We start from the raw sequence: 57671 nt of genomic DNA, 5'->3' as shown, positions 1-57671 counted from the left end.
CTGCTGCTGGTGCTGGCCCGGCTGATGCAAGGGCTTTCCATCGGCGGCGAGTACGGCGCCAGTGCCACGTATCTTTCGGAAATGGCGGGCCGCGAGCGGCGCGGCTTCTATTCCAGCTTCCAGTACGTCACCCTGATCGCCGGACAACTGGTGGCGATCTGCGTGCTGCTGGTGCTCCAGGCACTGTTGACCGAGGCCCAGCTCGACGCCTGGGGCTGGCGCATTCCCTTCGTGATCGGCGGCGCACTGGCGATCCTGGTGTTCCGCCTGCGCCGGGGCATGGCCGAGACCCACAGCTTCCAAAAAGCGCGCGCTGAAGGCGCCCCGCAATCGGGCTTCCTCGAACTGATCCGCCGCCACCCGCGCGAGACGCTGACGGTCATGCTACTGACGGCAGGCGGCACGATCGCCTTCTATGCCTATTCGATCTACATGCAGAAGTTCCTGGTCAACACCAGCGGGCTGAGCCGCGAGACCGCCTCCGAGATCAACGGGGTGACGCTGTTCCTGTTCATGCTGCTCCAGCCGCTGGCGGGCGCGCTATCGGATAGGGTGGGTCGCAAGCCGCTGATGGTGGGCTTCGGGCTGTTCGGCGTGCTCTGCACTTACCCTATCTTCGCCACCCTGGCGACGACCCGAGACCCGCTCGTGGCCGGAGCGCTGGTCATGGCGGGACTGGTGATCGTGACCGGCTATACCTCGATCAACGCGGTGGTGAAGGCGGAGCTGTTCCCCGCCCATATCCGCGCGCTGGGCGTCGCCCTGCCCTATGCACTCGCCAACACGCTGTTTGGCGGCACCGCCGAGTTCGTGGCCCTGTGGTTCAAGCAGGCCGGAATCGAGCACGCCTTCTACATCTACGTTTCGGTGATGATCGCCATCTCGCTGGTCGTCTACATCCGCATGCGCGACACCAGAGACCATAGCCTGATCCTGGAGGATTAAGCGCAGCCCAGCCGCTTGCGCCAGTTCCAGGCGTGACCGGCTACCAACAGAAGGCTGCCGATCACCGTCAGCCCGGTCTCTCCCAACGGCAGATCGGCATGGAGAAGCGCCAGCACGAGGCAGGCGATCCCCGCCGTGCCGAGCAAGACCGGCCCCGCCCCGCCATGCCGCCGATAGCCGAGCACAAATGCCATCAGCGCCGCCGGTGCCACCAGCCCGAGCGCCGCCAGGTGGAACACCTCCGACTGGAAGAAAGCCCCGAGCAGGCCGGGCAGGAGAAACAGCAGGAGCGGCAGGGCAAGACAGTGCACCATGCAGAGCGTGGACGCGGATATCGCCGTCGATTCCACGATATCGGCCAGAAGGCGCCCCCGGATGCTGACGATGTGGCTCCGGGGTTCGCAACGCTCGCTCATCGAAATCGGCTCCTGCTTGATTGAGTGATGTTACAACATTACATGGCGATGCTTTCCCCGTTGAAAAGGCCTCTCCGTGAAAAAAGACTGCGCTACGCTTCCACCCGTCACTGTGGCCACCGGCCCCCACCCCGAGGTTCTGCGGGAAATCGCCAGCGACGGAATCGATCTCGCCATCTGGGAGCGCGATCTCGATCCGGCACTGGTCCGGGAAGTTGCGGGGCTGGACCTCGACAGCATCGACGACCTGCTGCTCGCTTGCGATGCCGGTGATACGGACATGCAACTCAGCACCTTGCAGCGGGACAGCGGCTATCCGGAAAGCCCGCTGCTCTGCGCCGACATCGCCGCGCTGGCGATGCGCCACACCGTTCTTCTCGGCGAGCGCCGCGTCAGAATCAGGCTGGAAGTGGTCGAGACCGATGCCTGCAGCAAGTTCCATGCGGACTTCGTGACATTGCGAACGATCACGACCTATCGCGGTCCCGGAACCCAGTGGCAGCGGGCCGATGACCCCGGCGATCAGACCATCAACGAAATGCGCTCCGGTGCCGTCGGCCTGTTCAAGGGCCGCTTGCTCCAGCCCGAACCGTCCGTCCTGCACCGGTCTCCGCCCATCGCAGACTCGGGCGAATCCCGGCTCGTGCTGGTTATCGACTCGATCGGAAGCGGCTAAGCGCCGCCCAGCCGAAGCGGTTCCAGCCACCGCGACGAACGGTGCGTCCCGTGCGATCACAACGCCGGGACCGGGCTACCTTCGGAAGACAGAGACGTTATAACGTCTCTCCATGAAAAAGGTTTCCCTGGTCGCAGCCACCATCCTTTCCCTCGCTCTTCAGGCCTTTGCCACGCCAGCACTGGCCCAGCATCTGCAGTGCGTGCCTTACGCCCGCGCGCAGTCCGGGATCGGCATTCACGGCAATGCGGCGACCTGGTGGGACCAGGCCAAGGGCACCTACAAGCGCGGCCATATGCCTGAGCCGGGTTCGGTTCTGGTGTTCAAGTCCACCGGCGCGATGCCCTACGGCCATGTCGCGATGATCCGCGAAGTCGTGGATTCCCGCCATGTCATGCTCGACCATGCCAACTGGTCCGGCCCCGGAATGATCGAACACAACGCCCTGGCGGAAGACGTCTCGGAAGCAGGCGACTGGAGCAACGTACGCGTGTGGTACGGCCCGAGCCATTCGCTCGGCTCGCGCGAAAATCCCACGTTCGGTTTCATTTACGGCAGCAGCGCCCCTGCCCCGGAACTCGCCACCGCGAAGGACGACGATGCGCCGAGCAGCGCGGGCTGATTATCGCCTCCGAGATTTCCAGATTGTAACATATTGATAACAGGGCACTCACCCTGTTGTGTAATGTTATCACATCACACTAAACGGAACCTCCTTTACAATTCAGGGGGTTTTCTTGTCCGTCCGCATCCTGCACCGATCCGCCGTTTCCCTGCTCGCCCTGATCCCGGCTACCGCTTTCGCCGAGGCGCCCGCCCCGGAATCGCGTGAGATCCTCGTCACTTCCGCACCGCTGGAAGAGCGCGCCGACGAAACGGCCACCCCGGTCGTGACCCTCTCCGGCGACGAACTCGCCCACCGCCGCCAGGGCACCCTCGGCGAGACGCTGGCCGGCCAGCCCGGTATCCACTTCGACAACTTCGGCGGCGGTGCCAGCCGTCCGGTGATCCGCGGCCAAACCTCTCCGCGCGTGCAGGTTCTGTCGGACAGCACCAATGTGCAGGACGCCTCGGGCATCTCCGCCGACCATGCCATCACCGGCGAACCGCTGCTCCTGCGCGGTATTGAAGTGCTGCGCGGCCCGGCGGCCCTGCTTTACGGCGGCGGCGCGATCGGCGGCGCGGTGAACCTGCTCGACACCAAGATCCCGACCGAAATTCCCGCGAACGGCATTTCCGGCGCAGGTGAAGCCCGGCTCGGCACCGGCGACGACGAGCGATCGGTGGTCGGCGGCGTCACCGTAGGCAGCGGCGCGCTGGCCCTGCGCCTCGAAGGCGCGCACCGCGAGGCTGACGACTACCGCGTGCCCGGTGCTTTCGGCGAAAAGCGCGTGCCCGGATCGTGGAACGAAAGCTCGACCTTCACGGCGGGCGGCTCGTGGGTCGGTGCGGACGGCTATCTCGGCGTCGCCTATACGCGCGTGACCGGCCGGTACGGCCTCCCCGGCCACAGCCACGAATACGAAAGCTGCCACACCCACGGCCCCAGCCTTCACTGCGGATCGCACGACGATCACGACGACCATGACCATGGCGAGGAAGGCCACGATCATGAGCACGAAGAGGAAAACATCTTCGTGAAGATGCGCAGCGAGCGTTTCGACATTCGCAGCGAATATCGCGATCCCCTGCCCGGCTTCGAGCGCGTCCGGTTCCGCATGGCGCACACCAACTACCGCCACGACGAGATCGAGCACGACGAAGTCGCCACCGCCTATCGCAACAAGGCGTTCGACTTGCGCTTCGAACTGACCCACAAGGCCGTCGCCGGCTTCCGCGGCGTCTTCGGCGTCCAGCACTCGGACAGCAAGTTCAGCGGCATTCACTCGGTGATCGAGGACGACGTGACCACCTACACGCCGTTCGACATCAGCAATACCGCGCTGTTCCTCCATGAAAGCCGCGAGTTCGGTCCCGTCCGCATCGAGGCAGCCGTCCGCCAGGAATGGCAGCGCATCCGTCCGCAAACCTCGCTGACGGCGTTCATGCCGACGACCTCGCACGATCCCTTCTCGGTCTCGGCCTCGGCACTGTGGAAGGTGGCGGACGGCTACTCGTTGGCCCTGTCGCTAGCCCGCTCGCAGCGCGCGCCGAACGTGCAGGAACTCTACGCCTTCGGCCCGCACTTCGCCTCGAACACCTACGAAATCGGCATGGTGACCGGCCGTACCTTCGAAGGCATGGCATCGACTGAGAACCGCCTCGAAACCGGCAAGTCGATCAACCTGACCTTCCGCAAGACCAGCGGCGCGACGACGTTCACCGTGGGCGCCTATCACCAGAAGGTGGACAACTACATCTACGGCCAGACCCTCGACCAATACGAGGACTTCCGCCTGATCCATTACGTTGCGGCCGATGCCACCTTCACCGGCGTGGACGGCGAGGTTCGCCATCAGGTGATCCCGCAGCTGGGCGTCGCGCTCTTCGGCGATTATGTCCGCGCCAAGCTGAAGAACGATCTCGGAAACCTGCCCCGCATCCCGCCGGGCCGCCTGGGCACCCGCGTCGATGCCGCGAGCGGACCGTTCACGGCGGAAGCGGAATACTACCGCACGTTCAAGCAGGACCGGATCGCCGATTTCGAAACCGAAACGCCGGGCTACGACATGCTGAACCTGACGCTGTCCTACAAGCTCGACCTCGGCACCGACCGCTGGGCCGAACTCTTCGCGCGGGGCACCAACCTCACGAACTCGTTCGCGCTCAACCACGCCTCCTTCGTGAAGGACGCCTCGCCGCTGCGCGGACGCAACTTCGTGTTCGGCCTGCGCACCGCGTTCTAAAGCAAAAACCCGGACAGACGCGGCTGGAGGTTGCCGCATCTGTCCGGGTCCCATCCTGCCGCCGATCCGCCGGGTCGCAAGCGATGGAGGCGGCAGGCGCAAGGGAGAGTTCCCGCTCTCCCTTGCCATTCGGATCAGAGCTTGGCCTGAAGTCCGATGAACATGCGACGGCCGGGATAATAGAGATCCACCGGCATATCCTTGTTGATGTAGATCTTCGAATATTCCTTGGCGATATTCTGCATCTCGAAGAACACATTAAAGTGATACTTCGGGAAGCGCAGCGTCACCTTGCCATCGAGATAGCCCTCGGCCTTACGATAAAGCGGATTGTTCCCGTTCGTGGCGCTCAGCACCGTATCGAGCCAGCTGGAACGATAGTTGTAGCTCAGGCGGGCATTCAGGAAGCCCTTGTCGTAGAAAACACTGGCATTATAGGTATACTTGGAAAGACCGGGGTATTGCTTGAGTTCCTCACCCGTGGCGCTGTTGGTCAGGTTCGTCCGGATCGCGCGGGCATAGGTGACGTTTCCGGTGAGACCGAGACCGTCGAACGGTTGCGGCAGGAAGGTGAAGACGGTCTGGGCGCTCGCCTCGATCCCATCCAGCAATGCCCCGAAACCATTGACCGCCTGACGTACCGTATAAGTCGTGCCGTCATGGAAGAGGTCGACCCCGCTGCGCGTGACATTCGGGATCACGAAGCTGGATTCGTATTTCTTGTAATACCCGAGGCTGAGCATCGTGTCGGCATTCGGATACCAGGCCAGGTTCACTTCCCACTGATCCGCACGGTAGGGCTTGAGGTCCGGGTTGCCCGCCGAGCAGGTATCATCAATGCCGGTCAAGGTCTGGTCATCCAGGCAGTTGATGTTGGGCACGAGATCGGTCGGGCGCGGTCTAGCCAGGTTCTTGGCATAATTGGCGCGCAACGAGAGATCGGGCGTGATGGCCAGGTTCGCGTTGAAGGCGGGCAGGAAGTCCGTGTACGTGTTGGTCAGCCGTGCTTCCTGGGCCGAAATCGTGACGGTTTCAGTGCCACCCGTGGCGTTCAACCGGGTCACGCGGCTGATATTGGTGCCGAGACCGGTATCCTTGGTCTGCGTCCAGCGCAGACCGGCGTTACCCGTCAGGCGCATGCCGAAGACTTCCGTGTCGATATCGGCCATGATGTAGCCGGAAAGCACAGTTTCCTTGATGAGGTAATTCGGAATCTGCGACAGTCCATTTGCGGTACGGACGAGATCCTGGTCGAAGCCCGACAGGTCATAGTACTGTGACAACACGTCGGCATCAAAGTTCGGGAAGGCGATGTTGGACGGCATGCCCGAAGGCGCGTTCTTCAGTCCGCTGAACAGCGGCGCGCCGCCGAGGGTCCCCCCGAGCGACGAGATCAAGGCCTGATACTGCGCCGGCGTGATGTACCAGGTATTCCCGTTCTGGGCCTGCGCCGGATTGTTCTGGATGACAGTCGTGTAGGATACGTTGGCACTCGACTGGTAGGTTCCCGTGGCAGGATCGATCAGACGCGTACCGCCGCCCTGATAGCTGACGTATTTCTGCCGCCGGGCCTGCATGCCGAACTCGATCTTGCTGACGATCGGATGATCGATTTCCCAGTCCGCATCGAACTTGAGCTGGTCTTCCGAGTTGCTCGCCTGCGAGGGACGATACTGGAGTGCGGGACCATAGACCGGCAGGACCTGGCCATTAGCCCCCGTCCGCGTGAAATCCGCGTATACGGAAGGATCGGCAGGGTCGAAATTGGAGGGGAAGGAAAATGCCGGGATGCCCTGGGCATTGTTGCGGTCTACGGTAATCCCCGCCACACTGGTGCCCAGCGAGATCAGGTTGCTTTCGGAAACGGTCGTCGCCTTGGCATGGGATCCCAGGAAGTCGATCCTGAGGCGGTTAAGTTCCCAGTTGAACCCTCCGGTAAAGTACTTCGAATCCTGATCGTAACTGAAGTCGCGCCGTTGCACGCCAATAATGTTGGCGGCGCCATTCCAGTTGGGATTGGCCGCCGTGCCGATATTCACGGCGTTGAGAGCTGTGACGAGGCTCGTGACGACATGGTTCTCATTCACCGTCGAGGTTCCGAGCTGCACTCTCGGTCGCGAGGTTGCACCGTTCGCCCCGGCCGCCAGTGCGGGATCGAGATTGAAGCGCTCTATGCGGCCCAGATCGACCGAATAGTTCGTGTCCTGAAGGTTCTGGTTACGCTTGTTGATCTGCACCTGACCGTATGCGCGGAAATTGGGGGCAACCTGGTATTGCAGAGCCAGATCGCCGGAGATGCGCTTGTCGTTGCGAACCCAGCTGCGATAGCGCGGAACGGTCGGCGCCCAATCGAAGAACTGGGTTTCGCAGGCCAGGCGATTGGCGGTAGCCGCCGCCGTGGTCGCGCCGCCGACACCGGCACAGCTCTCATACGTCGAGTAATTGTTGTAGAGCGGGTTTGCGACGGTCTTTTCTGTCGAGTGATCGAAGTCCGCCAGTCGAGACCAGTTCGTGTTGCTGATATAATCCTGCCGGGTATCCACGTCGCTATACGTGACGTTCACCAGGACGCCCAGGCCGTCGATCAGGAATTTCGGCGTGCCGGCAACGAACGTGACACGCGGCTTCCAGGTCTCGGCCGTATCGAGGTTCTGATAGGATACGACGCCGGTCATGAGGGGCTTCTGCAAGTCCAAAGGCTTGCGCGTTTCGACCCGCACGGTGCCGCCGATACCGCCTTCGGTCAGATCGACCGCATATCCCTTGTAGACATCGATCGACTTGACGAGTTCGGTTGCCAGTTCACGAAAATCGCCGGCGCGAGAACCCGTGGCGCTGACCTGGCTGACACCGTTGATCTCGACACGGTTGAGATCGGGCTCGACGCCGCGAATGGAAACGGCTGTCCCCTCGCCGAAATCGCGGCTGAGTTGGACGCCGGTAATGCGCGCCAGCGAGTCGCCGATGTTCTTGTCCGGGAAGCTGGCGATGTCGTCGGCCACGATCGAATCGACGACGGTGCTTGCCTGCTTCTTGCGGTTGATCGCCGACTGCAGCGAGGCGCGGGTGCCGACGACGACGATGTCGTTGGCGGTCGTGATCACTTTTTCGGCGGTCTTGTCGTCGATGCGGGAAGGCGCCTGTTCTTCGCCCGATTGGCCTTCCGCATCCGAATTAGTCTGAGCAACTGCGGGGAAGGAAACCGCGAGAGATCCCGCCAAAGCCAATGCCGAGACCCCTGAAAAAGCGCGGCGCGAATACTTTGAAATCGATGAATTTCGCGTATTTCCAACGGTATGCTTGCGCATATCCTATCCCCTCTTCTAGCCCTGTCGATACTGTCTGTCCGGTTTTCCGGTCACCGATCGAATCAGTTTCTAGACGGACACTTATTGAACCGATATGTGGGATGCAATGCTATAATTTGGACCATACCGGTTCCACCTCGGGAGAAAGATGCCCATGACGGCCAAAAACCGCGCTTTCGCGCTGCTCGCGGCGCCGCTGCCCTTTCTTGCTTTCGCCCAGCCCGCACCGGCTGCGACTCCGGCCGCCAATTCGGCCCCGAATACAACTGGCCGCATGGCGGCCGAAGCCCTCGATCGTGGCGCCGTGGCCGTGCCCGCGAAGGATGGCGGCATCCTCGTGGACTGGCGTTTTCTGGCAAGTGATCCGAAGAATGCGCGCTTCCGCGTCCTGCGCGACGGCAAGGCGCTGCACGTCACCAAGCCAGGCGAGGCGACCACGTTCGTCGACACATCCGGAACCGCGACAAGTCGCTATGCCGTCGAACGCATCGGCGATCGCGCCGGCCCAAAGAATGCCATGCTATGGGACAAGGGCTACCTGTCGATCCCGCTCGAACCGCCTGCGGATGGCGTGACGCCAGCCGGGGAGGCCTATTCCTACACCGCCAACGACGCCAGCGTGGGCGATCTCGACGGGGACGGTCAGTACGAGATCCTGCTCAAGTGGGACCCCACCAACAGTCACGACAATGCCCATACCGGCTATACCGGCAACGTCTTCCTCGATGCCTATCGCCTCGACGGCACGCGGCTCTGGCGTATCGATCTCGGGCGCAATATCCGCGCCGGGGCGCATTACACGCAGTTCCTGGTCTTCGACTTCGACGGCGACGGCCGCGCCGAAGTCGCCATGAAGACGGCAGACGGCACGGTCGACGGCACCGGCAAGGTGATCGGCGATGCCTCCGCCGACTGGCGCAGCAGCGGCGGCGAAGTACCGCAACAGGACCGTACCGGCGCCAAGGTCCTGCCGGACGGCACCAAGGTCGCGCCGATGCAGGGCCGCATCGTCAAGGGGCCGGAATATCTCACCGTGTTCGAGGGCCTGACCGGCAAGGCGCTCGCCACCGCGCCCTACGATCCGCCGCGCTATCCCGGCGGTAATCCGACGCCGGAGCAACTCGCCGCGACCTGGGGCGACGGCTACGCCAATCGCTCGGACCGCTATCTTGCGGGCGTCGCCTATCTCGACGGGAAATTGCCGAGCATGGTCTTCGGGCGCGGCTACTACGCCCGCACCGCGCTGGCCGCCTGGGACTGGCGTGACGGCAAGCTGACGCAGCGCTGGCTGTTCGACAGCTCGGCGCCGGGCAACGGGGACTATGCCGGACGCGGCAACCACCAGCTTTCGGTCGCGGATGTCGACGGCGACGGGCGCGACGAGGTGATCTACGGTTCGATGGCGGTGGATGACGACGGCAAGGGCCTTTGGACCAAGCCGCTGTTCCACGGCGACACCATGCACGTCAGCGATCTCGATCCGGCGCGTCCGGGTCTCGAAAAGTTCGGCGTCTTCGAGGATATTCGCAGCAACGGTGGGCTGGGTTCCGCCCTGCTCGACGCGCGCACCGGCGAAGTGCTCTGGACCACGCCCGCCGAACAGGACACCGGTCGCGGGGTCGCCGCCGATATCGATCCACGCCATTACGGCGCCGAATTCTGGGCCGCCAACTCCGATCGTCTCTACGACACCAAGGGCCAGCCGATCGGTCCTCGCCCACGCCAGATGAACTTCGCGATCTGGTGGGACGGAGACCTGCTGCGCGAACTGCTGGACGGCACCACGATCTCCAAGTGGGACTGGGAGAACGGCAAGTCCGACACGCTGCTCTCGCCCGAAGGACTTGCCTCGAACAACGGCACCAAGGCCAATCCGGCGCTCCAGGCAGACCTTATCGGCGACTGGCGCGAGGAAGTGATCTGGCGCCGCGCCGACAACCGCGAACTGCGCATCTACACGACGCCCTATGCCACGAAGCACCGTTTCGTCACGCTGATGCAGGACCCGGTCTATCGGCTCGGCGTTGCGTGGCAGAACACGGCCTACAACCAGCCGCCGCATACGAGCTTCTACTTGGGCGCAGGCCCGAACGGGGAGCGGTGAGAAGCGCCCCCTAGTCCCATATCCTGACGTCATCCTGAACTCGTTTCAGGATGACGTTGTGGATGAAGGTACCGCAGCGCTCAACAAGGCGGCGATTGGCCAATGCAGACGCAAATCACATTCCATCCCGGTTGACGATTCGGTCCACATGATGAAATATCATCCCACATAAGGCGCACTACGAGACGCCGCACCCAAGGGAGAGACAATGAGCAAGCTGGTCTGGAGCCGCCGCGAGATGCTGGCCCAAACTCTGGCAACATCCGCTGTCGCCGGTTCCATGGCCCTCACGGCCGGGCGAGCCCAAGCCGCTCCGTCTTCCGCGAAGGAGCCACTGGGTTCCGGCATCGCGCCGGACGACGACGTGGTCTGGCTCGACGGCAGCGCGCCCTCAGCACACGAAGGCCAGTCCTGGGGGCAGCCCTGGCCGCGCGGCTCGCGGTTCGACAAGCGCGGCTACGTTCTCGAAGGCGCAGGCGGCACGCGGGAGGCGGTGCAGACCTGGCCGATGGCCTGGTGGCCGGACGGCTCGATCAAGTGGACCGGGCACGCCCTTCCCGCGAACAGCGGCCGCGCCAACGGATTGCGCGTCGTTCCCGGCAGCGGCAAGCCCGCGCAGACGCTGTTCGTGCGTGAGACGGGCGATGCGATCACCGTCACCGTAGGCCAGACCGTCTGGACCCTCGGCCGTTCGGGCGAAGCCCTGATCCGCTCGGCGCGTGTCGGCTCGGCCGAAGTGCTGCAATCGGTGCGCCTGCTCGCCAGCGCGCAGGATCGCCCTGACGACGAGGACGGTGCCCCTACGCTCGCCCGCTGGACCGGCATGATCGAAAGCGCCACGGTCGAGCAGAGCGGCCCGATCCGCGCGGTCATCAAGCTCGACGGCCGCCATCGCAGCGCAGCAGGCGACGGGGCGGGCGACTGGATGCCCTTCTCCGTCCGCCTCTATTTCCACGCCGGGTCGGACAGCGTGCGGCTGGTCCACTCGATGATCTTCGACGGCGATCCGGCCAAGCGCTTCATTCGCGGGCTGGGCCTTGAAGGCGCGGTGCCGATGCGCGACAAGCTGCATGATCGCCATGTCCGCTTCGCGGGGGAAAATGCCGGTCTCTGGGGAGAAGCCGTGCGCCCCCTGACCGGCCTGCGCCGCGACCCCGGCAAAGCCTTCCGCGATGCGCAAGTGGCGGGGCAGGCGACGCCCCCGCTCGACCAGATGGGCGCAGCGGTGCGCCAGAACATCGCGTATATCCCGGCCTGGGGCGATTTCCGCCTGCGCCAGCCCAATTCCGATGGGTTCTCCATCGTCAAGCGCACCAAGCCGGGCTGCGGCTGGATCGACGTCGATACCGCGGGCCGCGCCCCCGGCCTCGGCTATGTCGGCGGGCCGTCGGGCGGCGTCGCTTTCGGGATGCACGACTTCTGGCAGCGCTGCCCGGTCGGCCTGGACGTCGCCGATGCCGCCGGCGACACCGCGCGCTTCACCGTCTGGTATCACGCCCCCGACGCCCCGGCGATGGACCTGCGCTTCTATCACGATGTCATGGGCATGGAGAGCTACGAGGCCCAGAACCTGGGTCTGGACGTGACTTACGAGGACTACGAACCGGGCTGGGGCGATGCTTCCGGGATCGCCCGCGCCACCGAATTCCGCATCTGGGCGCTGCCTGCCACACCGCCACGCGAGCGCCTTGCCGAAATGGGCATGGGCCTCGCCACGCCGCCGCGTCTGGTCGCCAATGTCGCGCGGGTTCATTCGGCAGGACTGTTCGGGCCGTGGAGCCCGCTCGCTTCCGGCGGGCCTTTGCGCGGCAAGATCGAGACCCGCGCCAAGCAGGAGCTCGATTTCTACATCGGGCAAGTGGAGCAGCGCCGCTGGTACGGTTTCTGGAACTACGGCGACGTCATGCACAGCTATGACAACGACCGGCACGTCTGGCGCTACGACATCGGCGGCTTCGCATGGGACAACAGCGAGCTTTCGACCGACATGTGGCTCTGGTACGGCTTCCTGCGCACGGCCCGCGCCGATGTGTTCCGCCTCGCCGAGGCGATGACGCGCCATACCGGCGAAGTGGACGTCTATCACTCGGGCCGGTTCAAGGGCCTGGGCACCCGCCACGGCGTGCAGCACTGGGCCGACAGCTCGAAACAACAGCGCGTGTCCAACGCCGCCTATCGCCGCTTCTACTACTACCTCACCACCGACGAGCGCTGCGGTGACCTGATGCGCGCGCTGGTGGACAGCGACCAGGCGCTGAAGACCGTGGATATCGGCCGCAAGGTCCTGCACCGCGCCGACGCCAGCAAGCCGCCCGCCGGAACCGGCGCGGTCGTGGCCGAGCAACCGCTGCGCGAAGGTCAGGTGTTCATGCAGTTCGGCACCGTCTGGGGTTCGATGCTGGGCGCCTGGCTTACCGAGTGGGAGCGCACGCGCGACACCCGCTGGCGAGATCGCATCGTGGCGGGCATGCGCTCGATCGCGGCCATGCCCAAGGGTTGGCTGGCGGGCGGCGGCGCCTTCGACCTTGCCAGCGGGCGCTTCGTCAGCCCCGGCGACACCGTCAACATGAGCCACCTCAATGGCGTATTCGGCGTGTTCGAGATCACTGCCGAACTGCTGGAACTGCTCGACGAACCGGCATTCCGCAAGGTCTGGCTGGACTACTGCGAACTCTACAACGCGCCCGAGGCGGAATTCCGCGCCCGCACCGGTGCATCGGGCAAGGGCCGCGCGCTGACGCAGGCGCACTCGCGCTATACCGCCTATGCCGGGGTGCAGCTCGGCAAGCCGGAACTCGTCAAACGCGCCTGGGGCGAGTTCTTCGGCGCGGGCGACCGCGAGGGTCGCGATCAAACACGCGGCGCGCACAAGGTGACGGGCGCGGCCGTGCTCAAGCCGGTGGATGAAATCGCCGAAGTCTCCACCAACGACGCCGCGCAGTGGGGCATCGCCGCGACCGTGAACCTGTCGCTGATCGGGGATGCGCTGGAATGAAGACTCTCGCTGCCGCAGTCGTGCTTGCGCTGCTTCCGGCGGCAGCGAATGCGGGTACGCAGGTCGACGACTTCCGCCACGGCCTGACGCACTGGCGCGTCGAGGCGGAGGCGCCCTCGCGCGTTATCGTGCGCGGCGGCGTGATGGACATCGATACGCCCGAAGGCCTTTCCCTGTGGTGGGGAAAGGAACTCACCGGCCCGGTCGCCATCGAGTATGAGGTCATGGCGGTTTCGGAAGGCGGGCCGAACGACGCGGTGAGCGACGTCAATGCGTTCTGGATGGCCACCGACCCGGCCGCGCCGGACAGTTCGCCCTTCGCGCGTCCCCGCAGCGGGGCTTTCGCCGATTACGACACGCTCAAGACCTACTGTGTGGGCATCGGCGGCAACCGCAACACGACCACGCGCATGCGCCGCTATACCGGCGAACCGGGCAATCGCCCGCTCCTGCCCGAACATGACCGGGCAGACCCGGCCGCCTTGCTGGTGCCCAATCGCTGGGTGCCCATGAGGCTTGCCGCCGACGGCGCGACAGTGACGGTGGATTTCGGCGGAAAGCGGCTCTTCACGATGACCGACGCCGCGCCATACCGCCGGGGCTGGTTCGCCCTGCGCACGACCAAGAGCCACGTGCGTATTCGCAATTTTCGGATCGTTCCGCTCGCGACGGGACGCTGAGGAGCCGCGATGGCTCCTTTCCAGTGGCCCTCACATCCACGCTCTCGCCGCCCCCGCCTTCGCGGGGACGCCGGAGTGTCTGGAGTGAGGTTTCGCCGTTCACGCCCCGTCGGAGGGAATCCGCAACCCATGCCGCGCCGCGAAACGCGCGAAGCGCGTCAGCCAGAGGCCCGCACGGCCATCCGGCTCGAACAGGGGGGCGCCATGGCCGCCCTTCTCGATCACGTAGAGTTCGGACGGTATTTTCGCCGCCCGGCATCCCTCGAACATGGCAAGGCTGTTACCGCAATCGACCACCGCATCGTCCGCGGCATGTCCGAGCAGGATCGGCGGCGTCGTCGCGGGAACGTCGAGGTTCACGGAGTAGCGCCGCGACAGGTCCTCGCCCGGGTTCGGTCCCAGCAGTTCGCTGCGCGACTGGGCATGGGCCAGCGGCGGGACCATACTGACCACCGGGAAGAACATGCCCGCCACCAGGGGCCGGGCGTCCTGCGTATCGGCCGCGTCGACCGGATCATAGACCTTGGCCGCAAAGCGCTTGGCGATACTGCCGCACAAGTGCCCGCCCGCCGAAAAGCCGATCGTCGCCACGTTGGCAGGATCGACACCCCACTTCGCGGCATGGGCGCGGATCACGCGCATGGCGCGCTGGGCGTCCTGCAAGGGCGTGTCCGGCCCGCCGGTCCAGCCATCATGCGGCAGGCGGTAAAGCAGTTCGAAGGCCGTCACCCCCTGCCCCGCAAACCAGCGCGAGATTGCGGACGGCCTGGTGCCCATGGCCACGCGCGCATAGCCCCCGCCGGGGAACATCAGCACCGCCGCGCCGGTGGGCCTGGCAGCCGGGCAGACCGTCAGCATCGGCGTGGCGACGTGCGGCCAGGCGAAATCGTCGGGATTGCTCTTGTTGGAGCGCAGCACGCGCTCCTCTGTTACGCCGCCCTTGGGCAGCCCCGGCGGCGATCCGGGCCAGATCGGGAAGCGCTCGGCCGTCCCCGCACTCTCCCCACCCTTTGCCAGCGCGCCACCGGACAGCAGCGGCACAGCCGCCAACGCACTCAGCGAACCCAGGAATTGACGGCGATCACTCGACATATTGGACTCTCCCCGAAAGGTCATTCTATGCATCGGAACATGTTGAAATTCATCCGGACTTTTTCGCGCCCAGATCGTCCATCGGCGGAGACGGCGGCATGATCGGCGCCTCGCTGCTCCTGCTCGCCGCCGCGACCGCTTCCGCAAGCGACGTCGCCCCGAAGCCCTTGTTCCGCGATCCGGTGCATGACGGCGCCGCCGACCCCAGCACGGTCTACGATCCGGCCACGCGCGAATGGGTGATGTTCTACACCAACCGCCGCGCCGACCTGCCGATGGAAGACGAGAAGGACGTCCGCTGGGTCCACGGCACCGCAATCGGAACCGCCCGCTCGCAGGACGGCGTGCACTGGCGCTACGGCGGCACCGCGACGCTCCCGGAAAGCTGCACCGGCGCGACGCTCTGGGCCCCCGACATCGAGCGCTTCAACGGCGAGTGGCACATGTGGCTGACGGTCGTGCCGGGCGTGTTCCGCGACTGGAATGCCCCGCGCTTCATCGTCCACCTCACCAGCAAGGACCTCAAGCAATGGACCTGCGGCGAGAAGCTCGACCTCGGTTCGGACCGGGTGATCGACGCCAGCGTGATCGCGCTGCCGAAGGGCGGCTACCGCCTGTTCTTCAACGACGAGCGCATGGGCAAGGCGATCCGCACGGCGGACAGCACCGACCTCGTTCACTGGACGGTGAAGGACCGCCTGACCACCACGCCCGGCGAAGGCCCCAAGGCATTCCGCTGGAAGGGCCGCTGGTGGCTGGTTTCCGACGCCTGGAAGGGCCTGCTGGTCATGCGTTCCGATGACGGCGACCACTGGACCACCCAGCCCGGCCACATCCTCGCCACTCCGGGGCAAGCGCCGACCGACCGCGCCAAGGGACAGCATCCCGACGTGATCGTCTCCGGCGACCGGGCCTATATCGTCTATTTCGTGCATCAGGGCGGCGAGGACGAGGCGAAAGCGAACCCCGACTGGAACCGCCGCAGCGTGCTCCAGATCGCGGAACTGAAGGAGAAGGACGGCGTGATCACCGTAGACCGCGACAGCCCCACCCATGTCCGGCTTACCCCGCCGAAGGAGGCGCGGCGGTGAGCTTCACCCTCGATCGGCGCGCGCTGTGTCTTGGCGGAGCCGCGCTTGCAGGCTGCGCCACCACGCGCATCGCTTCGTCCGACCCCGAAGGCCCGCTGCTGTTCGCCTATTTCAGCACCGGCAAGGGCGAGGCGGACGGGCTGAAACTGGCCCTCAGCGATGACGGCTTCACCTTCCGCACGCTCGGCGGCGGAAAGCCTTTCCTGGTGCCGCAAGTGGGCGAAAAGAAGCTGCTGCGAGATCCCTTCCTGTGGCGCGGGGAGGGGCTGGACGCGCCGTGGCACTGCGTCTGGACCACCGCGTGGGAGGGCGTGACGATCGGCCATGCCACCACGCGCGACTTCGTGAACTGGACACCGCAGCGCGCGATCCCGGTCATGGCCTCCGTCCCCGGCACCCGCAACTGCTGGGCGCCCGAGGCGATCTACGATCCCGCCACGCGCCGCACCGTGATTTTCTGGTCGAGCACGGTAGAAGGCCGCTTCACCGAGACGGCCGGCACATCGGAGGGGGGCTACAACCACCGCCTCTGGTACACCACCACCGCCGATTTCGAGAGCTTCGCCCCGCCGCAAGTGCTTTACGACCCCGGCTTCAGCGTGATCGACGGAACGTTCGCGCAAGCACCTGACGGCAGCCTCTGGCTGGTGGTGAAGGACGAGACCGTCAACCCGCCGCGCAAGTGGCTGCGCGCCGCCTCCGCGGGCAGCCCGCTGGGGCCGTTCGCACCGCTTGGCGCGCCGTTCACCCCGTCCTGGGTGGAAGGCCCGATGGCGACACGGATCGGGGCCGACCTGATCTGCTATTACGACGTCTACCGCGACGGTCGCTGGGGCGCGAAATCCACGCGTGACATGGTGCATTGGCAGGACGTCGGCGACCGCCTCGCCATGCCGCAGGGTGCGCGCCACGGCTCGCTGGTGCGGATCGACCGCAAGCGCGCCGCCGCTCTCGAAAGCGCCTGAAAAAGCGGCTCCCGGATGGAGGATCCGGGAGCCGTCAGTTCCGGCGTGGGAGGGCCCCGCCGTACCTTGCAAGATCAGAACTTCACGTTGACACCTGCCGAGATCGTGCGGCCGACACGGGTCTGGAACAGCGTGTCCTGGCGCTGGCTGTCGGTGTAGAGGCTGTTCTGCTCGTCGGTGAGGTTCGTGCCCTCGACGATCAGCTTCACATTGTCGGTCAGGTTGTACGAGGCCGAGGCATCGACGAACGTGGTCGCATGGTTGCCCACCAGATCGCTGCCGGGCGAGGCAGGAATGCCGCGAATGAACGGACCGCGATAGTTGATCGTGCCGCGGATCGAGAACTTGTCGTTCTCCCAGTAGAGGGTGCCCGAAGCGGTGTCCTTCGACAGTCCGACCAGGTCGTCCTTCACGGTAACGGTGCAGACGCCGCCCGAGCTGGAGAGGCAGTAATTGATCTTCGACATCACGTGCGTGTAGTTCGCCAGCACACCGAAGTGGCTGATGAAGCCGGACGTGAAGTTGAACGGAATCTGGGCGTTGAGTTCGATGCCCTTGAGCGGACCGCCCGGCGTATTGGTGGGCGTGGCGATGTTGAACAGTTCGTCCGGCGTGGTGTTGCTGCCGGTAAGCAGTTCGTTCGGCAGGCCCAGCGTGTTGAACGGCACCAGCGCGTTCACGCTCTGCACGTAAGTCTTGATGTCCTTGTAGAAGAACGCCGCCGAAAGCAGCGAGCCCGGGCGGAAATACCATTCCACCGCCGCGTCGAAAGTATTGGCGCGGATCGGTTCGAGCAGCGGGTTGCCCAGCGAACCCGACCGGGTCACGGCATTGATCGCCACCGTCGGCACGAGCTGGGTCAGCGCCGGGCGCGACAGCACCTTGGCGGCCGAGAGGCGCAGCAGCAGGTTCTGCACCGGCTCGATCACGATATTCGCGGAAGGCAGCCAGTCGTCATAGCTGCGCGAGACGGAACGATACTGTCCCTGAAGGCCGGTAGGCGAAGTCGGGTCGGACAAGTTGATGAAGCCCGAGGACCGCTGCCAGGTGTGGATATAGCGGACGCCGACGTCGCCGCGCAGGCCGAAGCCCACGGCATCGGAGAAATCGAACGTGCCCATCACGAAGGCGCTGCTCTGCTGCTCCTTCACACCGGGATTGGTCTCGCCGCAACCGGTGCAGGTGCGCGCATCGAAGAGGTTATAGGTATCGGCCAGCTTCTGCCAGTCCAGCGTCGCCCAGCTCGACGGCGCGCCGTTGCCCCAGAGGCTGTCCACCCCGGTGATCTGCTTCGTCAGGCTGGCCAGCGAGGTTCCCGCCGGCAGGGCCTGAACCAGCGTATCGGCGGTGTAGTAGGTCGTGAAACGCTGCTGGAACTCGCTCGAACGGAACTGGCCGCCGAAGTGAAGCTTGAAGGCGTCGGAGAACTCGTAATGCGCGTTGAACTCGCCCAACATGCCCTTGGTCGTATTGCTGGCCGGTTTGCCCTGAAGACTGAAACCGCCGGTGACGACACCCGCGCCCGGCGTCGGGCCATAGAGGAAGTTGTTCGGATCGGACACGTCGAAGCCGAAGCCCAGCACCGGGGTGCGCCCACCGCCGGTATAGTCGATCGAGAAGTTGTCGGTATCGAGCGCATCCATGAAGTACTGCATGCGGACCTTGTCTTTCCACACCGACTCGTTGAGGCCGACTTTGGCATCCACGGTCAACCGGTCGCTGAACCGGTGCATGAAATTGAGGTTCGCCTGCTTGAACGTGGTCGAATACTTGGAGTGCAGGCCTTCCGAGCGTACGTCGACGCCGTCGAGCAGGGCATATTCCACCGAGCCGAGGTCGGAAAGCTGCACGTCCTTCAGCGACATCATCGGATAGCCCTGGTTCGACGCCGAGCGGCCGAACGAGATCGCCTCGATATAGTTGTCGTCACGCGTGACGTTGAAGCGCGAATAGAGCAGGTCCAGCGAGATATCGGTATCGTCGTCGGGCTTGTATTGCAGGGTCAGGGTGCCGCCGATGCGCTCCTGCGTCTGCGCGGAATTCAGGTAGCGCGGGATACGCGGGAAGAAGGCGCCGCTGCCAGGCGTGTTCGGCAGATCGTCGCGGCGGGCATCGTAAACGGTCTGGTAGGCGGCCGGATCACTGGTGCGCGGATTGCCGGTGGAGCAGTTGGTGGCGCTGGCGCCGGTAGTCGCGCTGTTCGCCGGATTCTGCGGCGTCACTCCGAGCGGCGAGCAGAACATGCCGTTCTGGTTGGCGGAAAGGATATCCACCGCCGAATAGCCGACCTCGCGGGTATGGCGCTTCTGGTAGGCCAGCGAGCCGAGAATGCCGAAGCCGCTGTCGCCGAACTGCTTGGAGACCAGCACCGAAGCCCGCGGATCGACCTTCTTGGATAGCTCGTTCCACACGCCGCGGCCCGTGGCAGAGAGCACGAAGTCCTTGTTCTGGTCCATCGGCTTGGGCGCGCTGAGGTCCACCGTCGCGCCGAGCGAACCTTCCTCGACATCGGCCGAGGGCGTCTTGCGCACGGTCAGGGCCGAGAAGATCTCGGTGGGGAAGACGTTGAAGTCGAAGCTGCGGCCGTTGTTGCCCGCGCCGTAGATGTCGGAACCACCGGTCTGCGCGGCGGCTTCCATGCCGTTGATGCGCACGCGGGTGAAATCGGCGCCGAGGCCGCGCACCGAGATGTTCTTGCCTTCACCGCCGTCCCCGCGCTGAAGCGCCACGCCGGGAATGCGCTGCATCGATTCCGCCAGGTTGGAATCGGGGAACTTGCCGAGGTCTTCGGCCTTGATGGTGTCGATCGCAGCGGTTTCGACGCGCTTATCGGCCAGCGCCGCATTCAGCGAGGCGCGAAAGCCGGTGACGATGATCTCGGAAGGGCTGGGCGCACTGCTTTCCTGCGCGGAGCCGTCGGCGCCCCCCTCCTGCGCAGACGCCGCCTGCGGGATTGCAAAAAGACATGCCGCGACAAGCGCCGAAACCGAAGCACGGTTGCACATGACGGATTTCGAGAAGGCCCTTCCCATTTCCTCACTCCCAATTCTTGTTCTTTTCGAACATTGCCCACTATGTGGGATTGGGTTCTACAATATATCGCATTTCCGCTCAGTTCCAGTCAAAATCGCTTCAAATCGTTCCTCACTCGAAATTTCCACGCAGACCGGGACCGGCTCGCCTCACTTCCACCGGCAGGCGGCGATTGACTCTGATGGTTCCCGATATATGCCGTTGCAGACCGTCATGTGGGATATGTCGAGGCGGTAACGCCGGCGCACATCCCAAGAGAGGACATCCGAAATGCCCCTGAGTTCGGCTCTTGCCCTGGCCCTTGCCGCGAGCGTACCCGCCGCACCCCCGGCGATCGATATCGATCTGGTCGGCAAGGCGCCCGAGGAAATGCCGGTCTATCGGCCCGGCGGCAACGGCATCGAAAAGCGCGATGCCTCTGGCGGCTTTCTCTATTCGATCGCCCTGCCGGAAGGCACTTACCGCGTGACGCTGACCCTGGGCGACAAGCGCGGCGCGGGCCGCACCACCGTCAAGGCCGAAAGCCGCCGCCTGTTCCTGCGCGATGTCGTCACCCGGCGCGGGCAGACGGTGAAGCGCAGCTTCCTCGTCGACGTGCGCGATGCCCGCCTGCCCGCCCAGCCCGCCAATGCGCCGCGCTTCGGCCGGACCGTCCTGCTCGACGAGCGCGATCTCGCCAGCTTCAGCTGGGACGACAAGTTGACTCTCGAGTTCCTCGGCCAGCCGCGCGTTTCGGCCATTCACATCGAGGCAGCGACGGCCCCGCGCCTGTTCCTCGCCGGAGATTCGACGGTTGCCGACCAGTATAGCGAGCCCTTCGCCAGTTGGGGCCAGATGCTTCCCGCCATGCTGGACGACCGCGTTATCGTCGCCAACCATGCCAAGTCCGGCGCGACGATGAAGTCCTTCATCGCCCAGCTCCGCTTCTCCAAGCTGCTGACCCAGGTGCGCGAGGGCGACTGGCTGTTCATCCAGTTCGGCCACAACGACCAGAAGGCCGAATGGCCGATGACCTATCTCGACCCCGCGCTGACCTACCCCGCCTACTTGCGCAGCTATGTCGCCGAGGCGCGCCGTCGCGGCGTGCATCCGGTGTTGGTGACTTCGCCGGAACGGCGCAACTTCGACGCGGCCGGAAAGATCAAGGACACGCTCGGCGCCTATACCGAAGCCGTGCGCAAGGTCGCCGCGGAAGAGAAAGTGCCGCTGATCGATCTCAACCGCGACAGTATCGCGATCATGCAGGCATTGGGACCGGAGGTTTCCCCGCGCGCATTTGCCGAGAACGGCAAGGATCGGACCCACAACGACAACTACGGCGCCTGGCTCTTTGCCGCCGCCATCGCCCGGCAGGTGCGCGAGAAGATTCCCGAACTCGCACCTTACGTTACGGTCCGGGATTTCGATCCCACCCATCCGCCCCTGCCCGACGCCGTGACCATCGCCCCAAGCCTACAGCTGGAGGAAAACAAGCCGGAAGGAAGCTGACTGCGCAAAATCTCCGCCAGAATCCCGATTGACGAATGTTTGGGGACGAGCTACCAAATATCGGTATTGATATCCACATAATGGAACAAATGGGAGAGCCGGTGTGCCGGATAGTGGGACGGGGTCCATCCACGCCTTCAGGATGCAGTTGAAGCCCGGCACGGTCGAGGAATATCGCCGCCGGCACGACGCGATCTGGCCCGAACTCTCCGCGCTGCTGACCGAAGCGGGCATCCGCGACTACTCGATCTTTCTCGACGAAGGCAGTCTTTCCCTCTTCGCTGTACTGCGCCTGCTGCCGGAAAACAGCCGCGACACCCTGCCCGATCACCCGGTGATGCGCCGCTGGTGGGATTACATGGCGCCGCTCATGGAAGTGGAACCGGGCAACCGCCCGGTCGAATGGCCGCTTCCGCTGCTGTTCCACATGGACTGAGCGACATGAAACGCGCATTCCTTACCGCCCTGCTGCTCACGGCCCTGCCGTCTCCCGCATTCGCGCAGGACGCGAAGCCGACGGCCGATCTTTCCGCTCCGGTTCAGACCTTCGGCCGCGTCTCTTTCGATGCGCGCTCGTTGATGATCGACGGCAAGCGGCAGGTGATCTGGTCGGGCGAGTTCCATCCCTTCCGCCTGCCCAGCCCGGACCTCTGGCGCGACGTGCTGCAGAAGATGAAGGCCAGCGGGTTCAACACCGTCGCGCTCTATTTCGACTGGGGCTATCACTCGCCGAAGCAGGGCGTCTACGATTTCAGCGGCATCCGTGATCTCGACCGCCTGCTGACGATGGCCGAGGAAGAGGGCCTCTGGGTCATGACCCGCGCCGGGCCTTATGTGAATGCGGAACTGTCGCGCGGCGGGTTCCCGGGCTGGCTGGTCAACCAGAAGGCCCGCGCCCGCACCGATGATCCCGAATATATGGCGGCAGCCGACGAGTGGCTGACGCAGATCAACGCGATCATCGCCCGCCACCAGATCAACGGCGACGGCAAGGGCCATAAGGGATCGGTGATCCTCCACCAGATCGAGAACGAACTGGCCCTGACCACGCCCGCGCAGCGCCGCTACATGGACCATATCTACGCCAAGGCGCGCGCCGACGGCATCACCGTGCCGATCTTCCACAACGACCAGGGCCGCAACGGCTACTGGGTGCCGGAAGGCTCTTCCGTGGAAAAGGTCGTCCACGGCCCCAACGACATGTACGCGTTCGACGGCTATCCCGGCGGCACCTGCACCGTGGAAGGCAAGCCCACGCGCAGCGTGGCCGCGCCGGACTGGGGCTTCTACGGCCCCGGCGGCGCCAGGGGCGGCGCTTCCGCTTCGCCGAAGACGCCCGGCTTCCTGGCCGAATTCGGCGGCGGCTGGTTCGATTACTGGGGCTCCAACGGCGGCTACGAGTGCAACGCGGTCCAGCGCGGCAAGCGGTTCCAACGGGTGTTCTACGGAACCAATCTGGCCAACGGTATCGGCATCCAGAGCTTCTATATGGTCTATGGCGGCACCAGCTGGGGCTGGCTGCCTGCCCCGGTGGTGTTCACCAGCTACGACTATGGCGCCGCCATTTCCGAGGCGCGGAACCTGCGCGAAAAGGCGCTGGAGATGAAGCAGCTCGGCGGACTGATCGCCTCGGTGCCGGACCTTGCCGGCATGATCCCGGCGGGCGCGCCTGAGATCTCCTCGCCCCAGATTCAGGTCTACCACAACAAGAGCCCGGAGACCGACGCGCGCTTCCTGATGGTGACGCACAAGCCCTCGAATGGGCAGACCGACGACAGCTTCACCGTCACCGCCGCGCTGCCGGACGGACGCTATACATTCCCGCTGCGGCTCAATGGCTTCGATGCCAAGTGGCTGGTCGCCGGGGTAAATCTGGGCGGACAGCGGCTGGTCTATTCGACCTCCGAACTGCAATCGGCTTCCAAGGCCGGTAGTGCCGATCTGCTGCTGCTCTACGGCCGTGCCGGAGAGCCTGGCGAGACCGTTCTGCGCTATGCCTCCGCCCCGCAAGTCACGGTTCTGGAAGGCGCGGCGGAAACCGCTTTCAACGACACCAAGGGCGACCTGAAAGTCACCTACATGCATAGGGGCCGCACAGTCCTTCGCCTGACCGGCGGCGGACGCGGCGACCTGATCCTGATCCTTGCCGACGAGGCCGAAGGCACCCGTTATACCCGCGTGGAATCGCCGGCAGGTCCCGTTCTGGTGCGTGGCCCCCAACTCGTTCGCCATGCTTCGCTCAAGTCCGGCGCGCTGGCGCTGACCGGCGACACGGGTGAAGCGGACGATCTCGAAGTCTGGGCGCCCGGCACCGTCCGTGCGCTGACATGGGACGGCGCGCGTGTCCCGGCCAAGGCATCCACCGTGGCCAGCCTCGCCTCCACCGTGCCGCTGCCCGGCCCCGCGCAACTCACGCTCCCCGCCCTTACCGGCTGGCGCATGGCCAAGGGTTCGCCGGAGACCGATCCGAAGTTCGACGATAGCAGTTGGCAGGCCGTCGGAGGCAGTCGCCCCAATGCCACGATCACCCAGCGCCCTGACGGCCAGCCGAACATGGCGATGGACGCTTATGGCTTCCACGAGGGCGACGTCTGGTATCGCGGCCGCTTCGAGGGCAATGCCGGGGCCAGGACCGTCTCGCTGTTCTATGGTGCCGGTGGATCGGGCCTCGTGCAGGCCTGGCTCGACGGCACGTTCATCGGTCAGGCCGAGACGCCGAGCGGCCTGCCCCGCCCGATCACCACCGGCACCGTCACGCTGGACCTTCCGGCGGAGGCGCAGGCGGGTGGCAGCCATGTCCTTTCGGTCATGGTCCGCAACAACGGCCATAACTGGGATCTCGATTCCGACGACTTCCACAAGGAAGCCCGCGGGCTCATCTCCGCCTCGATCTCGCAGCCGGGTGGGCGCAGCTTCGCCGTGCCGATCGCATGGAGGATCCAGGGCCAACGCGGCGGCGAGGACATTGCCGACCCCGTGCGCGGCCCCGCCAACAACGGCGGCCAATATGGCGAGCGCATGGGCTGGCACCTGCCGCTGTTCGACGACAGCGGGTGGAGCGCGGCGCAAGTGCCCGCAACCGGCGCCGAGCCGGGCACCACATGGTATCGCACCAAGTTCGATCTGGCCGTACCCAAGGGGCAGGATGCCACCATCGCACTGGCCCTCGGCAATACCGAGACCCCGCGCTCGGCCGCCAAGTACCGCGTGCTGATCTTTGTCAACGGCTGGAACATGGGCCAGTTCATCGCCCATATCGGCCCGCAGCGTGTGTTCCCCATCCCCGAGGGTATCCTGAGCCATCACGGCACCAACCACGTCGCGCTCGCCGTGACGAGCGACGGCGCCCCCGGCGACGCGCTGGAAGCGGTCAAGCTCGTCACCCTGCACAACGTCAAGGGCGGTGTGCCCGTGCAGATGGTGCCCGCGCCCACCCGCCCGGATCAGCTGAAATGACCGGCGACGCGCTCACTCGCCGCCAGTTCGGCATCGGTAGCGCCGGTGCGCTCTGCCTTGCCGGGCTGCCTGGCATTGCGAGCGCAGCCGCGAAGTCGGGCGCGCGCCCGTGGCCCTACCTTATCGGCGCCGACATCTCCTGGGTGCCCGAAGACGAGGCACAGGGCGCCACTTACTACGAAGACGGCCGGCGCAAGGACGTGCTTGCGATCTTCCGCGATGCCGGGTTCAACGCGATCAAGCTGCGCCTCTTCGTCGATCCCGCGAATGGCTATTCGCGGGGGCGGCCCGGCGGCCCGTGGTGCGACCTGCCCCGCACGATCGCGTTTGCGCGGCGGATCAAGGCGGCGGGCTTCCACCTCTCGCTCACGCTCCACTATTCGGACACCTGGGCCGATCCGCAGCATCAGGACAAGCCGGCGGCATGGGCAAGCCTGCCCTTCCCCAAGCTGGTCGATGCCGTCCATCGCCATACCGCAGAGACTTTCGCGGCGATGAAAGCGGCTGGCGTCGCGCCCGATCTGGCGATCCTGGGCAACGAGACGACATTCGGCATGCTCTGGCCCGATGGCCGCGTGCCGCTGACCATTCCCACCGGCAATCCGGTGACCGACAAAGAGCACATGCATGTCTCGGACGCAGGTGGCTACGACAAGTTCGCCGCGCTGCTGAAGGCCGGGATTGCCGCCAGCCGCGATCAGATGCCCGATACCCCGGTGGCGCTGCACAACCACCTCGGCCGCCACTGGCCGATCGTGCAGCACTGGACCGACAGCCTGATCGCGCGCGGTGTCGATTTCGATGCGCTGGGCTTCTCCTGCTACCAGCAGGCGGCGCAGGGCGACTGGCAGCGGACGTTCACCGAGTTCAGCCGCCGCTATCCGGACAAGGGCTTCTTCGCGATCGAGTATTCGTCGCGCAAGCGCTACCTGAACGATCTGGCCCATGCGCATCCCAATGGCTGGGGCAGCTTCATCTGGGAGCCGACCCGCCATCAGGAGGCGATCTTCCTGAAGGACGGCAAGAGCGCCGGCGAAGGCCCGCGCGCCGAGCTGCTCTCGCAGGGCCTCAACACCGCGGAAGCACCCGGCGCGACACCTTCCGTGACGCCCGACGTCCCGAAACAACCCGAAAACCATGGCGGCCGGTACGATGCCGATCCCGCCTTCCTGCAACTCTATCGCCAGATGGCGCGCGATTACGGAGTCCTGAAATGACCCACCCCGCGCCCTGCCGCAGCACCGCCCACAGGAGAACTTGAGTGGCCGCCCTAACCCATGACATCCCCCGCCAGCAGGTCACCACGGCGATCGACCTGCTGATGCACAACCTCGTCAACATCAAGGACGAGACCGGCGAATTCCTGCTGCATCTGGAAGACGGCCGCGTGATCGACACCAAGGGCTGGGCCGGCTGGGAATGGACCCACGGCGTCGGCCTGTTCGGCATGTGGCGCTATTTCGAGCAGACCGGCGACGAAACCGCGCTCAACATCATCCGCCAGTGGTTTGAGGACCGCTTCGCGGAAGGCACGCCTACCAAGAACATCAACACGGTGGCGCCCTTCATCACCCTCGCCTACCTCTACGAACTGGACGGTGACCCCAGCTACATCCCCTATCTCGACACCTGGGCCGAGTGGCTGATGGCGCCCGACGGGTTGCCCAAGACCGAGGAGGGCGGCTTCCAGCACATCGTCTACAACGACGAGAATCCCGGCGAACTCTGGGACGACACGCTGATGATGAGCGTGCTGCCGCTCGCCAAGATCGGCCTGCTGCTGGACCGCCCGCAGTATATCGAGGAAGCCAAGCGCCAGTTCCTCGTCCACATCAAGTATCTGGCCGACAAGAAGACCGGCTTGTGGTTTCACGGGTGGGACTTCACCGGCCGTCACAACTTCGCCGAAGCGCTCTGGGCGCGCGGCAACTGCTGGGTGACGATCGCCATTCCCGAGATCATCGAACTGCTCGATCTCGAACCCGGCGATGCCTTCCGCCTGTTCCTGATCGACACGCTGGCCGCACAGGTTCGCACGCTGGCCGCCACGCAGGATGCCGAAACCGGCCTGTGGCACACCCTGATAAACGATCCGACGAGCTATCTCGAAGCCTCGGCCACGGCGGGCTTCGCCTATGGCATCCTCAAGGCCGTCCGCAAGGGCTACCTGCCGCGCGAATACGAAGCGGTGGGCATCCGGGCAGTGCGGGGCGTGCTCGCCAATATCGACGGAGCAGGCGAGCTTCAGCAGGTCAGCTTCGGCACGGCGATGGGCGATACGCTCCAGTTCTACAAGGACATCGCACTCACCTCGATGCCCTACGGACAGAGCCTCGCGATCTGCGCGCTGGCCGAGTTCCTGCGGACCTATATCTGACGATGCGCGCGGCAGGCGCCCTGTGGCTGGCGGCGGGTCTTGCACTCGCCCACCCGGCGCAGGCGAATGCCGCGCAGAGCGATGCCGCATGGGTTCACTTCGAACCCATGCGCGGTGACTTCGCACTGGCGGCACAGGGCCGCGTCGCACAAGTCGTGACCGCGCCCGAGGATCACGACCTCGTCCACATCGCCGCCGACAGCCTGCGCGCCGACCTCTCATCCGTTACCGGCGCGCAAGGGTCCTCCGACACGCAAGTCTGGATCGGCACGCTGGGCCGCAACCCGCAAATCGACCGGCTCGTTGCGGCAGGCCGGATCGATGCGGCAAAGTTGCGCGGTGCCTGGGAGAGCTTCCTGATCGTGCCCGTCGCGAACCCGGAACCCGGCGTGCGTCAGGCGCTGGTCATCCTGGGAAGCGACCGACGCGGCACCGCCTATGGCGCCTACGAAATCTCCCGCGCGATCGGCGTTTCGCCCTGGCACTGGTGGGCGGACGTGCCGCCCGAGCACCACGATGCGCTATACGTCTCCAGCAGAGTACAGCGCTTCGGACCACCCTCGGTGCAGTATCGCGGCATCTTCCTCAACGACGAGGACTGGGGCCTCGTCCCCTGGGCGCAAGGGGCGTTTCCCGAGGAACCTGCGCCGGGCCGGAAAACCTACACGAAAGTCTTCGACCTTCTGCTGCGGCTGCGGGCGAATACGCTCTGGCCCGCCATGCACAAGGCCAGCCGTGCCTTCAACGCCGATCCTGCCAACGCTGCGCTGGCAGAGCGCTACGGCATCGTCATGGGCACCAGCCACGCCGAACCGATGCTGCGCAACAATGTCGGTGAATGGACCGGCAAGGCGGAAGACTTCAACTACCTGCCCAACCGCGACGGCATTCGCCGCTACTGGCGCGAGCGGGTAACAAGCAACGCCGCCGACGAGACGATCTGGACGCTCGGCCTGCGCGGCATCCACGACAGCGGAATGATCGGCCCGAAGACCGACGAAGAACGCCGCCGCACGCTGGAGCAGGTCTTCACCGACCAGCGGGACATGCTGCGGGAAGCCGGAATCCCGCAGGCGCCGCAAGTCTTCACCCCCTACAAGGAAGTGCTCGACATTTACCGGGCCGGGCTGAAAGTGCCGGAAGACGTCACCCTGATGTGGACCGACGACAACTTTGGCTACATCCGCCACTTCCCCGACCCCGCCGAACGCGCGCGAAGCGGCGGAAACGGCGTATATTACCATCTCTCCTACCTCGGCGCGCCGCTTTCCTACCTCTGGCTCTCGACCACCCCGCCTGCCCTGATCCGCGAGGAAATGGGCCGCGCCTGGGACAAGGGCGCGCGCCGGATGTGGATCGCCAATGTCGGCGATATCAAGCCCGCCGAGCTTCCCGTCGATTACTTCCTCAGCCTCGCCTGGGATATCGACGGGACGCGCACCCAGCCCATCGAAACATGGACGACGCACTGGGCCGAGCAGACTCTCGGCAAGGGCACGGGTAGGGTCGCCGCAACGATCCTCACCGACTATTACCGCCTCAACTTCGCGCGCCGCCCCGAGCATCTGCAATGGTATCTGCCAGGCGAGAAGCCTCATGCCAGCCCGCTCTCCACTGCCGAGGCCGACGAACGCCTCGCCGGATTTGCCGCGATGGAACGGCGTGTCGCGGCACTGCGACCGCTGATCCCGGCCGACCGCATGGATAGCTTCTTCGAACTGGTGGACTATCCGGTCGCCGCTTCGGCTGCGGCCAACCGGCGCTTCTTCGCCGCCGAGGCCCACGATGCCCTGCGCGACCGCGATCCGCCGGAGAGCTGGCGCCGCGCCCGGATCGCCGCCGAGGCGCAGGAGACGCTGACCGCGCTGACCCGCCGCTACAACCGCGAGATCGCCGGCGGCAAATGGCGCGGGATCATGGCGGTGGAGCCCGCGGACGGCCAATGGCGCAGCTTCCGCCAGAGCCTGCCGGTCGTGCCCGCTCCGGCCTCGATCCCGGATGTGGCGCCCTCCATGCCTGCACCGTCGCCCGCCACCGCGGAGCCGATCCTGCGCCCCGACGAGTTCCTGCCCGCAAGGGGCTGGCGGCGGATCGACGGCCTTGGCCGCAGCGGCTCGCTGCTGGGCGCCGGTGCCCCTTCCTCTCCCGCGCGCGCATCGATCACCCTGCCCGCCGGAAACTGGCAGGCGGTGATCGACCTGCTGCCGCTTTACCCTTCGGGCGACGGCGAAGCTCTGCACCTGACCGTCCGCATCGACGGCAAGGCAGAGGCGCTTGAAATACCGCGCCGCACCGGCGACCGCGACTGGGCCATGGCAGTGCTGGACAACCGCATCGCCCGGACCTTGGCCGGTACGCTCGGCGCGGGCCGACACGAGATTTCGCTCGAATCCGGCGATCCCGCCGTGATGATCGAGGCCATTCGCTTCATACCTGCTGACAAGTCAATTACTCCGACTTATTAGTCGTATCCAATCGGACCGCCCAAGAAGGCAGGCCCGGCAAAGAACAAGACGGTGAAGGATCCTGTAGTGCCTCAAAGCCAGAAGACGGCCGCGCGTCCCGTACGCCTGCGAAACTACCTCGCCTACGGCTCCAACGATGTGCTCGGGGCGGGATCGATGGCGGTCATTTCCGGCTGGGTCCTGATCTTCTACACGCAGTTCTGCGGACTCTCCGCCGGGCAGGCCGCCACGATCTTCGCCGTGGCCCGCGTGCTGGACGCCTTCGCCTCGCCGATGATCGGCTATATCTCCGACCACTTCGGCACCACCGCGCTGGGCCGCCGGTTCGGGCGGCGGCGCTTCTTCATCCTCGCCGCCATCCCCCTGCTGCCCAGCTTCGCACTCATGTGGCTGCCGGGCCAGACGTTCTGGTACTACCTCGTCAGCTACGTGCTGTTCGAACTGATCTACGCGATGGAGATCATTCCCTTCGAGACACTCGCCGCAGAGATGTCGAGCGACTACAAGACCAAGGCCAAGTTCGCCGGCTGGCGCATCCTGTTCGGTCAGGCCTCGGCGATCCTTGCGGGCTTCCTGCCGCTCTGGCTGATCGAGGCGCTGGGCCGCGACAGCGCCGATACCTTCTTCTACATGGGCCTGATCTTCGCCGCCCTGTTCATGGTGACGGCGGCCATGCTCTACCTGTTCAGCTGGGAGCGCCACGGCCCCGGCGGAGTTCCGCTCCCCACCGAACAGCGCCACTCGGCCGGACCACTGGAGGCGCTGAAGGCACTCTACCGCAACTTGTTTTCGACGATGCGCATCCGCGCCTTCCGCCTGCACCTGGGCATGTATCTCGGCGGCTACATCAGCCAGGACGTGTTCAACGCCGCCTTCACCTTCTTCGTGATCTTCGCGCTGGCGGGGACCACCGCAATCGCCTCGGGCCTGCTGGGCACGATGTATATCGTCCAGTTCCTGGCCGTCATCATCGCCATCAACATGGCCCTGCGCGCCTCGCCCAGCCGCGCCTACCAGATCGCCGCCGCCAGTTTCGCGGCGGGCGCACTTACGCTGATCGGACTGTGGACGCTCGGCATCACCGCCGCCAGCCACATGATCTGGCTGCCCATCGCGCTGGCAGGGCTGGGCCGCGGCGCGCTCAACTACATCCCCTGGGCAACCTACAACTACATGGCCGACGTCGACGAGATCGTCACCGGCCGCCGCCGCGAAGGCAGCTTCGCAGGCGTGATGACGTTCGTGCGCAAGGCGACCCAGGCCGCCGCCGTGGCGGGGGTAGGCTTCGTCATGCAGGCGGGCGGCTTCGTCTCCGGGGCCGTGCAGCAGTCCGACGGAGCGATCCGCACCATCGCCCTGCTGCTGGGCATCGGCACGGTGGGCATGCTGGTGTTCGGCGTGATCGTCTCGCTACGCTTCCGCCTCTCGCCCGCCACCCACGCCGTGCTGATGCGCGAGATCGAGCACTTGCGCTCCGGCGCCCGCACCCCGACCAGCGCCGAGGCGCAGGCGGTGGTGGAGGATCTTTCAGGCTGGCGTTACGACCAGCTCTGGGGCCGCAATCCGCTGGTCGAGCAGGAAGAGCGCAACGGCGATGCCGGATTGACCCCCAGGCCCTCGTCGTCCCGGACCTGATCCAGGAGGACGCGGGTTACCCGCGCGGCGCGCGGTAGCCTACGGCTTCGCTGATCTCGCCCGCCGTGGCGACGATCGCCGCCACCAGATCGTCGACGATATCGTCGGTCAGATAGTGGGCCGCGCTGGCGATCGAGATCGCGATGCAGATCTGCCGCCGAGCGTCGCGGATCGGCACCGCCAGCGAACGCACGCCGTCGCCCAGTTCGCTGTCATGCAGCACATAGCCGCGCGCCTTGTGCTCACGCATCAGCGCCACATATTCCTTGACCGCCTTGGCGGAAACTTTCCCGCCATTGGGGCCGCCGCTCGCCGCGCGGTAAAGCTCTTCCCAGACAGCCTCGTCCTCGTCGAGCAGCAGCGCCTTGCCGAGGCCGGTCTCGGCGATCGGGCGGCGGTCGCCGGGGGCGGTCGCCACGCGCAGGCGCTGGCGGCCGGTCACGCGGTCGAGGTGGCGGGACCAGTCGCCCTCGCGCTTGCCCACGAAGACGCAGAATCCCGTCTCGTCCGACAGTCGTTCCATGAACGGACGCGCCACGCGCACGAAGTCGATCTGCTCGGTGGCCATGACGCCCAGTTCGAGCAGCTTGGGACCAAGCCCGAAGCCGTCGTTCGTCACCGAAAGATAGCCGCGCGATTTCAGCGCCTGCACCAGCCGGTGGGCGGTGGTCTTGCTCATGCCCAGCTTGCGGGCAAGGTCGGCGGCGCGGATCGGGCCGCCGATCACTTCGTCCATGATGTCGAGCGCCCGCATCAGCGTCTGCGTGCCCTTGACCTCTACTTCGGGCTTGTCCGTCATCATCGGTGTCTTTCCCAGCTCGGCCCACTTTGCGGGACGAGACTCCAATTGTTCCACCATGCTCTATACCCTGGAGCGCGGCGGTCAATGGGGGGCTAGACGAACCGGGCCTCGGTATCCCTGCGGATAGACAGCAGGCCGACGAGGCTGAGCACCGCTGCCACCGAGATATAGGCGCCGACATAGAGCACCCCGCCTTCGTCCGCGAGCGTCTGGGCGATGGCCGGAGCAAAGCCGCCACCGAAGATTCCGCCGACGTTGAAGGCGATGGACGAGCCGGTATAGCGCACCCGCGCGTCAAACAGTTGCGGCAGGAGCGAGGCGATCGGGCCGTAGACGAAGCCCATCGTGAACAGGCCGAGGCACAGGAAGGCGGCAATGATCCAGAGTGAGCCCGCCGCAAACATCGGCCCCATCAGCAGGCCGACGACGACGGCCCCCACGCAGCCGGCGATCAGCACGGCGCGCGAAGACCAGCGGTCCGACGCATAACCGGCGATGACGATGCCCAGCGCCATGAACAGGATCGCGAAAAGCTGCACGCCCAGGAAGCTCTGGCGGTCGTAGCCGAGCGTCTGGGTGCCGTAGCCGAGCGCGAACGTGGTGGTGAGGTAATAGATCGCAAAGCAGGCGATCACCGCGAACGTGCCTGCCAGCGTCTGCCGCATGTGGGTGCGGAACAGTTCGACGATCGGGATCGACTTCGGCGGCGTTTCCTCCAGCACCGCCTCGAAGGCCGGCGTTTCCGTGAGCTTCAGGCGAATCCACAGGCCGAGACCGACCAGCACGGAGCTGAGCAGGAAGGGAATGCGCCAGCCCCAGGCCAGGAAGTCCGCATCGCTCAGGGTCACGCTGAAGATCAGGAACAGCCCGTTCGCGGCCAGGAAGCCCACGGGCGCGCCGAGTTGCGGGAACATCCCGAAACGGGCGCGCCACCCCGGCGGCGCGTTCTCCACGGCCAGCAGTGCGGCACCGCCCCACTCGCCGCCAAGACCCAACCCTTGCGAGAAGCGCATCAGGCACAGCAGCACCGGAGCAAGCCAGCCGATGCTCTCGTAAGTGGGCAGCAGACCGATGATGACGGTCGCCCCGCCCATCAGCAACAGCGAGGCGACGAGCGTGGACTTGCGCCCGACCCGATCGCCGAAATGGCCGAACAGGGTGGCGCCCACGGGCCGTGCGATGAAGGCGATGGCGAAGCTGGCATAAGCGGCGAGGCGCTGCACCGAGGCGGATTCGGCCGGGAAGAACAGCGGCCCGAACACCAGCGCCGCCGCGGTCGCATAGATGTAGAAGTCGTAGAATTCGACCGCCGTACCCACGAGGCTGGCGGCCAGCACGCGCCTGTTGCTGCGATAGACGTTCACCGGAGCAGCCCCGCACGCCGACCGCACGTTCCTGCCGAACCAATCCATTCAACCAAGATTCTGGCCCCTCGAGAACCGCTTCCACTCAAGCCGCCCGCCTTAGATCAACCTGACGAAGTTGAAAGGCCAAATTTACGCAATAAAATTACAAACCGAATTTTGGTCTCGAGTTCCAATCGCCGCCGAAGATGCAGGCGACGCCGTTTCGCGATATCCGGAAGGATTTGCGCTGCGAACGATGCAACGCTCCGGGGAAAGCGGCAAGTTCGACGAAACCGATATTCGATTGGAAGAAACGATGCGCTTGTCGCCAGACGCGGGCAGACTGCTCTAGATGCAAGACGCCGCCGCGCCCATATCCGGCCGTATGAAGCGTAAAGCTCTATACGAACACAGATATGGGAATGGGCTGAAACCTAGGCCTTGAAAGCACAGAAACCTGTGCTGCCATGGCGGAGACGGAGGGATTCGAACCCTCGGTACCCCCTTAAGAGTACGACGGTTTAGCAAACCGCTGGTTTCAGCCACTCACCCACGTCTCCGGATACGGCCTAGGCCCGTGCAACTACGGTTTCCGACATTTCTTGTCAACGCAGTACGCGCGAAAATCGCGGAACCCGCAGAGAACCGGCGTACAGGGCCCTGCACGGTCCATCCGGAGACGGCCCGCGCCCAACTTTTCCACAGCAAACGCCCGAATCATCATGAGAAATAAAGAAGCGCATCCCTGCCTCGAACGCTTGCCCGGCCGCCTGCGTCGTTGCGCTCAACCGCGCGATCGACGCCTTATCGAGATTTCGTCACCCTCTTGCCCAGTCATGCGCGAAGGCGGCACGCCGATCGCAGCCATCTTGAGCCACTGCCGCCGGTCGGACCGCATGGGCTGCTCCTGACCGGCAGATTGCGTTCCCAATGTGGGCGACGCGCTTTCCCAAGTTGCAGCGATCTGCGCGTAGGCCACGGCATGGGCCGGGTTGCTGCCGCGCGCCCCTGCATCTATCGAGCTGTCGCACCTCAGAGAACCATCTTCTCTCGCACATCTTCCGAACCCGCATCGCTGCCCCCGTCCTGCGGGGGCAAGGCATGGGTCAGGAGTTAGACCGCCCGCGCCAGCCTTTTTCTCGAACGTGGAAATGCTGATACCGAGGTCGCTGGCAATCTCGTGGGCGTTTCATCGGCAATTTCGGTCAGCGCCGAGATCGGCAGCGACTTCATTTCCGCCACCCGCGTCTGCCGGATACGCTCGATCGCCTGATTGTGGATCATGCGCATGACACCGGCAGATTGGCGATCGCGCTCCAGCCGTCCAGCGTGAACAACTTGGCATAGACGTCCTGCACGACATCGCCGGCCCCTTCATCGCTACACACGCGGCAAATGGAAACAACGGGCAGATTGCCCTACCCGAAATCAGGCATCCGGAAACCAGCGAGCGGCTGAGGTCATGCTGTCGATCGCAGCGGCAAGGCCAGCGAGTTGGTCCTGGCCAATATAGCCTTGTACCGGCAGCGGCGCCTTCCCGACATCAAGCCCGAGGATTTCTGCAATCCCATAGACAGTGCGGAGGCCGCCGTGCTTCTCGAACAGTGTCCACATAGGGGCGCAGAGCGCTTGAAGTCGTGCCGTTTCATCGGCATCGCCTGCCATTGCCGCGTGTGTCAGACGGACGGCGGGTTCCGGCAGGACGCCAGCCACGACGCTGTGCCAGGCCTCGGCTCCCGCCAGGAACGCGGGCGCTGCGCACCAGTCACCGCTGTAACCGATTTTGAAACCGTTCGGCCCGCGCTCTCGAAGCTGCCGGATCTCGATCGCATAGCCCTCGTCAACTCGCGGCGGCATCTTTACGGCCGCGATCCCCGGCACCTGGGCTAGTTCGACGATCAGGTCGTACGAGAACTCGAAATTCGTCGTGCCCGGGTTGTTGTAGATGCAAAGCGGCAGACCGGTAGCACCGGCAACTGCTTTGAAATGATCCGCGACCTCCCTGTCGGACAGTTTCGCGTAGGACATCGGCGCCAGCAGCAGCCCGCTGGCACCGGCACGCTCGGCAGCGACGGCAAGGTCCCGCGACCAGCTGGTACGCAGCGCACCGACACCTGCCACCACCGGCACACGGCCTGCAGCAGCCTCCACCGCGGCTGTCACGGCTCGGTTACGCTGATCCCGATCCAGGTATGCGTAAGTGCCCGTGCTGCCCAGCACGCTGACAGAATCCACACCGGCCTTCGCAAGGCGGTCGACGAGAACGCTCAGTGCCTGGGTGTCGACCACCCCCTCCTCATTCGCAGGGGTAGGCGGGAATGCGGAGAGGCCTGTGAAGATCGTCATGTGCGATTGTCTCCTTGATCATCGAACGAACAGTAGACGCAATCCCATGGAGCGGCATAGCGATGGTCGACGGCAACCTGCGATATCGCGACCAGCCATTGCCAGCATGCCACGACCGAAAACGGCAGGCCGCGCGTTGCTTTGGTATCGCCTGTAGGGACAGGCTGGCATTGCGCCGGCCTTTCATGGTCAATCGTCAAGTGGGTCATAAGACAATCCTTCCGATCAGGGACGCCGCCAGAGCCAGCATCACGACGCCGACGATGGCATCGAGGACCTTCCAGGCGGCCGGGCGTGCGAAGAGTGGTATCAGGATGCGCGCTCCGTAACCGAGCGCTGCGAACCAGGTGATGCTTGCCGTCGCCGCACCTGCCACGAAGACGGGCCGCAGCGCTGGAGCATGGGCGGATCCGGCGGCCCCCATCAGCAGAACCGTGTCCAGATAGACGTGCGGATTGAGGAAGGTGAACGCCGCCGTCGCTCCCAGCGCGTTCCCCAGAGAAAGTCCGCCTTGGGCGGCCACCGCCATTGCTTCAGGCGCCAGCATTCGCTGAAAGGCCTTGAAACCGTACCAGGCGAGAAACGCGGCCCCTCCCAGAGTAAGGACCACGGTAAGCTGCGGCATCGCGCCCAGCAGCGCACCGACACCGCCCACGCCGGCGGCGATCAGGATCGCGTCGGCACAGCCGCAGAACAGCACGATCGGCCCTACGTGCTCACGCTTCAGGCCCTGTCTCAGAACGAACAGGTTCTGCGCGCCGATCCCCATGATCAAGGCTGCCGACATTGCAAAGCCGGTGAAGAAGGTAGGCAGGATGTTGGTCATGGACCAGCCTATGCCTCTGCGTCGCGATTCAGGGAAACTTGTTCTTCTAAGCCTGCTGAAGTAGAACTTAATCGTGTTCGACTATCCTGCCCTTGCCGCCGTTGCCACCGTCGTTCGTGAAGGAAGCTTCGAGCGCGCCGCTGAGCGACTGGGTGTCACCCCATCCGCAGTTTCTCAGCGGATCCGGGCATTGGAGGAGCGCCTCGGCAGTATCGTGATTGTCCGGGGTCAACCTTGTGTCCCGACCGATCTCGGCCGGAAACTCTGCGCCCATGTGGACCTGGTGCAGTTATTGGAAGCGGACCTCGCTCCAGTCCTTTCCTTTGCGAACGATCACCCGGAGAAGCCGCCCACGCTGAAGCTTGCCGTCAATTCCGACAGCATGGCCACCTGGTTCCCCGAGGCTGCCGCCAAGTTCTCGCATGAGACAGGCTACCTGCTGGAATTCATCATCGAGGACGAAGCCCACACGGCCGACCGCTTGCGCTCCGGCGAGGTCATAGCAGCCGTCTCCGACGATCCCGGTACCGTTCAGGGCTGCAAGACAATCGAACTGGGCAATCTGCAGTATCTCGCCTGCTGCAGTCCCGAATTTGCCGATCGGCATTTCTCGGAAGGGGTGACCGAAGAGGCCCTTCGGCAAGCGCCCTGCCTGCGTTTCGAGCGCCGGGATGGCCTCCAGGCCCGCTGGGTTCGTCAGAACTACGGAATCGAACTGGACGCGCCCATGCATTGGGTTCCTTCGAGCCTGGGATTTCTGAACTTCGGCCTGTCTGGACTGGGCTGGGGTATGCATCCGGCGATGATTGCAAAAGCGAAGATCTCAGAAGGACAACTCGTCGAACTGGCCCCCGGCCGCACGCTTGAGGTGAAGCTGTATTGGACCGTGACAAGGCTGCATGCCTCCGCACTGCGCACCTTCACCGAGGCGGTGCGCAGTGTCGCCCGGCAGGCCCTTGTCTAATCTGTTGCGGAGACCGCCGTCGCGGCATGAACCCTGAAGCGCGCCAGCATGTCCCGGAAAGTCAGACCCGCATCCAGGTAGGTATATACTCGCATGGGGCGGGCGCCGGGACGCTCCTCATAAGTGCCGTTTTCGAGAAGTCTCGGCGTTGGCAGCAACCTGTAGCGGCTCGATGTGGGGTCGGGTTGCATAGGCGGAACCAACGCGGTCAGGGTAACCAGCGGGCTATCCCCCAGGACATAGGCATCTGTCATGGCGACCGGCGGCACGCCCGGTATCTTTGCGAACATCTCCGGCACCGCATCAACCCTGGCTTTAAGGTAGGCGCCTAGCGGGCTCTGTGCGCCCAGCTCTTCAAGTTCGGCCGTGCCGAAGAGCATCTGGCTATATGCGTCGGAAGGCACCTGCCAGATTTCGATGTCGGATTCGTTGAACACTATCTGCGCTGCGACCGGATCGATCGAAAAGTTGAATTCCGGTTCGGTCGTCTTCACCCCGGGATTTCCATGACCAGCATGGGTATTACCACCGATCCAGATCAGCTTTACGCGGCGACCGATGCGGGGCTCGGTCAACCATGCGAGGGCGAGATCCGTCAAACCCGCGCCGGCGGCATAGATCAGCGGCTCCGTAGCGTCGCTTCGCATGGCCTCGCGGACGATCGCGGCCGATGCTGCGCTTGGTTTCCACGACGTGCGGGACTGGATCGGCATTTCCGATCCGGCCATGACGGTGAACTTGCCGGTGAGATTCATCACGCCAAGAACTTCGCCCGCTCGAACCGCCGCATCCCGAGCGTCTTGTCCGCTGCCGAACTTGGCAGGAAGATGAGATCCAACGATCAGCGGAATCTTGAGCGAGGAACAGAGCACATGGTGAGCCAGTTGGAACAACCCGTCCGGATCGCCTGCGAAATCGTTGTCGAGAATCACCCGTGCCAAGGCTGGTTGCCTGCCTAATGCATCGATCGGGAGGGTCAAAGCGCCCAAGAGCGCCATCGACGATCCGATGAATTTTCTGCGCCCCGTCATGTGAGACAATGGACCTCTCCCGGTAACTTTTATCGCCGAAGGTCTCGCCCATCAAAAGCATAATGTAAAATAGCGATTTTTTACTTCTCCATAGCCTGGCACTATGGAAAGTGTTGCCTGCCTGATGACATCCTAGACCGAGCTCTTCCCAAGCAACCGCCGCGCCCGTGCTGCTGTGATATGGCCTTGGCGTGCCGCAATGCGGTACAGTTGCTTCCGCTTTTCAATTTTGCGCCCCGTCTGGACAGACAAAAGCAAGCCGACTATCGCCGCGCCCAGCGCGCGCCTCTTTCGGGTTTCCGGCCGACGCGCTGTTCTTCCCGAGCCCGCAATCTATGGAAAATCGCATGGCGTGGCTCGTGCTCGGCATTGCCGTCATTACTGAAATCGTATGGGCTGTAAGCCTCAAGTGGGCTGCCATGCAGGCGACACCGCTCGCATCGGCCGTGCCCATCGTCCTGAGTTTCGTGAACATGGGCCTGCTGGCGCTCGCCATGCGCGGCCTGCCTGCGGGCACGGCTTATGCGATCTGGACGGGTCTGGGCGCGGTTGGCGTCACCATCCTCGGCGTGCTGCTCTTCGGCGAGAAACTGAACCCCGTTCAAGCCGGTTTCATGAGCCTCATCGTCGTGGGCGTCGTGGGAACCAAGCTGTTTGCCCCAGCCTGACGCTGCCGTTCACAAGGTGGCATGGGGGACAGTGTGGCTGCCGCTTCCCCCAACCTTGGTATAATCATACCTCGGTACAAGTTCATCGTGATCGTCCGCCACCCATGTTCTGACCATCAAACACCAACGATGGAGAAACATGGTGAAGATCGTCTGCGTCCTGTATCCCGATGCTGCCAAAGGCCACCCCACCAGCTACGCGCGGGATTCGATCCCGACGATTGCCTCCTATCCCGGTGGGCAAACGACGCCGACGCCCAAGGCGATAGACTTCATACCGGGCCAGATGCTCGGCGACGTCACGGGTGAACTTGGTCTTCGCAAGTTCCTGGAGGATGCAGGCCATGAACTCGTCGTGATTTCGGACAAGGAAGGGCCGAACTCGGCCCTGGACCGCGAACTTGTCGATGCCGATGTCGTGATTTCGCAGCCCTTCTGGCCGGCCTATATCACGCGCGAGCGCATGGAGAAGGCGCCGAAGCTGAAGCTGGCGCTGACGGCCGGCATCGGGTCGGATCACGTTGATCTGGAAGCCGCGATCGAACGCGGCATGACCGTCGCCGAAGTCACCTACAGCAATTCGATCAGCGTCGCCGAACACACGGTGATGATGATCCTGAGCCTTGTACGGGACTACATCCCGCAGCATGACATCGTTCGGAGCGGCGGATGGGACATCGCCGATGCCGTTTCCCGCTCCTATGATGTCGAAGGGATGCAGGTCGGCGTGGTCGCTGCAGGTCGCATCGGGCTCGCCGTGCTCCGCCGGATGAAGCCCTTCGACGTCGGCCTTCACTATTACGATTTCCACCGTCTTCCCAAGGACGTCGAGGAAGAACTCAACCTCACTTACCACCCGTCCGCTGCCGCTCTGGCCCAGGCATGCGACATCGTCTCCATCCATACGCCGCTGACGCCCGCAACGGACACGATGTACAATGCGGACTTCTTCGCGAAGATGAAGCGCGGCTCGTACATCGTGAACTGCGCACGCGGGAAGCTCGTGGACACCGATGCACTGGTCGCTGCGCTTCAGAGCGGTCAGATCGCCGGCTATGCAGGCGATGTCTGGTATCCGCAGCCGGCGCCTGCCGATCACCCGTGGCGTACGATGCCGCATAACGGCATGACCCCGCACACTTCCGGAACCAGCCTGTCGGCCCAGGCACGCTACGCTGCCGGGACGCGCGAGATCCTCGAATGCTTCCTTGAGGGGCGACCGATCCGCGATGAATATCTGATCGTCAAGGGCGGCGACTTCGTCGGCACGGGAGCCCACAGCTACGACGTGAAGTAATGACGATCGGGGCGGTCCGACCGCCCCGATCGCTACGACGCAGATGTCTGTAGCGGCGAAACGAGAGGCTGGAGCGGCTAAGGGAAACCTGCCAAGCTTACCCGGCTCGAGCCTTTAGGCTGGTGCGCTGCGTGCCTTCTTTCACTACGATGGCGTATACGTCCGCAACCGGAGGTCGATCAGATTCTGCCAACTTCCAGCGCAGCCCGTTCCTGTCCGAGATGTGTATCCTCAAGGTACGGGCCGGACCGGCGGAGTGGTCGATTTCGAACGCGCATTCATCCAGTTTATGGCTGACCCGGATCGGCGTATCGGACGCGAACCGGCCGTCGTCCAGCAAGTGGATATCAAGGGCTCGCGCTCCGAGGCGCGCGTGGAAACGCCTGCGCACACCGTCGCGAGGATGGATCAGAAGCTGGTCATCGTGCTCCTCCAGCATGCCGGAAAGAGCGATACGGCCGAACAGTTCGTCATCGACCAGCGTGGTGGCGGCTGCGCGCAGGGCGCCGCAGAAGCCGAGGTCGATCTCGCAGGAATAATACCACGAGCCATGCCGATGGGGCTGCTCCAGCCAGGTCTCGCCGAGGGCTGCGGGTTCGAAACCTCCTCCTGCGCCGCCGTCGTTGGCCTTTCCGGGATACCAGTAGCCATAGCCGCTTTCCGGCGTCCCGCTGTTCAGCAGCGCCCAACTGCTCAACGCCGAGGCATGGCCGAGCCGCAGCAGCGGGCGGAAATCGGGAGTATCGTTCAGGGCATGATCGAGGATGGCCCAACCGCCCATTTGCGCCATGTAACTGAGCGTATAGGCATCGCCCGCCTGTGCGCGGTAATCGCTGCCGAGCGTGTAGTACGAGGGCTGCAACCATCCCCGGCAGAACAGGTTGGCATCCATCTGCCGTTTCGCGAAAGCGCGCGCGTGTTCGGGCGGGATGCGCTCCGGCCGGTCTAGCGCATAGCGGGCGATCGCCTGTGTCGTTTCAAAGCCGGTGGAATCAAAAGCGTATTCCGAGGCGAAGAGATCGTCGACCTCGTTCACGAAGTGCGCGACTTTGTGCTCCCAGTGTCCGGCCAGTTCATCTGCCTGCGCCATACGACCTTCGCGGCGAAGGGCCTCGATCACGTCGGGGATGACCAGTTCGTTGTAGAAGCCGGTGGAATCCGCTTCCCAGCCGATGATCTCCTTGGGAATCACGAACATGGCCCGCGCGGTGCCGAAGGCGCGATCGAGATAGTCGGCGGCGGCAAGGCGCGTGTGGAAGCCGTGCCGGTCGCGCGCGATGCGATAGAGCGCGAAATACATCAGCGCGATGTGGGGGTAGTCGTAGGGCCGCCAGAAGTGCTTGCGGCCCTTGTCGCCCGGATCGGCACTGTCGCGGTTTCGTTTCCAGTCCGGGATACCATAGAGCGCGTAAGGCCATTGCTCTTCGGTGGTGCGCTGCAGGCCGCCCCAGACGAAGTGCTCGACGTAATCGTCCAATGCGTCGATTTCAGCCTGCACCGGATATTCCGCATTCTTTGCGGCAAGGAAGGCGGGCTTGGAGAGGCCCGGGTCATCGCAGGTCACTTCATAGATGCGCCAGCCCTTGATCCGGTCGTAATTGTCCGGCCCGAGCAGGGTTTCGCTCTCCATGTTCCACTCGGCCAGCAGGCCGTCGTACCACTTCGCGGGATCGCGGTGACGGTGCGCGGCGATGAAGGCTCCGCGCTTGGCGATCATCGTCTCGACCGGTTCCGTCACGAAGAATTCCAGCGTGCTCCGCCCCCCGTCCGCCTGATGCAGCGTGACGTGGTTTTCGCCGAGGCGGGCGAAGCGCAGGCGAAAGAGTTTCCGTCCCGCGCGCTCTCCAAGCGGTGTCCATTCGGTGTGCGCGGGGTGTTCGGGTTCCAGCCGGACGACTGACACACTCGAACCCAGTGAGAGGGTTACGTCCAGATCGGTAGGCACGGTCATGCCCGGCACGACTTCGACGTCGATCAGCCCGTGCTCGGCGATGGTCCGGCGCATCGCGGCGTAGCCGTCCACGAGCAGGAAGCGAACGCCTCTCTGGGCTGTCTTCCCCGGTGCGAGCGCGAGGCTGGTCGCTGGCAGGCGCCAGCGAGATCCCGCTGCCTGCACGGCGGCGACTTCGGCGGCGGCGTGGAAAAAGACCCGGTAAAGGTCCGGCGAACCTTTGGGTGCATCCCAGTACTCAAGCGCCGCACCATTTGCCGGGAGCATGGCAAGCCAAGGGGTTAAGCTATCTTTGCGCTGCCAGAAAATGTGCGAATTGCGTCCGGAAATGAAGCTATGCTTGAGAACGGCGTTGGGGTCGTCTTTTACCGCGTGGATCATGTTGATCGGCAGCGGCAGGGCAAGATCGCCGAATTCGATCGGCAAGGCCGTCTCGTTGGAAAGCGTCAGGGTGAGGTGCAGTCCATCGGCTTCGAGCGCGAAACTGCAAGTGACGAAGAGACCCGGAGCAAGGAGATATCGCGTCTCCAACCCATTCGCGGCCTGCCTGACGTGCTCGGGCGCCTGTGTACGCGTTTCAAAGCGCTGCCATGGGTGATCGGCGATACGGTAGGTGCCGGTGGCATCTCCCAACGCGGCGCCCGCATGGATGAAGTCTCCCTGTACAGCCTTCGAGGCGGCCGAAAGGCTGGTGACGCGCCCGCCGTCGAAGCCCAGCCTGAAGGGCTTTCCGGGCGCCGCGAGTATGGAACCGACCTTTCGCGGCACGAGGGGAGGCGACGATGCGGCCAGCACCGGCGCCTGAAGCGCGGGTAGGAATGCACCCGCCAATCCCGCGCGGATCAACCCGCGTCGATCAAGCGGGCCGTACGGTGTGCAGCGGAGCTGGAGGCGAGGGATGGAGCGGCTTTCAGGCGATCGGTTGAGTGCATCATCGTCAGCGCTGTCCAAAGCTCACCTCCGTCAAAGTGGCGAGAGGTATATCGTATATTATAATTCAGGCAATGCCGATGATGGCCTTCAAGCTCGTGATGCAACTTGACAAATTTGTATTAAAAATATCGTATACGAATCGCTCGTAACAAATTGTTGCGGGCCAGGGAGCGATAACCAAATGATAAATCATCGAACTTCCGTAGCAGGGCTACGGACGCTGCTCATGCTCAGCTGTCTTGGCTTTTCGGCGAGTGCATACGCGCAGACGGCCTCGGTTTCTGCCGATGAAGCCGCGACCGAGCGGCCCGCCAAGGACATCGTCGTCACGGGATCGCGTATCCGGCGCGCCGCTGCCGACAGCCCTTCGCCATTGGCCGTGGTCGACGCCGACCAGATCAAGGCGACCGGCACGCAGAACATCGCCGACGTCGTCAACCAACTGCCGGCCCTCGCGGTCACCCAGACGAACCAGACGAGCAATCTGGCCGGTAACGCGGGCGTCAATGCGCTCGACTTGCGCGGCATGGGGACGCAGCGCACGCTGGTGCTGGTCGACGGGCGTCGGCAGGTCGCAGCCATTCCCGGCACTTCGGCGGTCGACCTGAGCAATATCCCTTCCAGTCTCGTGCAACGGGTGGAAGTGATTACCGGCGGCGCCTCCGCGCTTTACGGTGCCGACGCGGTCGCGGGTGTCGCCAACTTCATCCTCAAGAAGGACTTCCAGGGGATCGAGGCCAATACCCGCTACAACGCCTCGACACGCGGCGACATGGACACTTACGGGTTCGATCTGCTCGCGGGCACGAACTTTGCCGACCATCGCGGCAATGTGACGGTCTACGGCTTCTACGAGAACACGCCCGGCACCGTAAGCGGTTCCGATCGGCCCTGGACGGCGGACGGCTATCCGATCTACGCCCGCACCAGCAGTTCCAGCCCCTATTTCATCCAGGACCACGTCCGCAACATCAACACTGCCGATGCCGCGCAAGTGGTGCTGGGCGGCAGGCTCTATTCGGTCAACCGCGACAGCGGCACCTTGCGCGATCCGATCCTCGGCCCCGGCGGCCTGATCAATGTCGTGCCGGTCAACCTCGGCACGTCCACCGACCCGCTGGGCACCTTGCTGACCGACGGCGGCGAATACAACGGCCGCTACGACGGCTGGTATCTTTCGGTTCCGTCCGAGCGCTTCAACACCCGCGCCTCTGCCATCTTCGAGGTGAGCGACGCGCTGAAGCTCTTCGCCAATGCCACGTTCGCGCACAATACCTCGAAGGCGGGCTTCCTCCAGATGACCGCATTCGGCACCGACGTGGTGCCCGCCGACAGCCCCTTCATCACCGATGAGATGCGGGCCGCCAATGGCGGCGCGGTGCCTGCGGGCGGCGTCCAGTTCGCGCGGCGCTTCATGGAACTGCCCGCCCCGCGCACGGAATACGACCGCAAGCTGTTCCAGGCCGTGGCCGGAGCGGAAGGCGACTTCACGCTCTTCGCCCAGCCCTGGAACTATTCGACCTACTACACCTACGGCAAGACCACCCAGCGGGTGCGCGATGTCAACTCGACCGCCTACGATCGCTGGTACATGGGCATCGACAGCACGACAGGCGCCAATGGCGAAGCCGTCTGCCGCAGTACGCTCGACGATCCCGGCAACGGCTGTGTGGCGATCAACCCGCTGGTCACGCTGACTCCGGAGATGATCGACTACATCACCTATACCTCGCACTGGTCGAAATCGACACTGACGCAGCAGGTGCTTTCCGGCTATGTCTCGGGCGGCCTGTTCGACCTGCCGGGCGGTGCGGTGCAGGTCGTGCTCGGCGGCGAGTACCGCAAGGAGCGCAACGATATCGGCGCGATCCCCGAGTACAATCCGGACAGTCCGCTCTACGATCCGACGATCGGCACCATGCAGGGCACTCTCGTCGGCAAATATTCGGTTAAGGAAGTCTACGGCGAAATCCACGTTCCGATCCTGAAGGACACGCCGTTCTTCGACACCTTGTCGCTCGACGGTGCCTTGCGCCTGTCGGACTACAGCACCGCTGGCTCGACCACGACGTGGAAGTTCGGCGGCGAATGGGCGCCGATCCCCGATATCCGCTTCCGTGCCACTTACGGCCAGGCCGTCCGCGCGCCGAACATCGGCGAACTCTACACGGCGGACAGCATTTCGGGCCTCTGGATCACCGATCCGTGCAATACCTACAATCTCGCCAACCGCGCGACCCGCACGCAGTACACGGCAGCCAACTGCGCGGCGATCAACCCGGCCGATACCGTCAGCTACTGGCTCTACCGCGACATCATTTCGAGCGGCAATCTCGACCTGAAGCCGGAAACCGCCAAGACCCTGACGCTCGGCGCCGTGTTGCAACCACGCTTCGTGCCCGGACTGTCGCTCACGGTCGATTACTACAACATCGACTTGCGCAACGCGATCGACGCCTTCGGCGCGCAGATGCTGATCGACAAGTGCGTGGACCAGTCCTCACTGGACAACATCTTCTGCCCCCTCATCCAGCGTGACGCCAACGGCAATCTCGAATCGGTGATGACGCAGAAACTGAACCTGTCCCAGTACCTCACCCGGGGGATCGACTTCGGACTGAGCTACAGCCTGCCGCTCTCGCGGCTGGGTCTGGCCGACGATGCGGGCAAGCTGTCGATCGACGCCAATTACACCCGCCTCCTCAACCGTCGCTATACGCTAGACCCTACCGATCCCAACTCGATCACCGAGTACGCAGGCATCTTCGGATCGCCCAAGTGGAAGGGCGTGGTCCGCACAAGCTACTCGCGCGAGGGCATGGGCTTTACCTGGAGCCTGCGCCACTTCTCGCCGATGAAGGCCGCCACCACGATCACGCCGGACAAGTACAGCAAGATCTGGACGCCGAACGTGTTCTACAACGACTTCTCGGCCTTCGTGGCGCTGAGCGACAATATCGAATTGTCGGGCGGTCTCAACAATGCCTTCGATCGCAAGCCCCCGCGCATACCGGGTGCCGAGGCCGGCGGCGCCAACTTCGAACTGAGCTATCAGTCGGGCGTCTACGACGTGATCGGGCGCACGTTCTTCCTCAGCCTGCGCTTCCACCGCTGACCATCAAGCAGGCCCGGCTCCGTCTCGCCGGATCCGGGCCTGCCCTGAAAACCGGAGCAGATCGATGATCCTGTCCCCCGCATTCCGCCTTGCCCCATCCCTCGCCCTTGCGCTTCCGCTCTTCATCACCGCCTGTGCACATCCGCAACTCGGCGCTCCACCGGCTTCGCTCGGCCTCGATCCCTTTTACGCCAAATATGCCGATGCGGACGGTATCCCGGTGGTCTCTTCCGCGAAAGTGCCGGACCGTGCCCTGCTGCTCGCCCGCGATATCGTCCTTGCCGAGACCGCCGAGCGTCCCGACATCCGCCGCGAACTCGCCCGCAGCGGTGCGCGTGTCGGCGTCATGGCGATCGACGAAGGGACGATGGATCTTCCCGAACAGCGGGACTGGAAGAAACCCGCCGCGGACGATCCGCGCCTGACGCCTTGCGAACGCGCCAACTACGACAAGATCGCCGCCATGACCGATGCCGAGTACTGGAACAGCCGGGCACGGGGCATGGGCGGGCTCTACACTACCGGAGCGGCCGAGAACCTGCTGGCAGTGCCGGGGACGCGCTACTTCGGCGAGAACATCCTCGTCCACGAGTTTTCTCACAACATCCTGTCCGCAGTGGAACGGGCTGATCCCGCTCTCTACGGCCGCGTCGAGACGGCCTATCGCCATGCCCTGGAGCAGGGCTTGTGGAAGGGCGATTATGCCTCGGTGACGGTGCAGGAATACTGGGCCGAAGGTACGCAGTTCTGGTTCAACTCCAACAAGGCGTTCCGGGGGCCGGACTTCACGATCGTATCGGACAGGGACCTGCTCGCCTACGATCCGATGCTCTTTGCCGTTCTCGCGGAAGTCTATTCGCCCACGCACCGGATCGCCGCCGATGCCTTCCACGATCATCCGGCTCGCCTGGACTTGCCTCGTCCCGACTTGCCTAGGCGGTCGACAAACGGCTGCTGAGGCGTTCAGCTTTGCAGCAGTCGCCGCGAAAACGGGCGGTCAAGGGGTACGGGCTTATTTCACGGCCGTCTCGGGATGGGCGCGGAGGTATATCAGTGCATTGTACGTCGTGCGGCGAACGCTCTCCTCGAGGTCACCCGCGAGTTTCCGGGCAGCTTCCAATTGCTCTGGCGTGGCAGGTTCAGGCCGCTCCTGCGTCACATATCTGGTTGCCGCCTGAAGTATCGTTGCCCGATAGGAGCTGCACTCCTCTATTCCAGCATCAACGAGCGCATGTGCGTCCTGATCCGACCGGGCTTGTGGCATCACGGTATCGAAGACGCATTTCATCATATCCATCGACGGTTTCACATCCGGCTGCACGTTGATCGGCGGCCCTGGCGACTGCGCTGCGATGGCCGCGAGAAACGGAAGTACAAACTGATGCATAATCCTCGTATCCCGCGCAGGGCGCGGCAAAAAGTTGGCGTTGGCCAAGTAGGGCGGGTCAAGCTCTGTGAAAATCAGTAATTGAACACTGAATTTTTTACAACCCGAAAGCAGATAGCCGCTGCACGAGGCGATCAGGGCAAAAGGGCGGCGTTGACGATGCCGATCTTGCCCCGATCGTCATGAAAAACACGGCCATGTCATTCACGCCCCGAATGTGTCGCTTTCATTTGTTGCTCGAGCAGGCGTTGCGCATATCCGTTACCCCTGCTTCACAAAGCGAATGTCTTCCGACAGAAGCCAGCAGCCTTTACCTGCCTTGAAGACTAACCGCCCATCAGGCCCGGAATCCGACTGGTCGCCTGATGGATCGGACTGACGACGTTGCGTGTCGCCGGGCGTGCGGGTCCAATCGATAGTCGAGATGGTGTCGAGGTCGTCATGGACCTTTACATTGATGGGCGTGGAACCGGCGCTCTTGTCGCCACTCTCATCCGCTGAATACCACCGCACACCGTCCACCCGGATTGGAAACATGGTGTAATCCTTCGCGCTGATCTTGCGCGTGGATAGAACGCGGTGATCTCCGCCCCGAAGGGTATAGGCAATCGTGGGACTGCTGTAGGCTTGCCGGATTTCCGGCGAACTGACGAAGATTTCGACGAAGGAATCGAAATTCTGCGTCGCGCAGGCCTTGCCGATGTCTTCTTGCGCAGAGGAATCTGCAACAGAAGCCGCCGCGTCCTGCACAGCGATAGGCAAGCCAAGGCTCACTGCCCCTGCTAATGCCATCCGAGCGGCGCCTTTGACAAATAACCTCGTCATTTCAATCCTCAGGATACTGGCGCCAACTCTGCAGCGGAGCGAAGGGAAACGTTTTGCCCCGTGGCAGGGTTTGGCGGCCAGAAATGCGCGCCAATAGCTGAACCGGGCTGCGAATGAGGTGCATGTCAACAGCGATGCCGGCCTCGGCCAAGGCGGTTTCAAAGACGGAGGGCCTTAAAGGATAACTATGCCATTCCGGCAATTTTGCGGTTTCCAATCGCATCGCGGCACAATGAGTGTCCGGATTTCAATTTGCAATGCCAAGTTCCTGAGCTTCGAAGGCGCGGCGTGCTCCGTCAACCAGACCGCAGCTCAGGGCTGCACCGGAACACCTGCGAGCCAGAACCCGCGCACGATCCTGCCCGCCTACGCAATGGTCAACGCCTCTCTGGGGCTACGTCCCGCGCGACTACAGCCGCTACGACGGCGTTCGTTTCAACTACAACTTCTGAACGAGATCGCCGCCGCGCCACTCCTCCCGGCGTGGCGGCATCGCCTGGAGAGACGGGAACCTCGACGGGCATTGGGCAGGTCCCTCACGGACCGGTCCCTTTTTCATTCCGGCAACACCTCGATGCCCGAGACGATGGCCGAACCGACAACAGGTTTGAACGCGAGGTCGAGTTTGCCATCGGCCACCATCACCGGGATATCGCGGGTCAATGCCGTCCAGGCCGCCTTTGCCTCTCGGCGCACGTCGATCCGGGCCGCCTTGCGGCCTTCCGCCAAAACATCGAACTGCCGCGCCCCTGCGGCCAGCTTCTCGTCCGGCTCGAAGAAGTGGAGCCGGACCTTGTAGCGTCCGTTCGGGACCGGGATCGCATAGCTGAAGTCTCCTTCGCGCCAGCTTCCATAAGCCGCCTGGTTTTGCGTACCCAGCACCGGTCGCACCGGGCCGGGTTCTCCGCCGCGCGCCATCGATGGACGGTCGCGGAAATGCCCCGCGCCGCCCGTCGAGAAGACGTCAGAGCCCCAGAGCACGCCATCGCGCGCGCGCTGCTGCTCCAGGGTGCCCGCGCGAATGTGGTAAAGGCCGGGCTTACCCTCGAACGTCCAGACCACGGTGTCGGCAACCCGCTTGCCGTCACGCGTCCCGCTCGCTTCCAGCCGGTTTTCTCCCGGCGCCAACTCCACGCCGGTCCAGCGGCAGATGCCGGTCTCGCAGCGCGCTTCGCCAAGTGGCCTGCCATTCAAGGTCAGGCTGACCATCCCGGTATTGGCATAGGCCTTCACATCCGCCACCGGATAAGCCCGTGCCACATGCCGCCGCTCCGCCAGATGAAGCACCGGCTCGGGCGACCAGTTGGCCTTGTAGAGATAGAAGGCGTCCTTGCGGGCCTTGCGGTCGAAAGTGACAAGCCCCTTGTCGTTGGTGTCGGTAAGGTCGCCTTCCAGCCGCAACTCGTTCGAGAAGTCGAACAGGTTCCACACCCAGCTTGCCCAGACATAGGGCCGCGCGGCGATCTGTTTCCAGCTTTCCTCCAGCAGCCAGCTCTGGAATTCCTCGGGATGAGGCCGCCCGAAGGCGGCGATCGGGCCGCCCTGCGGGTCATCGGTATGCTGGGTCAGCGCGCCGCCTGCACCATATTCGCTGATCGAAATCGGCTGGCGCGGAAAGCGAGCGTGGAGCCGGTCGAGATCGCGGCCCAGAAGGTCCACGGTGTTGCCGTACCAGCCATGATAGCGGTTGTAGCCGATCACATCGGTGATCCCGGCCACGCTGTCGAGGCCGGGTTTGTTGTCCTCCACGATGGTTCCGCAACAATCTGCCAGCGTGGCGGGACGCAGCGGATCTTCGGCGTGAACCACCGCCTGCAATCGCTCCAGCAGCGGCCGCGCGTTGGACGTGCCGCGGCCCTTGGCGGCTTCGAGATTGACCTCGTTGGCGATCGACCAGACCGCGATCGAGGGGTGGTTGTACGCCTGTCGGATCAGTTCGCGCAGCTGCTGCTCGGCATTGGCGGCGAAAGCCTCGGTCGTCGTCTCGGAGTACCAGGGCGCGGAACGGTCCACGAGCGGGATCTCCGCCCAGACGACCATGCCCGCCTCATCCATCTGCCGATAGGCTTCGTCCGCATGCTGGTAATGGGCGAGGCGCACCGTGTTGGCGCCGATTTCCCTGATGATCGCGGTGTCTTCCGCAATGTCTGCAGGCGTGATCGCCCACCCCTTGCCGAGCCGGTCCTGATGACGCGAGACACCGTGCAGTGGAACCTGACGGCCATTGAGCCAGAACCCGGTCTGCGGATCGATCCGCATCGTCCGGATGCCCAGCGGCTGCTCGACTTCGTCCAACTGGCGTCCGGCGCGGTCGAGCAGGCGGACGCTCACGCGGTAGAGATAGGGATCGCGAAGCCCGTCCCACAGATGCGCATCGGAAACATCCAGCAGTGCCTCCACTTCCGTGCGCGCCGTCGATCCACTGCCGGCGGCAATGCCGAAGGGCGCCGCCGCGCGGGCCACCGCCGTGCCGTCGCGATCGAGGATCCGGAACTGCACTGTGCCTCTGGCGGTGCCCGGCAGGCCGTTTTCCAGCCGCGTCAGCACCCGCACGCGCGCCTTGCCTCCTTCGACCTTCGTGGTGCCGGCATAGATGCCCGGCCCGCCGAAATCCTCCATTGCGATGCGCAGCGGGCCGGTCACGATCAGCGAGGCGGGCCGGTAAAGGCCGCCGTACATCGGCCAATCGCCGTTCATCGGAATCACGTCTGCCGTCGGCGATCCCTTGTCCCGGGGCGAGCTGTTATCCACCCGAACGACCAACAGGTTGTCGCCCGTCGGCTTCAGCGCCTTGGTGGCATCGAAGCGGAAACCCGCAAAAGCCCCGGCGTGACGGCTGAGGTGGACACCGTTCACCCAGACGTCGGCAATGACGCTGGCGGCATCGAACTGCACCCAGACATGACGGTCTCCCAGCTTTTCCGGCGTCTGGAAGCTGCGGCGATACCAGCCCTGCCCCTTGACGTTCTGGTAATCCTCGCGCCGCTGCGCGGTGCCGCCCATGCGGTTCCAGTTGTGCGGCAGCGACACGCTTTGCCAGCCCGATGGATCGCTGACGCCGCCCTCCGCTCCGACGGGAAGATCGCCGAGATGAAAGGACCATTCCGAGGCGAGAGGAATCGCTTCTCGTGCCGCTGCCGGCGATAACCAACACATCAGCGACACCAGCGAACCCGCAGCGATTAGAGTGGCCCTGTTTGCTCGGGATCGGGATCGCATGACGTTCTCTCCAAACATTGGTCAGGTCACTCACGCCACCTCGGGCACGGTACTTGCCTTATTGACTGTCTATCCCATAATATGGAAATACCAACCACTAATTGGCATGTCTATTTGGTCAGATAAGCGGACGAAGAGCCGGTACCGGGAGAATGGGTATGAAAGCTGGAACGCTATCTGCTGCTGCGGTGGCGCTTGCGGCGTGCAGTGTCGCTACGGCTTTGCCTGTCAGTGCACACGATGCATCGAACGCGGTGCCGACGGCCCGCAAGACCTTCAGCCTGAACCGAGACTGGCGTCAACAGCTGGGGGACGTGCCGGATGCGGCAACCGTCCGTTTCGACGACTCCGCTTGGAAACCGGTGACCTTGCCCAACGCCTTCAACGAGACCGAAGCTTTCGCACACGACATCAAGGATCTCTCCACGGGGATCATCTGGTATCGTAAACGGTTTACATTGCCGGTCGCGGATATCGGCCGCCGCGCGTTCCTTGAGTTCGAGGGCGTGCGCCAAGCAGCAGAAGTCTTCGTCAACGGTAAATCGGTAGCTCTCTCCGAAAATGGTGCCATGGCGTTCGGCGCAGACATCACCGATGCCCTGGTCGCGGGCGACAACATCATTGCCGTGCGCGTCGACAACGACTGGCGCTACAAGGAGCGCGCGAGCGGCAGCGGCTTCCAGTGGAACGACCGCAATTTCAATGTGAACTACGGCGGCATCACCAAGAACGTGAAGCTGCACCTCACCGGCGCGCTTCATCAGACCCTGCCGCTGATGGCGGGGCTCGGCACGACCGGGCAATATGTCTGGGCCGACGCGTTCGACTTGCCGGGCAAGGCCGCGACGATCCACGCGGAAACCCAGGTGCGCAACGACGATCGACGCGCACGACACCTGGCCTATCGCGTCGAAGTGCGAGCGCCCGACGGTACCCGCGTGGCCGCGCTCGATGGCGGTTCGCATGATCTCAAGCCGGGCGAGACAGCGATCCTCAGCGCCTCTGCGCGGCTCTCCGGGCTTCAGTTCTGGAGCTGGGGCTACGGCTATCTTTACACGGTCACGACCGTGCTCCTGGAAAACGGTAAGGCCATCGACAGTGTCGATACCGTCACCGGCTTCCGGCAGACCGCCTACGACCACGGCATGATCCGCCTGAACGGGCGCATCATGCAGGTCCACGGCTATGCCCAGCGCACCTCGAACGAATGGCCCGCCGTGGGCGTCTCGGTGCCGCCCTGGCTCAGCGACTTCTCCAATGCGCTGATGGTGGAAAGCGGCGGCAACATGGTGCGCTGGATGCACATAACCCCGTCAAAGCAGGACATTGAATCTGCTGATCGGGTCGGCCTGCCCCAGGCCATGCCGGCGGGCGATTCCGAAAAAGACGTGACGGGCAGGCGCTGGGAACAGCGCAAGGAAGTGATGCAGGGCGCCATCGTCTACAACCGTAACAACCCGTCCATCCTTTTCTACGAATCCGGCAACAACGCGATCAGCGAAGCCCACATGGCCGAGATGAAGACGCTGCGCGACACATACGACCCTCACGGCGGCCGCGCGATCGGCGCGCGGGAAATGCTCGACAGCAAGATCGCCGAGTATGGCGGCGAGATGCTCTACATCAACAAATCCGCCCGGATTCCCATGTGGTCGATGGAGTATTCACGCGACGAGGGTGCCCGGCTCTATCAGGACGCGTTCACAGCGCCCTTCCACCCGGACGCCCCCGACTACAACCGCAATCAGGACAGCCACGCCATCGAGAACGTCCGGCGCTGGTACGAATACTACCGAATGCGGCCGGGCACCGGGGAACGGGTGAGTTCCGGCGGCGTCAACATCGTCTTTTCCGACACCAACACCCACCATCGGGGCGACAACAACTACCGCCGCTCCGGCGAAGTCGATGCCATGCGCTTGCCCAAGGAAGGGTTCTTCGCGCACAAGGTCATGTGGAACGACTGGGTCGACAGCACCACGCCTGCCACCCATCTCATCGGCCATTGGAACTATGCACCGGGTACGAAGAAGGACATCCACGCCGTCTCCAACGGTGAGGATGTCGAACTGCGCATCAACGGGCGCTCACTCGGCAAAGGCGAACGCAGCGAGGGCTTCCTGTTTACCTGGCACGGCGTCGCGTGGGAGCCCGGCAAGATCGAGGCGGTCGCCGTGCATTCCAGTGGCGCTCGTTCGCAGGACATGGTCGAAACCACCGGCCAGCCCGCATCCCTGCGGCTGACGCCCCACACCTCGCCCCGAGGCTTCGTGATGGACGGCGCCGATCTGGCGCTGGTCGACGTGGAAGTCCTCGATGCGCAGGGTCGACGGGTCCCGACTGCCGGCAACCTCATCCACTTCTCCCTCGAAGGCCCGGCCGAATGGCGCGGCGGCATCGCCCAGGGCCGGGCAGACAACTACATCCTGTCTGCCGAGCTGCCGGTGGAAGGCGGGATAAACCGGATTCTCCTGCGCGGCGGAAACCGGCCCGGTGCCATACGCCTCAAGGCCAGCGCCGCAGGGCTGAAAGACGCCGCGATCGCCATTCGCGGGGTTCGCGCCTCGCCCCTGAAGGGCGGGCTTACGCCCGACCTTCCCGGCAGTGCGCAAGCCGGGCTGCTGACACGCGGTCCCACCCCAGCAGGCTCCTCCTACCGCCAGAGCCGCACGACGCTGATCCCGGTCACCGCAACGGCAGGCGCTGCGCAGGATCAGGCGGCCGCAAGCTGGGACGACAACGAACTGTCGCGCTGGTCCAGCGACGGCTCACCCCGGAATGCCTGGATCGAATACCGCTTCGCTCAAAACGAGACGATCAGCGAGATCGACACGAAACTCATCGGCTGGCGATCGCGCAGCTATCCCTTGCGAGTGAAGGTCGACGACCGGACGGTCTGGGAAGGCGAGACCGAGCGGCAACTGGGCTACGCCCGCATTTCCTTTCCCCCGACCCGCGGGACCAGGGTGCGCATCGAAATGACCGGCCCGGTTGCCGACCGCGACGCCTTCGGCAACGTTGTCGAACTCGATACCGCGCGCAAGGCCGGCGACACCGGCGCCGACGAGATCCCCCCGGGCTGGAACCTCGCGATCAGCGAAATCGAATTTCACGGCCCCGTGGCGCCGGAAGGAACGAGATGACGAAATCGCTTGCCATGAAAGGTACCTTCCCACGGAGCGTGGGGCCTTCACTCGCTGATCCACGATGTCAGCATTACTGAACATAACCGTCCTACAATCGGCGAAGAACATGGATTTCTGCGCCTGAGTGAAAGCTGACAGGATTAAGGTGATGGCATTGATCTACTGGCATACAGGCGCGCTGCTTACGCTTTCCTGCCTTGCGCATCCGGCACACGCACAAACACCGGGACGCTATGACGCTATCCATTCAGGCACGCCTTGGTTCGATCAGCGCGGCGTTCCCGTCAGCGCCCATGGCGCGGGCATCATCAAGGACGGCGACACGTATTATCTCTTTGGTGAAGCGCACGAGGACATGACCAATGCCTTTGCCGGGTTCAACTGCTATTCCTCCAAAGATCTGGTAAACTGGCGTTTCGATAAAATCGCGCTGCCAGTGCAACGATCTGGACCACTGGGGCCGAATACTGTCGGCGAACGGCCCAAGGTAATGCGATCACCCAGTTCTGGCGAATATGTGATGTTCATGCACGCAGACGCGATCGACTATCGCAGGCAGTTCGTTGGCTTCGCTACCGCAAAAAACGTCACCGGCCCGTACACCTTCCAAGGCCCCCTGCTGATCGACGGCAAGCCGATCAGGAAGTGGGATATGGGTACATTCCAGGACAGGGACGGGGCCGGCTATATACTGCTGCACGGGGGAGACATCTACCGTCTGGCCGACGACTACAGAAGCGTTCGAGAACATGTCAACGCGGCTATGGCGAATGGATTTGAATCGCCAGCGATGTTCCGCAAGGGCGACATCTATTATTTCCTGGGATCGCACCTGACGGGCTGGGAGCGAAACGACAACTACTATTACACGGCGAGATCACTACGCGGTCCTTGGGTTCGTCAGCGATCGATTGCGCCAGAAGGGGCGCTGACCTGGAATTCGCAAGTCAGTTTCGTGCTCCCGGTCGAAGGCTCCCGCGATACGACCTTCATGTTCATGGGCGACCGATGGTCATATCCGCGCCAGGCGAGCGCCGCCACCTATGTGTGGCAACCGCTAAAGGTGGACGGCGACAACTTGTCCATGCCTGCATATCGTGACGCCTGGCGGATCGACATGGCAACCGGCACCGTCCGTCCAGGACCAGCTCAGAGCGAAACGATTACCGCCTCAGACCCGCGCGTGCACCTCGTGGGCGTCTGGCAGCAGGCGGCAAAGAGCAAGCGAGGCCCGATCACGACGGTTGACAGGAAAGCGTCCCTATCTGTTGCCTTCACCGGCACTCAGGCCAGCTTACACAGTTTGGCACGTCCCGATGGCGGCTATGCACGCATCATCGTGCGCAACAGTCAAGGCGATGAGGTGCTGTCATCGACGACCGACATGTATTCAAAATATCCCGTGTCGAGCGTCAAGTTCGTCACCCCGTTGCTACCCCGCGGTAGCTACACCCTGCAAGTCTCGGTTGTTGGCGATAGCTGGTATTGGGTGAATAAAAGGGGTGAAAGGTCCGGGAGCGAGGGCCATACAATCTCGTTCGAACGCCTTCGCGTACGCAAATAGGAAATGCAGCCACTTCGGCCGCTAATGATTTCCCAAATTACTGATCTTAGCGACAGCGCAAAGGCTGATGTACCTCGGCCGGCTGTCAAAAGCCCTCGATCAGTCAGCAAGTGACCGGGTCACGCCTATCCTCTTTCGTTACCGCGAATGTTCTTGGCCAGCAATATAGTCTACGACCTTTCGGCAGATATCGAGCGAGACGGGACGTTCACTGGCTTGATCGGGAACGACTGGGTTTGGGTCGCCAGCTGCCGTAACCAGACAGTTCACACCTGGGCATCGGGATATGGCGTCTGAGCGACCACAAAGGATCGATACTTCCTTATCTGTCTAGACATCAGCCTCCAGAAAGGCCCTGATCGCACCAGCGGCTCGCGGCCAGGCCGCTTCTTCCTCCAGAACCAGATGGTTCCGGGTATCGAGTTGGACAAATTGGGAATCCGGAATGGCGGCGGCCAACTCTCGTCCTGAGGCAAACGGAATGACCGCATCCTTTTCCGCATGAAGCACCAGCGTGGGTCTTGCCACCTTGGGCACCAGGTCTCGGACATCGATCTTGCCGAATGCCTCCTGAAGTCGGACAGCATTTTCGGGCGAGGCGGAAATCCTTTGCAACTCGTTGAACCAATCGGCAGCCGGCGGCGGCATGTCGGGAAAGAACAGCGATGTGAACATCTGT

39 protein-coding genes and 1 tRNA gene (1 of these 40 only partly in view) are annotated in these 57671 nt (G+C 64.0%); 23 read left to right on the top strand and 17 right to left on the bottom strand.

Annotation, left to right across the window (positions count from 1 at the left end):
• Window positions 1-945, top strand: the 3' portion of a protein-coding gene (locus tag V7066_RS20055) for an MFS transporter (protein WP_334184746.1). Its footprint begins 369 nt before the window's first position; 945 of the gene's 1314 nt are visible here — the last part of the coding sequence; its start codon lies beyond the left edge, outside the window; its stop codon occupies window positions 943-945.
• Here the strand turns inward: V7066_RS20055 and V7066_RS20050 are convergent.
• The gene (locus V7066_RS20050; protein WP_334184745.1) at window positions 942-1361 is read right to left on the bottom strand and encodes a MerC domain-containing protein; all 420 of its coding nucleotides are present in this window, start codon (window positions 1359-1361) and stop codon (window positions 942-944) included. The two genes, V7066_RS20055 and V7066_RS20050, sit on opposite strands and share 4 nt — an antisense overlap.
• Before the next feature lie 76 nt (window positions 1362-1437).
• On the opposite strand from V7066_RS20050, the gene V7066_RS20045 reads away from it, so the two are divergent.
• The 3 genes from V7066_RS20045 to V7066_RS20035 all read left to right on the top strand — a co-directional run bounded on the left by V7066_RS20045 (window position 1438) and on the right by V7066_RS20035 (window position 4883).
• Entirely contained in the window at window positions 1438-2037 is a 600-nt protein-coding gene (locus V7066_RS20045) for a DUF1826 domain-containing protein (protein ID WP_334184744.1), read from the top strand.
• Between the two features lie 112 nt (window positions 2038-2149).
• The gene (locus V7066_RS20040) at window positions 2150-2659 is read left to right on the top strand and encodes a CHAP domain-containing protein (protein ID WP_334184743.1); all 510 of its coding nucleotides are present in this window, start codon (window positions 2150-2152) and stop codon (window positions 2657-2659) included.
• Between the two features lie 115 nt (window positions 2660-2774).
• The gene (locus V7066_RS20035) at window positions 2775-4883 is read left to right on the top strand and encodes a TonB-dependent receptor domain-containing protein (protein WP_334184742.1); all 2109 of its coding nucleotides are present in this window, start codon (window positions 2775-2777) and stop codon (window positions 4881-4883) included.
• A 134-nt stretch (window positions 4884-5017) separates the two neighbouring features.
• On the opposite strand, the gene V7066_RS20030 is transcribed toward V7066_RS20035, so the two are convergent.
• The gene (locus V7066_RS20030) at window positions 5018-7987 is read right to left on the bottom strand and encodes a TonB-dependent receptor (protein ID WP_334184741.1); all 2970 of its coding nucleotides are present in this window, start codon (window positions 7985-7987) and stop codon (window positions 5018-5020) included.
• A gap of 358 nt (window positions 7988-8345) precedes the next feature.
• Between V7066_RS20030 and V7066_RS20025 the strand changes: the two genes are divergently transcribed.
• The 3 genes from V7066_RS20025 (at window position 8346) to V7066_RS20015 (ending at window position 13970) form a co-directional block, all read left to right on the top strand.
• The gene (locus tag V7066_RS20025) at window positions 8346-10295 is read left to right on the top strand and encodes a rhamnogalacturonan lyase (RefSeq protein WP_442947352.1); all 1950 of its coding nucleotides are present in this window, start codon (window positions 8346-8348) and stop codon (window positions 10293-10295) included.
• 208 nt (window positions 10296-10503) lie between these two features.
• Window positions 10504-13290: an exo-rhamnogalacturonan lyase family protein gene (locus V7066_RS20020; protein ID WP_334184740.1), complete on the top strand. Its 2787-nt coding sequence runs from the start codon at window positions 10504-10506 to the stop codon at window positions 13288-13290.
• On the top strand, window positions 13287-13970 hold the full coding sequence (locus tag V7066_RS20015) for a DUF6250 domain-containing protein (RefSeq protein ID WP_334184739.1): 684 nt from the start codon (window positions 13287-13289) through the stop codon (window positions 13968-13970). The genes V7066_RS20020 and V7066_RS20015 overlap by 4 nt, the downstream gene beginning before the upstream one ends.
• A 99-nt stretch (window positions 13971-14069) precedes the next feature.
• Here the strand turns inward: V7066_RS20015 and V7066_RS20010 are convergent, their stop codons facing one another.
• Window positions 14070-15062, bottom strand: a complete 993-nt coding sequence (locus V7066_RS20010; protein WP_334184738.1) for an alpha/beta hydrolase — start codon at window positions 15060-15062, stop codon at window positions 14070-14072.
• Window positions 15063-15160: 98 nt separating this feature from the next.
• Between V7066_RS20010 and V7066_RS20005 the strand changes: the two genes are divergently transcribed.
• Both V7066_RS20005 and V7066_RS20000 read left to right on the top strand, forming a co-directional pair.
• Entirely contained in the window at window positions 15161-16153 is a 993-nt protein-coding gene (locus tag V7066_RS20005; RefSeq protein WP_334184737.1) for a family 43 glycosylhydrolase, read from the top strand.
• Window positions 16150-17118: a glycoside hydrolase family 43 protein gene (locus V7066_RS20000; RefSeq protein ID WP_334184736.1), complete on the top strand. Its 969-nt coding sequence runs from the start codon at window positions 16150-16152 to the stop codon at window positions 17116-17118. The genes V7066_RS20005 and V7066_RS20000 overlap by 4 nt, the downstream gene beginning before the upstream one ends.
• A gap of 74 nt (window positions 17119-17192) precedes the next feature.
• Here V7066_RS20000 and V7066_RS19995 read toward each other — a convergent pair whose 3' ends face one another.
• Window positions 17193-20150, bottom strand: coding sequence for a TonB-dependent receptor (locus tag V7066_RS19995; RefSeq protein WP_334184735.1), 2958 nt, complete (start codon window positions 20148-20150; stop codon window positions 17193-17195).
• A 271-nt stretch (window positions 20151-20421) separates the two neighbouring features.
• On the opposite strand from V7066_RS19995, the gene V7066_RS19990 reads away from it, so the two are divergent.
• From V7066_RS19990 to V7066_RS19960, 7 genes are all read left to right on the top strand, one after another.
• Window positions 20422-21639, top strand: a complete 1218-nt coding sequence (locus tag V7066_RS19990) for a rhamnogalacturonan acetylesterase (RefSeq protein ID WP_334184734.1) — start codon at window positions 20422-20424, stop codon at window positions 21637-21639.
• A 142-nt stretch (window positions 21640-21781) separates the two neighbouring features.
• Entirely contained in the window at window positions 21782-22075 is a 294-nt protein-coding gene (locus V7066_RS19985; RefSeq protein WP_334184733.1) for an L-rhamnose mutarotase, read from the top strand.
• A gap of 5 nt (window positions 22076-22080) precedes the next feature.
• Window positions 22081-25095 carry a beta-galactosidase gene (locus V7066_RS19980; protein ID WP_334184732.1) on the top strand — a complete coding sequence of 1005 codons (3015 nt, stop codon included), beginning with the start codon at window positions 22081-22083 and terminating at the stop codon, window positions 25093-25095.
• Window positions 25092-26312 carry a glycosyl hydrolase 53 family protein gene (locus V7066_RS19975; protein WP_334184731.1) on the top strand — a complete coding sequence of 407 codons (1221 nt, stop codon included), beginning with the start codon at window positions 25092-25094 and terminating at the stop codon, window positions 26310-26312. Before V7066_RS19980 ends, V7066_RS19975 begins: the two co-directional genes overlap by 4 nt.
• Before the next feature lie 44 nt (window positions 26313-26356).
• Complete coding sequence (bglB, locus tag V7066_RS19970) at window positions 26357-27472, top strand: beta-galactosidase BglB (RefSeq protein WP_334184730.1); 1116 nt, start codon at window positions 26357-26359, stop codon at window positions 27470-27472.
• Between the two features lie 2 nt (window positions 27473-27474).
• Window positions 27475-29937, top strand: a complete 2463-nt coding sequence (locus V7066_RS19965) for a glycosyl hydrolase 115 family protein (protein ID WP_334184729.1) — start codon at window positions 27475-27477, stop codon at window positions 29935-29937.
• Window positions 29938-29988: 51 nt separating this feature from the next.
• Complete coding sequence (locus V7066_RS19960) at window positions 29989-31572, top strand: MFS transporter (protein WP_442947351.1); 1584 nt, start codon at window positions 29989-29991, stop codon at window positions 31570-31572.
• A 16-nt stretch (window positions 31573-31588) separates the two neighbouring features.
• Here V7066_RS19960 and V7066_RS19955 read toward each other — a convergent pair whose 3' ends face one another.
• The 7 genes from V7066_RS19955 to V7066_RS19925 all read right to left on the bottom strand — a co-directional run bounded on the left by V7066_RS19955 (window position 31589) and on the right by V7066_RS19925 (window position 36892).
• Window positions 31589-32374, bottom strand: a complete 786-nt coding sequence (locus V7066_RS19955; protein ID WP_334184728.1) for an IclR family transcriptional regulator — start codon at window positions 32372-32374, stop codon at window positions 31589-31591.
• A 92-nt stretch (window positions 32375-32466) separates the two neighbouring features.
• Entirely contained in the window at window positions 32467-33738 is a 1272-nt protein-coding gene (locus V7066_RS19950) for an MFS transporter (RefSeq protein WP_334184727.1), read from the bottom strand.
• A gap of 450 nt (window positions 33739-34188) precedes the next feature.
• Window positions 34189-34280, bottom strand: a tRNA-Ser gene (locus V7066_RS19945).
• A gap of 553 nt (window positions 34281-34833) precedes the next feature.
• Window positions 34834-35004 carry a hypothetical protein gene (locus tag V7066_RS19940; RefSeq protein ID WP_334184726.1) on the bottom strand — a complete coding sequence of 57 codons (171 nt, stop codon included), beginning with the start codon at window positions 35002-35004 and terminating at the stop codon, window positions 34834-34836.
• 144 nt (window positions 35005-35148) lie between these two features.
• Entirely contained in the window at window positions 35149-36066 is a 918-nt protein-coding gene (locus tag V7066_RS19935; RefSeq protein ID WP_334184725.1) for a dihydrodipicolinate synthase family protein, read from the bottom strand.
• Window positions 36063-36275 carry a hypothetical protein gene (locus V7066_RS19930; RefSeq protein ID WP_334184724.1) on the bottom strand — a complete coding sequence of 71 codons (213 nt, stop codon included), beginning with the start codon at window positions 36273-36275 and terminating at the stop codon, window positions 36063-36065. Before V7066_RS19930 ends, V7066_RS19935 begins: the two co-directional genes overlap by 4 nt.
• A complete protein-coding gene (locus V7066_RS19925) occupies window positions 36272-36892 on the bottom strand; it encodes a LysE/ArgO family amino acid transporter (RefSeq protein ID WP_334184723.1) in 621 nt (206 codons plus the stop codon). Before V7066_RS19925 ends, V7066_RS19930 begins: the two co-directional genes overlap by 4 nt.
• Before the next feature lie 73 nt (window positions 36893-36965).
• Here V7066_RS19925 and V7066_RS19920 point away from each other — a divergent pair, with 73 nt between their 5' ends.
• A complete protein-coding gene (locus V7066_RS19920; RefSeq protein ID WP_334184722.1) occupies window positions 36966-37856 on the top strand; it encodes a LysR family transcriptional regulator ArgP in 891 nt (296 codons plus the stop codon).
• Here the strand turns inward: V7066_RS19920 and V7066_RS19915 are convergent.
• Window positions 37853-38887 carry a nucleoside hydrolase gene (locus V7066_RS19915; protein ID WP_334184749.1) on the bottom strand — a complete coding sequence of 345 codons (1035 nt, stop codon included), beginning with the start codon at window positions 38885-38887 and terminating at the stop codon, window positions 37853-37855. The genes V7066_RS19920 and V7066_RS19915 overlap by 4 nt on opposite strands.
• 347 nt (window positions 38888-39234) lie before the next feature.
• Between V7066_RS19915 and V7066_RS19910 the strand changes: the two genes are divergently transcribed.
• Together V7066_RS19910 and V7066_RS19905 are read left to right on the top strand one after the other, a co-directional pair.
• Window positions 39235-39555: a DMT family transporter gene (locus V7066_RS19910; protein ID WP_334184721.1), complete on the top strand. Its 321-nt coding sequence runs from the start codon at window positions 39235-39237 to the stop codon at window positions 39553-39555.
• Window positions 39556-39694: 139 nt separating this feature from the next.
• Window positions 39695-40852, top strand: a complete 1158-nt coding sequence (locus V7066_RS19905; protein ID WP_334184720.1) for an NAD-dependent formate dehydrogenase — start codon at window positions 39695-39697, stop codon at window positions 40850-40852.
• Window positions 40853-40949: 97 nt separating this feature from the next.
• Here V7066_RS19905 and V7066_RS19900 read toward each other — a convergent pair whose 3' ends face one another.
• Entirely contained in the window at window positions 40950-43634 is a 2685-nt protein-coding gene (locus tag V7066_RS19900) for a DUF5695 domain-containing protein (RefSeq protein ID WP_334184719.1), read from the bottom strand.
• 328 nt (window positions 43635-43962) lie between these two features.
• On the opposite strand from V7066_RS19900, the gene V7066_RS19895 reads away from it, so the two are divergent.
• A complete protein-coding gene (locus V7066_RS19895; RefSeq protein WP_334184718.1) occupies window positions 43963-46851 on the top strand; it encodes a TonB-dependent receptor plug domain-containing protein in 2889 nt (962 codons plus the stop codon).
• A gap of 64 nt (window positions 46852-46915) precedes the next feature.
• Window positions 46916-47809, top strand: coding sequence for a glycoside hydrolase (locus tag V7066_RS19890; protein ID WP_334184717.1), 894 nt, complete (start codon window positions 46916-46918; stop codon window positions 47807-47809).
• 54 nt (window positions 47810-47863) lie between these two features.
• On the opposite strand, the gene V7066_RS19885 is transcribed toward V7066_RS19890, so the two are convergent.
• The 3 genes from V7066_RS19885 to V7066_RS19875 all read right to left on the bottom strand — a co-directional run bounded on the left by V7066_RS19885 (window position 47864) and on the right by V7066_RS19875 (window position 52219).
• Complete coding sequence (locus V7066_RS19885; protein ID WP_334184716.1) at window positions 47864-48238, bottom strand: hypothetical protein; 375 nt, start codon at window positions 48236-48238, stop codon at window positions 47864-47866.
• A 261-nt stretch (window positions 48239-48499) separates the two neighbouring features.
• Entirely contained in the window at window positions 48500-49030 is a 531-nt protein-coding gene (locus V7066_RS19880) for a hypothetical protein (protein WP_334184715.1), read from the bottom strand.
• 588 nt (window positions 49031-49618) lie between these two features.
• The gene (locus V7066_RS19875; RefSeq protein WP_334184714.1) at window positions 49619-52219 is read right to left on the bottom strand and encodes a glycoside hydrolase family 2 TIM barrel-domain containing protein; all 2601 of its coding nucleotides are present in this window, start codon (window positions 52217-52219) and stop codon (window positions 49619-49621) included.
• A 221-nt stretch (window positions 52220-52440) separates the two neighbouring features.
• On the opposite strand from V7066_RS19875, the gene V7066_RS19870 reads away from it, so the two are divergent.
• Together V7066_RS19870 and V7066_RS19865 are read left to right on the top strand one after the other, a co-directional pair.
• Complete coding sequence (locus V7066_RS19870; RefSeq protein ID WP_334184713.1) at window positions 52441-55425, top strand: glycoside hydrolase family 2 protein; 2985 nt, start codon at window positions 52441-52443, stop codon at window positions 55423-55425.
• Between the two features lie 151 nt (window positions 55426-55576).
• Window positions 55577-56992 (top strand): family 43 glycosylhydrolase, encoded by a 1416-nt coding sequence (locus tag V7066_RS19865; RefSeq protein ID WP_334184712.1) that lies wholly within the window; start codon window positions 55577-55579, stop codon window positions 56990-56992.
• Window positions 56993-57322: 330 nt separating this feature from the next.
• Here the strand turns inward: V7066_RS19865 and V7066_RS19860 are convergent.
• Window positions 57323-57671, bottom strand: a 349-nt coding sequence (locus tag V7066_RS19860) for an alpha/beta fold hydrolase (RefSeq protein ID WP_334184711.1), incomplete at its 5' end; no start/stop codon positions are given.

This window comes from Novosphingobium sp., assembly GCF_036820275.1.
In the GTDB taxonomy this organism is placed as follows: domain Bacteria; phylum Pseudomonadota; class Alphaproteobacteria; order Sphingomonadales; family Sphingomonadaceae; genus Novosphingobium.
Note: the sequence above shows the minus strand (reverse complement) of the source record. Positions and strands in the feature narration are given on the sequence as shown.

What these genes read in the sequence shown, in the direction of transcription:
- V7066_RS20025 (WP_442947352.1), top strand. Translation starts at nt 8,346, where the DNA reads ATGACGGCCAAAAACCGCGCTTTCGCGCTGCTCGCGGCGCCGCTGCCC.
- V7066_RS19895 (WP_334184718.1), top strand. Translation starts at nt 43,963, where the DNA reads ATGCTCAGCTGTCTTGGCTTTTCGGCGAGTGCATACGCGCAGACGGCC.
- V7066_RS19905 (WP_334184720.1), top strand. Translation starts at nt 39,695, where the DNA reads ATGGTGAAGATCGTCTGCGTCCTGTATCCCGATGCTGCCAAAGGCCAC.
- V7066_RS19915 (WP_334184749.1), bottom strand. Translation starts at nt 38,887, where the DNA reads ATGACGGGGCGCAGAAAATTCATCGGATCGTCGATGGCGCTCTTGGGC.
- V7066_RS20040 (WP_334184743.1), top strand. Translation starts at nt 2,150, where the DNA reads ATGAAAAAGGTTTCCCTGGTCGCAGCCACCATCCTTTCCCTCGCTCTT.
- V7066_RS19995 (WP_334184735.1), bottom strand. Translation starts at nt 20,150, where the DNA reads ATGGGAAGGGCCTTCTCGAAATCCGTCATGTGCAACCGTGCTTCGGTT.
- V7066_RS19870 (WP_334184713.1), top strand. Translation starts at nt 52,441, where the DNA reads ATGAAAGCTGGAACGCTATCTGCTGCTGCGGTGGCGCTTGCGGCGTGC.
- V7066_RS19975 (WP_334184731.1), top strand. Translation starts at nt 25,092, where the DNA reads ATGACCGGCGACGCGCTCACTCGCCGCCAGTTCGGCATCGGTAGCGCC.
- V7066_RS20020 (WP_334184740.1), top strand. Translation starts at nt 10,504, where the DNA reads ATGAGCAAGCTGGTCTGGAGCCGCCGCGAGATGCTGGCCCAAACTCTG.
- V7066_RS19930 (WP_334184724.1), bottom strand. Translation starts at nt 36,275, where the DNA reads ATGACCCACTTGACGATTGACCATGAAAGGCCGGCGCAATGCCAGCCT.
- V7066_RS20050 (WP_334184745.1), bottom strand. Translation starts at nt 1,361, where the DNA reads ATGAGCGAGCGTTGCGAACCCCGGAGCCACATCGTCAGCATCCGGGGG.
- V7066_RS20005 (WP_334184737.1), top strand. Translation starts at nt 15,161, where the DNA reads ATGATCGGCGCCTCGCTGCTCCTGCTCGCCGCCGCGACCGCTTCCGCA.
- V7066_RS19980 (WP_334184732.1), top strand. Translation starts at nt 22,081, where the DNA reads ATGAAACGCGCATTCCTTACCGCCCTGCTGCTCACGGCCCTGCCGTCT.
- V7066_RS19910 (WP_334184721.1), top strand. Translation starts at nt 39,235, where the DNA reads ATGGCGTGGCTCGTGCTCGGCATTGCCGTCATTACTGAAATCGTATGG.
- V7066_RS19935 (WP_334184725.1), bottom strand. Translation starts at nt 36,066, where the DNA reads ATGACGATCTTCACAGGCCTCTCCGCATTCCCGCCTACCCCTGCGAAT.
- V7066_RS19885 (WP_334184716.1), bottom strand. Translation starts at nt 48,238, where the DNA reads ATGCATCAGTTTGTACTTCCGTTTCTCGCGGCCATCGCAGCGCAGTCG.
- V7066_RS20015 (WP_334184739.1), top strand. Translation starts at nt 13,287, where the DNA reads ATGAAGACTCTCGCTGCCGCAGTCGTGCTTGCGCTGCTTCCGGCGGCA.
- V7066_RS19925 (WP_334184723.1), bottom strand. Translation starts at nt 36,892, where the DNA reads ATGACCAACATCCTGCCTACCTTCTTCACCGGCTTTGCAATGTCGGCA.
- V7066_RS19875 (WP_334184714.1), bottom strand. Translation starts at nt 52,219, where the DNA reads ATGTGTTGGTTATCGCCGGCAGCGGCACGAGAAGCGATTCCTCTCGCC.
- V7066_RS19940 (WP_334184726.1), bottom strand. Translation starts at nt 35,004, where the DNA reads ATGATCCACAATCAGGCGATCGAGCGTATCCGGCAGACGCGGGTGGCG.
- V7066_RS20010 (WP_334184738.1), bottom strand. Translation starts at nt 15,062, where the DNA reads ATGTCGAGTGATCGCCGTCAATTCCTGGGTTCGCTGAGTGCGTTGGCG.
- V7066_RS19985 (WP_334184733.1), top strand. Translation starts at nt 21,782, where the DNA reads ATGCAGTTGAAGCCCGGCACGGTCGAGGAATATCGCCGCCGGCACGAC.
- V7066_RS19880 (WP_334184715.1), bottom strand. Translation starts at nt 49,030, where the DNA reads ATGGCATTAGCAGGGGCAGTGAGCCTTGGCTTGCCTATCGCTGTGCAG.
- V7066_RS19955 (WP_334184728.1), bottom strand. Translation starts at nt 32,374, where the DNA reads ATGATGACGGACAAGCCCGAAGTAGAGGTCAAGGGCACGCAGACGCTG.
- V7066_RS19990 (WP_334184734.1), top strand. Translation starts at nt 20,422, where the DNA reads ATGCCCCTGAGTTCGGCTCTTGCCCTGGCCCTTGCCGCGAGCGTACCC.
- V7066_RS19965 (WP_334184729.1), top strand. Translation starts at nt 27,475, where the DNA reads ATGCGCGCGGCAGGCGCCCTGTGGCTGGCGGCGGGTCTTGCACTCGCC.
- V7066_RS19865 (WP_334184712.1), top strand. Translation starts at nt 55,577, where the DNA reads ATGGCATTGATCTACTGGCATACAGGCGCGCTGCTTACGCTTTCCTGC.
- V7066_RS19890 (WP_334184717.1), top strand. Translation starts at nt 46,916, where the DNA reads ATGATCCTGTCCCCCGCATTCCGCCTTGCCCCATCCCTCGCCCTTGCG.